At 37.3% G+C, this 57,671-nt stretch carries 55 protein-coding genes (2 of these 55 running past the window's edge); 29 read left to right on the top strand and 26 right to left on the bottom strand.

Annotation, left to right across the window (positions count from 1 at the left end):
• Positions 1-443: the 5' portion of a M61 family metallopeptidase gene (locus tag AC0L6O_RS14900; protein ID WP_473303449.1), read on the bottom strand. The gene continues 1,075 nt to the left of window position 1, outside the view; the window shows 443 of its 1,518 coding nt (coding positions 1-443); it begins with the start codon at positions 441-443; the stop codon falls past the left edge of the window.
• 220 nt (positions 444-663) lie between these two features.
• Here AC0L6O_RS14900 and AC0L6O_RS14895 point away from each other — a divergent pair, with 220 nt between their 5' ends.
• Genes AC0L6O_RS14895 through AC0L6O_RS14885 form a run of 3 tightly spaced genes read left to right on the top strand, consistent with a single transcriptional unit; the run spans position 664 to position 2,679 of the window.
• Positions 664-1,923, top strand: a complete 1,260-nt coding sequence (locus AC0L6O_RS14895) for a TlpA family protein disulfide reductase (RefSeq protein WP_473303447.1) — start codon at positions 664-666, stop codon at positions 1,921-1,923.
• A gap of 54 nt (positions 1,924-1,977) precedes the next feature.
• Complete coding sequence (locus AC0L6O_RS14890; protein WP_473303445.1) at positions 1,978-2,214, top strand: DUF4834 domain-containing protein; 237 nt, start codon at positions 1,978-1,980, stop codon at positions 2,212-2,214.
• 42 nt (positions 2,215-2,256) lie between these two features.
• Complete coding sequence (locus tag AC0L6O_RS14885) at positions 2,257-2,679, top strand: DoxX family protein (protein WP_473303444.1); 423 nt, start codon at positions 2,257-2,259, stop codon at positions 2,677-2,679.
• A 15-nt stretch (positions 2,680-2,694) separates the two neighbouring features.
• On the opposite strand, the gene AC0L6O_RS14880 is transcribed toward AC0L6O_RS14885, so the two are convergent.
• The 3 genes from AC0L6O_RS14880 to recA form a co-directional block, all read right to left on the bottom strand.
• Positions 2,695-3,450, bottom strand: a complete 756-nt coding sequence (locus tag AC0L6O_RS14880) for a DUF3108 domain-containing protein (protein WP_473303442.1) — start codon at positions 3,448-3,450, stop codon at positions 2,695-2,697.
• A gap of 32 nt (positions 3,451-3,482) precedes the next feature.
• Positions 3,483-4,517, bottom strand: a complete 1,035-nt coding sequence (locus AC0L6O_RS14875; protein ID WP_473303441.1) for an aminopeptidase — start codon at positions 4,515-4,517, stop codon at positions 3,483-3,485.
• 76 nt (positions 4,518-4,593) lie between these two features.
• Positions 4,594-5,625 (bottom strand): recombinase RecA, encoded by a 1,032-nt coding sequence (gene recA, locus AC0L6O_RS14870; RefSeq protein ID WP_473303440.1) that lies wholly within the window; start codon positions 5,623-5,625, stop codon positions 4,594-4,596.
• Positions 5,626-5,906: 281 nt separating this feature from the next.
• Here recA and AC0L6O_RS14865 point away from each other — a divergent pair, with 281 nt between their 5' ends.
• The 7 genes from AC0L6O_RS14865 to AC0L6O_RS14835 all read left to right on the top strand — a co-directional run bounded on the left by AC0L6O_RS14865 (position 5,907) and on the right by AC0L6O_RS14835 (position 13,572).
• Complete coding sequence (locus AC0L6O_RS14865) at positions 5,907-6,272, top strand: hypothetical protein (RefSeq protein WP_473303439.1); 366 nt, start codon at positions 5,907-5,909, stop codon at positions 6,270-6,272.
• A gap of 69 nt (positions 6,273-6,341) precedes the next feature.
• Positions 6,342-8,765, top strand: coding sequence for a phenylalanine--tRNA ligase subunit beta (gene pheT / locus AC0L6O_RS14860; protein WP_473303438.1), 2,424 nt, complete (start codon positions 6,342-6,344; stop codon positions 8,763-8,765).
• A gap of 51 nt (positions 8,766-8,816) precedes the next feature.
• Positions 8,817-9,200, top strand: a complete 384-nt coding sequence (locus AC0L6O_RS14855; RefSeq protein ID WP_473303437.1) for a hypothetical protein — start codon at positions 8,817-8,819, stop codon at positions 9,198-9,200.
• Positions 9,201-9,224: 24 nt separating this feature from the next.
• Positions 9,225-9,512 (top strand): cell division protein ZapA, encoded by a 288-nt coding sequence (locus AC0L6O_RS14850; RefSeq protein ID WP_473303435.1) that lies wholly within the window; start codon positions 9,225-9,227, stop codon positions 9,510-9,512.
• Between the two features lie 65 nt (positions 9,513-9,577).
• Positions 9,578-11,176: a ribonuclease Y gene (rny, locus tag AC0L6O_RS14845; protein WP_473303433.1), complete on the top strand. Its 1,599-nt coding sequence runs from the start codon at positions 9,578-9,580 to the stop codon at positions 11,174-11,176.
• A 150-nt stretch (positions 11,177-11,326) separates the two neighbouring features.
• Entirely contained in the window at positions 11,327-11,869 is a 543-nt protein-coding gene (locus tag AC0L6O_RS14840; protein WP_473303432.1) for a hypothetical protein, read from the top strand.
• A 101-nt stretch (positions 11,870-11,970) separates the two neighbouring features.
• On the top strand, positions 11,971-13,572 hold the full coding sequence (locus tag AC0L6O_RS14835; protein ID WP_473303430.1) for a CotH kinase family protein: 1,602 nt from the start codon (positions 11,971-11,973) through the stop codon (positions 13,570-13,572).
• A 70-nt stretch (positions 13,573-13,642) separates the two neighbouring features.
• On the opposite strand, the gene AC0L6O_RS14830 is transcribed toward AC0L6O_RS14835, so the two are convergent.
• Genes AC0L6O_RS14830 through AC0L6O_RS14820 form a run of 3 tightly spaced genes read right to left on the bottom strand, consistent with a single transcriptional unit; the run spans position 13,643 to position 15,971 of the window.
• Positions 13,643-14,413 (bottom strand): glucose 1-dehydrogenase, encoded by a 771-nt coding sequence (locus AC0L6O_RS14830; RefSeq protein ID WP_473303429.1) that lies wholly within the window; start codon positions 14,411-14,413, stop codon positions 13,643-13,645.
• Between the two features lie 53 nt (positions 14,414-14,466).
• Positions 14,467-15,210: an SDR family NAD(P)-dependent oxidoreductase gene (locus AC0L6O_RS14825; protein WP_473303427.1), complete on the bottom strand. Its 744-nt coding sequence runs from the start codon at positions 15,208-15,210 to the stop codon at positions 14,467-14,469.
• Entirely contained in the window at positions 15,207-15,971 is a 765-nt protein-coding gene (locus AC0L6O_RS14820; protein ID WP_473303425.1) for a class I SAM-dependent methyltransferase, read from the bottom strand. Before AC0L6O_RS14820 ends, AC0L6O_RS14825 begins: the two co-directional genes overlap by 4 nt.
• Before the next feature lie 60 nt (positions 15,972-16,031).
• On the opposite strand from AC0L6O_RS14820, the gene AC0L6O_RS14815 reads away from it, so the two are divergent.
• Positions 16,032-16,400: a hypothetical protein gene (locus tag AC0L6O_RS14815; protein WP_473303424.1), complete on the top strand. Its 369-nt coding sequence runs from the start codon at positions 16,032-16,034 to the stop codon at positions 16,398-16,400.
• Between the two features lie 154 nt (positions 16,401-16,554).
• Here the strand turns inward: AC0L6O_RS14815 and AC0L6O_RS14810 are convergent, their stop codons facing one another.
• A complete protein-coding gene (locus tag AC0L6O_RS14810) occupies positions 16,555-16,698 on the bottom strand; it encodes a hypothetical protein (protein ID WP_473303422.1) in 144 nt (47 codons plus the stop codon).
• 128 nt (positions 16,699-16,826) lie between these two features.
• Here AC0L6O_RS14810 and hisS point away from each other — a divergent pair, with 128 nt between their 5' ends.
• The 7 genes from hisS to AC0L6O_RS14775 all read left to right on the top strand — a co-directional run bounded on the left by hisS (position 16,827) and on the right by AC0L6O_RS14775 (position 22,683).
• Entirely contained in the window at positions 16,827-18,191 is a 1,365-nt protein-coding gene (gene hisS, locus AC0L6O_RS14805) for a histidine--tRNA ligase (protein ID WP_473303420.1), read from the top strand.
• Positions 18,184-19,221 (top strand): endolytic transglycosylase MltG, encoded by a 1,038-nt coding sequence (mltG, locus tag AC0L6O_RS14800; protein ID WP_473303419.1) that lies wholly within the window; start codon positions 18,184-18,186, stop codon positions 19,219-19,221. The genes hisS and mltG overlap by 8 nt, the downstream gene beginning before the upstream one ends.
• The gene (locus AC0L6O_RS14795) at positions 19,221-19,634 is read left to right on the top strand and encodes an acyl-CoA thioesterase (protein ID WP_341224664.1); all 414 of its coding nucleotides are present in this window, start codon (positions 19,221-19,223) and stop codon (positions 19,632-19,634) included. The genes mltG and AC0L6O_RS14795 overlap by 1 nt, the downstream gene beginning before the upstream one ends.
• Positions 19,631-20,548 (top strand): YihY/virulence factor BrkB family protein, encoded by a 918-nt coding sequence (locus AC0L6O_RS14790; RefSeq protein ID WP_473303417.1) that lies wholly within the window; start codon positions 19,631-19,633, stop codon positions 20,546-20,548. Before AC0L6O_RS14795 ends, AC0L6O_RS14790 begins: the two co-directional genes overlap by 4 nt.
• Before the next feature lie 246 nt (positions 20,549-20,794).
• Positions 20,795-21,247, top strand: a complete 453-nt coding sequence (locus AC0L6O_RS14785; RefSeq protein ID WP_473303416.1) for a GNAT family N-acetyltransferase — start codon at positions 20,795-20,797, stop codon at positions 21,245-21,247.
• Between the two features lie 57 nt (positions 21,248-21,304).
• Positions 21,305-22,162 (top strand): DUF72 domain-containing protein, encoded by an 858-nt coding sequence (locus AC0L6O_RS14780; protein WP_473303415.1) that lies wholly within the window; start codon positions 21,305-21,307, stop codon positions 22,160-22,162.
• A 5-nt stretch (positions 22,163-22,167) separates the two neighbouring features.
• Positions 22,168-22,683, top strand: a complete 516-nt coding sequence (locus AC0L6O_RS14775) for a DUF1572 family protein (RefSeq protein WP_473303413.1) — start codon at positions 22,168-22,170, stop codon at positions 22,681-22,683.
• A 44-nt stretch (positions 22,684-22,727) separates the two neighbouring features.
• On the opposite strand, the gene AC0L6O_RS14770 is transcribed toward AC0L6O_RS14775, so the two are convergent.
• The 7 genes from AC0L6O_RS14770 to AC0L6O_RS14740 all read right to left on the bottom strand — a co-directional run bounded on the left by AC0L6O_RS14770 (position 22,728) and on the right by AC0L6O_RS14740 (position 31,875).
• On the bottom strand, positions 22,728-23,489 hold the full coding sequence (locus AC0L6O_RS14770) for an SDR family NAD(P)-dependent oxidoreductase (RefSeq protein WP_473308531.1): 762 nt from the start codon (positions 23,487-23,489) through the stop codon (positions 22,728-22,730).
• A 95-nt stretch (positions 23,490-23,584) separates the two neighbouring features.
• Positions 23,585-24,655, bottom strand: coding sequence for a sugar phosphate isomerase/epimerase family protein (locus AC0L6O_RS14765; RefSeq protein WP_473303412.1), 1,071 nt, complete (start codon positions 24,653-24,655; stop codon positions 23,585-23,587).
• A gap of 25 nt (positions 24,656-24,680) precedes the next feature.
• Entirely contained in the window at positions 24,681-27,179 is a 2,499-nt protein-coding gene (locus AC0L6O_RS14760; protein WP_473303411.1) for a DUF7133 domain-containing protein, read from the bottom strand.
• Between the two features lie 802 nt (positions 27,180-27,981).
• Complete coding sequence (locus AC0L6O_RS14755; RefSeq protein WP_473303409.1) at positions 27,982-28,593, bottom strand: flavin reductase family protein; 612 nt, start codon at positions 28,591-28,593, stop codon at positions 27,982-27,984.
• Positions 28,590-29,900, bottom strand: coding sequence for an ABC1 kinase family protein (locus AC0L6O_RS14750; RefSeq protein ID WP_473303407.1), 1,311 nt, complete (start codon positions 29,898-29,900; stop codon positions 28,590-28,592). The genes AC0L6O_RS14755 and AC0L6O_RS14750 overlap by 4 nt, the downstream gene beginning before the upstream one ends.
• A gap of 3 nt (positions 29,901-29,903) precedes the next feature.
• A complete protein-coding gene (locus AC0L6O_RS14745) occupies positions 29,904-30,542 on the bottom strand; it encodes a TetR family transcriptional regulator C-terminal domain-containing protein (RefSeq protein WP_473303406.1) in 639 nt (212 codons plus the stop codon).
• Positions 30,543-30,633: 91 nt separating this feature from the next.
• The gene (locus AC0L6O_RS14740) at positions 30,634-31,875 is read right to left on the bottom strand and encodes a hypothetical protein (RefSeq protein WP_473303404.1); all 1,242 of its coding nucleotides are present in this window, start codon (positions 31,873-31,875) and stop codon (positions 30,634-30,636) included.
• Between the two features lie 130 nt (positions 31,876-32,005).
• Here AC0L6O_RS14740 and tnpA point away from each other — a divergent pair, with 130 nt between their 5' ends.
• On the top strand, positions 32,006-32,440 hold the full coding sequence (tnpA, locus tag AC0L6O_RS14735) for an IS200/IS605 family transposase (RefSeq protein ID WP_473303403.1): 435 nt from the start codon (positions 32,006-32,008) through the stop codon (positions 32,438-32,440).
• 84 nt (positions 32,441-32,524) lie between these two features.
• Here tnpA and AC0L6O_RS14730 read toward each other — a convergent pair whose 3' ends face one another.
• The gene (locus tag AC0L6O_RS14730; protein ID WP_473303402.1) at positions 32,525-33,814 is read right to left on the bottom strand and encodes a hypothetical protein; all 1,290 of its coding nucleotides are present in this window, start codon (positions 33,812-33,814) and stop codon (positions 32,525-32,527) included.
• Positions 33,815-34,423: 609 nt separating this feature from the next.
• On the opposite strand from AC0L6O_RS14730, the gene AC0L6O_RS14725 reads away from it, so the two are divergent.
• From AC0L6O_RS14725 to AC0L6O_RS14705, 5 genes are all read left to right on the top strand, one after another.
• A complete protein-coding gene (locus AC0L6O_RS14725) occupies positions 34,424-34,618 on the top strand; it encodes a hypothetical protein (RefSeq protein WP_473303401.1) in 195 nt (64 codons plus the stop codon).
• A 1-nt stretch (position 34,619) separates the two neighbouring features.
• The gene (locus AC0L6O_RS14720) at positions 34,620-35,288 is read left to right on the top strand and encodes a hypothetical protein (protein ID WP_473303399.1); all 669 of its coding nucleotides are present in this window, start codon (positions 34,620-34,622) and stop codon (positions 35,286-35,288) included.
• A 159-nt stretch (positions 35,289-35,447) separates the two neighbouring features.
• Positions 35,448-38,021, top strand: a complete 2,574-nt coding sequence (locus AC0L6O_RS14715; protein WP_473303398.1) for a S8 family serine peptidase — start codon at positions 35,448-35,450, stop codon at positions 38,019-38,021.
• A gap of 408 nt (positions 38,022-38,429) precedes the next feature.
• A complete protein-coding gene (locus AC0L6O_RS14710) occupies positions 38,430-38,837 on the top strand; it encodes a 3-coathanger stack domain-containing protein (protein WP_473303397.1) in 408 nt (135 codons plus the stop codon).
• A gap of 639 nt (positions 38,838-39,476) precedes the next feature.
• A complete protein-coding gene (locus tag AC0L6O_RS14705; protein ID WP_473303395.1) occupies positions 39,477-40,895 on the top strand; it encodes a hypothetical protein in 1,419 nt (472 codons plus the stop codon).
• Between the two features lie 69 nt (positions 40,896-40,964).
• Here AC0L6O_RS14705 and AC0L6O_RS14700 read toward each other — a convergent pair whose 3' ends face one another.
• The 4 genes from AC0L6O_RS14700 to carB all read right to left on the bottom strand — a co-directional run bounded on the left by AC0L6O_RS14700 (position 40,965) and on the right by carB (position 47,874).
• On the bottom strand, positions 40,965-41,732 hold the full coding sequence (locus AC0L6O_RS14700) for a 3-ketoacyl-ACP reductase (RefSeq protein WP_473303394.1): 768 nt from the start codon (positions 41,730-41,732) through the stop codon (positions 40,965-40,967).
• Positions 41,733-41,937: 205 nt separating this feature from the next.
• Positions 41,938-43,386, bottom strand: a complete 1,449-nt coding sequence (locus tag AC0L6O_RS14695) for an oxidoreductase (protein ID WP_473303393.1) — start codon at positions 43,384-43,386, stop codon at positions 41,938-41,940.
• The gene (locus AC0L6O_RS14690) at positions 43,383-44,756 is read right to left on the bottom strand and encodes a glycosyl hydrolase (protein ID WP_473303391.1); all 1,374 of its coding nucleotides are present in this window, start codon (positions 44,754-44,756) and stop codon (positions 43,383-43,385) included. The genes AC0L6O_RS14695 and AC0L6O_RS14690 overlap by 4 nt, the downstream gene beginning before the upstream one ends.
• A 274-nt stretch (positions 44,757-45,030) precedes the next feature.
• Positions 45,031-47,874 carry a carbamoyl-phosphate synthase large subunit gene (carB, locus tag AC0L6O_RS14685; protein WP_473303389.1) on the bottom strand — a complete coding sequence of 948 codons (2,844 nt, stop codon included), beginning with the start codon at positions 47,872-47,874 and terminating at the stop codon, positions 45,031-45,033.
• Between the two features lie 181 nt (positions 47,875-48,055).
• On the opposite strand from carB, the gene AC0L6O_RS14680 reads away from it, so the two are divergent.
• A complete protein-coding gene (locus AC0L6O_RS14680; protein WP_473303388.1) occupies positions 48,056-48,526 on the top strand; it encodes a hypothetical protein in 471 nt (156 codons plus the stop codon).
• On the opposite strand, the gene AC0L6O_RS14675 is transcribed toward AC0L6O_RS14680, so the two are convergent.
• Genes AC0L6O_RS14675 through AC0L6O_RS14650 form a run of 6 tightly spaced genes read right to left on the bottom strand, consistent with a single transcriptional unit; the run spans position 48,523 to position 53,845 of the window.
• Positions 48,523-50,079, bottom strand: coding sequence for an NFACT RNA binding domain-containing protein (locus AC0L6O_RS14675; protein ID WP_473303386.1), 1,557 nt, complete (start codon positions 50,077-50,079; stop codon positions 48,523-48,525). The genes AC0L6O_RS14680 and AC0L6O_RS14675 overlap by 4 nt on opposite strands.
• Positions 50,069-50,986, bottom strand: a complete 918-nt coding sequence (locus AC0L6O_RS14670; RefSeq protein ID WP_473303384.1) for a Ppx/GppA phosphatase family protein — start codon at positions 50,984-50,986, stop codon at positions 50,069-50,071. Before AC0L6O_RS14670 ends, AC0L6O_RS14675 begins: the two co-directional genes overlap by 11 nt.
• 60 nt (positions 50,987-51,046) lie before the next feature.
• Positions 51,047-52,339, bottom strand: coding sequence for an aminopeptidase P N-terminal domain-containing protein (locus tag AC0L6O_RS14665; protein WP_473303383.1), 1,293 nt, complete (start codon positions 52,337-52,339; stop codon positions 51,047-51,049).
• A gap of 17 nt (positions 52,340-52,356) precedes the next feature.
• Positions 52,357-52,749, bottom strand: coding sequence for a type II toxin-antitoxin system VapC family toxin (locus AC0L6O_RS14660; protein ID WP_473303382.1), 393 nt, complete (start codon positions 52,747-52,749; stop codon positions 52,357-52,359).
• Positions 52,746-52,955 (bottom strand): type II toxin-antitoxin system VapB family antitoxin, encoded by a 210-nt coding sequence (vapB, locus tag AC0L6O_RS14655; protein WP_473303381.1) that lies wholly within the window; start codon positions 52,953-52,955, stop codon positions 52,746-52,748. The genes AC0L6O_RS14660 and vapB overlap by 4 nt, the downstream gene beginning before the upstream one ends.
• Positions 52,956-53,008: 53 nt before the next feature.
• Entirely contained in the window at positions 53,009-53,845 is an 837-nt protein-coding gene (locus tag AC0L6O_RS14650) for an N-acetylmuramoyl-L-alanine amidase-like domain-containing protein (RefSeq protein WP_473303379.1), read from the bottom strand.
• A gap of 254 nt (positions 53,846-54,099) precedes the next feature.
• On the opposite strand from AC0L6O_RS14650, the gene AC0L6O_RS14645 reads away from it, so the two are divergent.
• The 4 genes from AC0L6O_RS14645 to gatB/aspS form a co-directional block, all read left to right on the top strand.
• Entirely contained in the window at positions 54,100-54,360 is a 261-nt protein-coding gene (locus tag AC0L6O_RS14645; protein WP_473303377.1) for an Asp-tRNA(Asn)/Glu-tRNA(Gln) amidotransferase subunit GatC, read from the top strand.
• 2 nt (positions 54,361-54,362) lie between these two features.
• Positions 54,363-55,772 (top strand): amidase family protein, encoded by a 1,410-nt coding sequence (locus AC0L6O_RS14640; RefSeq protein ID WP_473303375.1) that lies wholly within the window; start codon positions 54,363-54,365, stop codon positions 55,770-55,772.
• Positions 55,773-55,842: 70 nt separating this feature from the next.
• Positions 55,843-56,211 carry a four helix bundle protein gene (locus AC0L6O_RS14635; protein ID WP_473303374.1) on the top strand — a complete coding sequence of 123 codons (369 nt, stop codon included), beginning with the start codon at positions 55,843-55,845 and terminating at the stop codon, positions 56,209-56,211.
• Positions 56,212-56,285: 74 nt separating this feature from the next.
• A protein-coding gene (gene gatB/aspS / locus AC0L6O_RS14630) for a bifunctional amidotransferase subunit GatB/aspartate--tRNA ligase AspS (RefSeq protein WP_473303373.1) crosses the window boundary here: on the top strand, positions 56,286-57,671 show its 5' end (the start). It continues 1,926 nt past the right edge of the window; 1,386 of the gene's 3,312 nt are visible here — the first part of the coding sequence; it begins with the start codon at positions 56,286-56,288; its stop codon lies off the right edge, out of view.

The following is a 57,671-nucleotide window of genomic DNA, read 5'->3' as shown; positions in this document are numbered from 1 at the left end:
CCTTCAAAGTAGCCTAACATGGTGTGCGTATTAATAAGTGCATGGTCGTTTTCTATACTACTTCCACACATCATATATACGGGATATGATGCCACCTCTGTGTCAAAAGTTTCCGCTACTTTGTATTGAATACTTTGAACTTTGTGAGGTTTAGAAATGATATACTGGTTAGGAGCATTATAAGTGACTTTTATCTCTTTCCCTTTTTTGTTAAAGGCTTTAAAGTCGCTAACAAATCGTCCTATGTTTTGCGTTTGGTAAGTGCCTGGTGCTGTTGCCGAAAACTGGTAAATGTTGTTTTCTTTTGATAAGGTTTGTTCTAAGTCTACGGAAACATAAAAAGTGTCAGTATTCTGAGTGACATCTATTTCAAAGTTGATGGCGGTCTGGGAAAAAAGAGGGCCTGCAAAAAGTAGAAGTACGAGTGTTTTAAATGAGTTCATTTAATCGAATTATTGTAGTATGTTGATTTTTGAATGTACAAAAGTGATGATTTTTAATAAAAAAATGGCAGGTAAGTGCTGAAGTATGCCATTATACTTAGCTATTTGCGTTTATTTTATAGAAATAAGCCGTTTAGGGATAGAACTTTCTTTTTGTAAAGGCGTTCTTATAAACGAAAAGTGGTTCTTTGTTTGAGTCTTTTTTGGAAGAAAATATTATATGAAATACAAGTTTATTCTGATAGCAGTTTTATTAGGTTCTATGGCTTTGAGGTTTTCTCAACCCGTAGCATTTAAGACTTTTACTGCAGACGAAGGTGATGTTTATTTGAAGGCGAGTTTTTCGCAAGAAGCTCATCTTAACGAGCTTTTAAACCTAGGAGAGAATGCGTCTTTTACAGCCGCTTTTGAAGAAAAGTTTAGAGAAGATTTTGATGCGAGTTTACAATATGAAAATATTAAGACGGTCAATGTAGACGAATGGGAACTGACATTGTTTGACAAAAGAAATGCTCAGATGAGTTTTTTGAAAAACTATGAGGCTTATGACCAGCTTTCAGGTGAGTTTGTTGATTTAGTGCAAGCCAATATTAATTATAACTACTGGCACCTTTTATTAGCTTACTCTATCAATAACAGCAATAGTAATACTGGTTTAAAACAAGTGACTTCATTGCCACGTATAATGACATTGAGTTTAGACCCACAAAGAATTAATAATCCCAAGCGGATGCTTTCTAAAAGCTATAGAGCTTTCTTGCCGTATTTTGTGACTTATTTTAATTCAGAAGCCAATAATTTTGAAAAGTATGCTGATGGCGTTTTGTCTATGAAAGATAAAGCAGAATATGCCACTAAATATCTAAAAGGTGATGTGTTAGATTATACATTAACAGAGCTTATTGAGACTAGTCATAAAACTTTAAGTAGTTCTTCTTTTAGGTATTGGACTAGTCAGATTTACTGTCAAAATCTTCAGGAGTATCTCTCAGAAAGTTTTTTTAGTGATGTGGTAGCAGCAGAAGCAGAAAGAGCTGAGCAACTGGCTAAAGTAGAAGAGTCGAAAAAAGGAGGAAACTTACCTTCAATAATGGATTTAGATGATAAGGCTTTTACTTTTGAAAAATATAAAGGAAAAGTTATTTATGTTGACTTTTGGGCTAGCTGGTGTGGGCCATGTAGAAAAGAGTTTCCTGCGAGCCGAGCTATGCATGAAAGCCTGAGCTCAAAACAAAAAAAGGACATTGTTTTTCTATATATATCTATAGATGAAGATTTGGAGAAATGGCGTGGAGCTGTTGAGAAATTGGGTTTAGAGGAGTTTGGTGAAAACGGCCATTCTTACGAAGTCTCTGGCAGATATAAGGTTTCAAGTATCCCTAGATATATGATTATCGACAAAAAAGGAAATTTGGTAAACGATAAGGCACCTAGACCAAGCAGTTCTGAAACTTTGCCCGCATTATTGGAGTTACTTTAATAGTTAAAAATTAAGCTTTTTTCTACTTTTACTATCTAGATAAAGAATTGATATATGTTTAAGATAATTTTAGTTGTTTTCCTGATTATAGCATTTGTACCACCGGTTAGGAGGTTCTTGTTTTGGCTCATTGTGGGTAAGCAAATGGTGAATGAACAAAAAAGAGCTAATAAAAGCAGCCAGCCTCAGGGGAAAAAGGACGGTCAAATAAATGTAGATTACGTGCCAAAGGATACGCAAGAAAAAGGCTTTAAAGGTGGTCAGTATGTTGACTATGAAGAGGTAGATTAATTTTTTTTGTCTTCAAATTTATAACTAGAAGCGTCCATTAGAATGTTCAAGAAGTTTTTTAGGGTAACTGCTTTACCTCCCTATGTTGATTTAGCTATTTTTATTCTACGTGTAGGTGTGGGCTTTTTAATGATTCCACATGGTTACTCTAAACTGAGTAGGGTGCTAAGTGGAGAATATGGTTTTGGAGACCCAATAGGAATTGGCGAAGTGCCTTCTCTTTTACTTACCATTTTTGCAGAGCTTTTCTGTTCTATATTAGTTTTGCTTGGGCTATTTACTAGGCCAGCCTTGGCTATTCTGATATTCACTATGGTAGTGGCCGTTTTTCTAGTGAATTTAAGTAAGGGTTTGAGCGGAATGGAAAAGGGCTTACTCTTCTTAATTCCTTATATCTCTTTATACATCTGGGGGCCAGGAAGGTACTCTTTAGATTATTACATTTTCGGTAAAAAGAGGAGGTAAGCAGCTTTTGTTAAATTAGCTCCAGATAAAAGGATTTCTTACATTTTTGTAAGCTACTATCTCCATCGAGATAGTTCCAAAAGAGAAATCTATTTCTAATCTGATTGGAACACGATTCTCATCATCAGAAACTAATATTCTTATAGCGTTATCGCCTTCAAATAACTCGTTCTTAGGTAAGATTGGATTTAGTTTCAATACATTCATTTTTCCGAACTTTGTTTTCACTACGTCCTTACCTGCGTATTTAACCTGCATATTGTACAGTTCATCATCAAAAAATAGAGGAGCCTTAACGCTTTGCCCTATTTTCATTTTAGAAAAATCTACTGTACGCAAATAGTAGTAGCCAGATATTACATCCTGAACATAGTCAGGGATTTTGTATTCTGTAACTTCTTCTTTTTCAAACTTCTTTACCTTATTACTATTATGGTCAAACGTGAATGTTTGGTCTCTTGAATAAGTATTCTCTCTAGCACTGTATTCAAACTTGTGAGGGATAAAAGCGGTGGTGTCAATAAAAGACCTATACATATTACTTACTTTCCATAAGCTCGCTAATCCGGCAGTTTTACCTATAACATTTACTCTATAGCAAGGTCTGTTATTAACTGAGAATATTTTAGAATGGACATCTACTTTAGCCTGGCCAATAGTCAGGAAGCCATATTTTACTTTATACGTGTATTTCTCGCCAGCTTGAAAACTATGATTTTCCACTGACCTAAGTACTCCTTTGCCTACAAAGGCATAAAGAGCTACACTCATTAAAATTACAATTAATATGACGGGTCTTTTTATCATCTTCCTAAGCTCTGAAATTTACTTTTTAAATGCGATAAATATTCTTTAAAGTTATTGTTAAACTTTGATTTTAATTCCTCCTCAAAGTCATTTTGTTTTCCTTGGTATGTTCTATAAGCCGTGAAGTATGCATTGTTTATAGTGCCTCTTCCTCGATACTTATATTTGGGATTTGAAGAGAGTGAATCAGCCGATAGCATAATCTCGTCAATCAAATCATATTTTAAACTATCCTTCTTAATAGACGCCATTTCAGGGGTAAAGGTTTGAAATAGGCTATCAAGTTTTTCTGTTCCGTAAGCAATATGTTCTGAAAATCGCTCATAAAATACCTTAGAGGCTTTATATTTTTCTATCTCTTTTGCTCCTTTACCATATTTGCTTTGTAGAAATAACAATGCTCCTTGGTCACCAACAAAATCTGCAAGGTTTTCGTTAAATTCTAAATCATTTTTTACAAAAAGTGTTCCATGTGTAAGTTCATGAATGATTAAGGCTGCTAATGAGCCTTCGTCTCTTTCTAACATACTGCTCAAAATGGGGTCTGAGAGGTAGCCTAAGGTACTCCATGCTGAGACTTCAGCAACACGAACATCAAAACCTTCTTGTTTTAATTCAGTTACTTCATTTTGTGTAATTTCTTTCTCAAAGTGCCCTTTGTATGCAAATTCGCCGGCTATAGGAAATTTCCATTTCTTGTTTTCTAAGTCATACGGTGGGCATGCGGTAATTACCCGAAGTATAGGTTGGCCATGTTGCTCATAATAATCTTGGTAACTGGTACTAGGCTTTAAGCCTAAAGAATCTACAGTAAACTTTTTGATTTCTTGAATCAGCTCAATCTTGGCTTTCAAGCTGTCAGGGAAAGTATTGTCGGCCAATACCTCTTCTATAGGCGTAGTATTTAATATGATTTTCAGTTGACCTTTAGCTTGTCTTAAACCATAATTTACTTCTTGAAAGTAAAAAAGATAGAATGCTAGGCAGGCCGCCAGAAGTAGAAGAGCAGTGGTTTTGATAGTTTTTTTCATAAAAAAAGAGCAGGAGAAAATCTCCTACTCTTTAAACGCTTTCCTAATAATGATTATTTATTGATTGCTCAATTGTTTATTCTTTTGCCTCTTTCCCTAAGACAATTTCGTCTTTTCCAGAAATGGCATCTTTAATTTTTTTCTCTAATTCTTCTAAAAGCTCTGGCGTGTCTTTGATAAGATTTTTGACAGAGTCTCTTCCTTGACCTAATCTATCTTCTTTGTATGAGAACCAAGAACCAGATTTCTTTATGATGTCTAAGTCTACACCTAAATCTAGGATTTCCCCTGCTTTAGATACACCTTCTCCATACATGATGTCAAACTCAACCACCTTAAACGGAGGAGCCATCTTGTTTTTTACCACTTTAACTCTAGTACGGTTACCTACTATTTCGGCGTCAGAGTTTTTGATTTGGCCAATTCTTCTAATATCTAATCTTACAGAAGAGTAAAATTTAAGAGCATTACCACCAGTGGTAGTCTCAGGAGAACCAAACATTACACCAATCTTATCTCTCAATTGGTTAATGAAAATACAAGTACAGCCTGTTTTGTTGATTGTTCCTGTAAGCTTACGAAGAGCCTGCGACATCAATCTAGCTTGAAGTCCCATTTTGCTGTCTCCCATATCGCCTTCTAATTCAGCTTTAGGTACCAAAGCAGCTACAGAATCCACTACGCATATGTCAATGGCTCCTGATGAAATCAAATGCTCTGCAATTTCTAAGGCCTGCTCTCCATAATCTGGTTGAGAGATTAATAAGTTGGCCGTGTCAATTCCTAGTTTCTCAGCATACAAACGGTCAAAAGCGTGCTCAGCATCTATAAAAGCAGCTATTCCGCCAGCCTTTTGTGCTTCAGCTATAGCGTGTAACGCTAGGGTGGTCTTACCAGAAGATTCTGGTCCGTAAATTTCTACAACTCTTCCTCGAGGGAAACCATTTATGCCCAATGCTAAATCAAGACCTAAAGAACCAGTAGGGATAGTGGGTACATCAGAAACCTTAGTATCACTAAGTCTCATGACGGTACCTTTTCCAAATGCTTTGTCTAATTTATCGATGGTGGTTTGAAGAATCTTTAAGCGTTCCTTATTTTCGGACATTGGTAATATATTTAGAGTTCTAGGAATTTCTTTTTGTCTGCCACAAAGATATTGTATCCTTGCACAATTTACTAGCAATGAATAGCTAATAAATTTAGCAATAGATTTACTTCGTTGATATTGAGTTATTTGTATTGCTTGTTTTAGCTAAAATTTTTACCAATGCTTGGTTTTAATTTATGCAAAGCAACGTTGCTTAAGTCTTAGTCATCCAAAAGGGACGTATTCTTTTGAAATAAAACAGTCAAAATACGTTTATTATAAAATCATATCTATAACCCATGAAAAACAATCTCTTCTTTTTACTTCTAATTGCTCTCATAGGAGTTTTTACAAATCCATCTTTAGAGAAGCATCAAGCCGCTGTAGCTGAAAAAGTGAATGAATTGGGAAATGTGAATGGCGAGGTGGATGGTGACACTTTGAAAAAACTAGGTGCTTTACTGGGAGAGGCCATTGGCTTAAATACTATGGAGAAGTATTTAAATAATAATGTTAAGGTGGAAGACCTAAAAGTTATCTCACTTACTAAACTTAAAATTAATGGCACTTATAAGACCGTGGGTATAGGTGCTTTTGGCAAGGTTTTTCTTTTTGACGACGTCAAATCTTATATAGATGAGAAACTAGATGGGCTGAAAGAATAAATCGGTCTTAAATCTTCAAGCACCTTGTACATCTTTTTCTATCTTTGCGGATTGAAAAAATAGAAAAGGATGCTCATATCATATAATACGCTAAAAAAACTCATTGATTTTCCTCAAAATCCCGAAGAACTTTCGGCCCTATTAACTTCCACAGGATTGGAAGTAGAGGGTTTGGAAGAAAAACTGCCTGTGCCAGGTGGTTTGAAAGGACTAGTCTTAGGAAAGGTTGAAACTTGTGAGCAGCATCCCAATGCGGATAAACTAAAATGCACAACAGTTAATATTGGTACCGAAAACTTATTAAACATTGTTTGCGGAGCTCCAAATGTAGCAGCAGGTCAAACAGTGATAGTGGCTACGGTAGGCACCACACTTTACCCTAGTGACGGCGATAGTTTTGTAATCAAGAAATCGAAAATTAGAGGAGAAGCTTCTGAAGGCATGTTATGTGCCGAAGACGAAATAGGCTTAGGAAAAGGTCATGATGGCATTTTGGTATTAGATACCGATTTACCTGTTGGAACACCTGCAGCTACTTATTTTAATATGGAGTCTGACTACGCCATTGAAATTGGTTTGACACCAAACAGGGCAGATGCAGCTTCTCACTTTGGTACCGCGAGAGATATTAAGGCTGTTACTGGTGCTCCTGTAAACTTGCCAGATGTATCTGGTTTTGCTTTAGGCAATGCATCTGCTACTATTGATTTAGTGGTGGAAGATGCTCAGGGGTGTCCAAGATTCTGTGGTTTAGAAATAAAGAATGTTGAAATAAAAGAGTCGCCAGATTGGCTCAAAGGATTTTTAACCACCATCGGTGTCAATAGCATCAATAATTTGGTGGATATCTCAAATTACATTTGCCACTTTTTGGGTCAACCAATGCACATTTATGATGCAGACAAAATTGCAGGCAATAAAATTATAGTTAAGACACCTGAAAAGGGAACAACTGTAACAACTTTAGATGGCGTAGAAAGAAAACTTTCTGGCGAAGATTTGGCCATTTGTGATACTGAAGGGCCTATTGGTCTTGCTGGTGTTTTTGGTGGAGATAATTCAGGTGTGTCAAATAGCACTAAGAATGTGTTTTTAGAGGTAGCGTATTTTCATCCTGATAGAGTTCGTAAAACGGCTACTACGCACAGTTTAAAAACTGATGCTAGCTTTAGATACGAGCGAGGAACTGACCCAGAAATGCCGGGTTATGCTATTAAATTAGCAGCACTTATGGTTTTAGAACTTTCTGGTGGTGAAGTGGCTGATAAGTCTTTTGACCTTTATCCGGTTAAGGTTCCTAATCATGAGGTGGATGTCAAGTTTAAGAATATTGACCGCCTTTTAGGTAAAACCTTACCACAAGGCTTAATCAAAGAAATTCTTCAAAAACTAGATATTAAAATAGTAGAAGAAAATAATCAAGGCATGAGCCTTTCTGTACCAGCTTATAGGGTTGATGTAACTAGAGAAGCTGATGTGGTAGAGGAGATTTTGAGAATTTATGGCTTTGATAACATAGCCTTGTCAGAAAAACTTTCGTCTGATTATCTTTCTGATTTTAGAGAGGTGGTTCCTGAAACGCAAAGCTTAAAGATTTCAGAATTATTGGCAGCAAATGGTTTTTATGAAATTCAAACCTTGTCAATAGTAAAGCCGTCTCAAAATGCCGTTTTAAATGAAGAAGAGGGCTCTCAAGTTACATTATTGAATCCGCTGACAGAAGACCTTTCCGAAATGAGAAACAGCTTGCTTTTCTCTGGATTACAAACGCTTGCTTATAACATCAACAGGAGAAGTAAGGACTTGAAAGTTTTTGAGTTTGGCAGAGTCTATGGTAAAAAGGAATCGGATGGTAATGTTAGTTACTTTGACCAATCAAAGTTGGGACTATGGGTTACTGGAAACAAATTGTCTGAATCTTGGCAGCAGAAATCTGAAAAGGTGACGTTTTTTGACCTTAAAAACGAGGTTTCAAAAATATTCGCAACCATGAGGTTATCTGGTTTAGGGAGCAAAGAATCTGAGTCAGGCCTATTTGATTATGGCATTGACCTTACCTTAAATAATAAGGTAGTGGCTAGTATCGGGCAAGTAAAGGCTTCTCATTTGAAGTTTGCAGATTTGAAACAAGAAGTTTTCTATGCTGAGATTGATTGGGCTTATGTTTTGAAGAAGTATTCTTACAAAGTCACATTTAGCGAAATATCTAAATTCCCAGATGTAAGAAGAGATTTGTCTTTAGTGGTGGATAAAGCTGTGAGTTTTACTCAAATAAAAGATTTGGCTATGAAGTCAGATAAGAAGCTGCTTAAAGAAGTAAATGTTTTTGATGTTTATGAGGGTGATAAGCTTGGAGAAGGCAAGAAGTCTTATTCGGTGAGTTTTATCTTACGTGATACAGAGAAAACCCTTCAAGATAAGGTAATTGATAAAACTATGAGTAAATTAATCTATACCTTCGAAAATCAGCTGGGTGCTGAAATAAGAAGGTGATAAACACTTCTTTGAAAAGAGGTGTTTTATAGCTCTCAATTTTATATTTGAATGGAATCTGAAAAGCAATATTACCAAGAGAATGCCATGATGTTTGCTCGCCTAGAAGAGTTGGCGGGTAAAGTGGATGGGCGTATTGCTAAGGTCAGAACTTTTGAACAGAAAATTATTGGCTTAGAGTTTGAACTAAAAAAAGTAAAAGAAGAAAGAGACGACCTGAAAAGCCGATTGGCTTTTGTGAAAAAACATCAAGCGAAAGTGAAAGATGTTCCGAGTGAATTGGAGGGCTTAAGTGCTGAAAATTTTACTATTAGGAATAAAATCGCTAAGATTGTAACGGATATAGAAGGTGAGGAGGTAAGTGAAGAAGGAATTAGAGAATTAATCCAAACTCTAATAAGCGAAATAGACGATTGTATAAGCTTATTGAAGTGATAAATATGTTTTTGCTTACTAATAATGGAGTCGGAAAAGATAAATGCGAATATTAGAATTAACGGAGAACCTATTCCGTTTTTGCTTTCGCCCGAAGAAGAACCCTATTTTAGAGAAGCTGCTATTAAAATAAATGACCGCCTTGCTGTACTTCATAATAAGTACGGTGCAGTGGCAAACTTTGAGGACTTGCTTTCTACCGTTGCGGTAGAGGCCATGGTGGATGCTTTACAAGCTCACAAAAACTATGAGAGGCTCCGAAACGAAGTTAATGGTAGATTAGAGCAAATTGATAACCGGTTAGACGGCTAAATTCTCCCTTTTTTTAATTTCCTTTCTTTAATATTCAATCAACGAATTATTAAAAAAAAGAATTAATGTCAGAATATTTATTGTTAATCGTAGGCATCATAGGAGGCCTAGTAGCAGGATACTTTATAGGGCAGTCGCTACTAAAAAAGACCACTAAAAATCAAGAAGAAGAAGCTGCAAGAAAAGCCGAGAGCATTCTCAGAGATGCCGAGTCTAATGCCCAGAGTATTAAAAGAGATGCTGAATCTAAAGCAGAAAGTATTAAACGTGATAGAAAGTTAGAGGCTAAAGAGCATTTCTTGAAATTGAAAGAGGAGTTTGAAGAAACTACCAATAACAAGAAAAATATCATTATTCAAAACGAGCAAAAGGTAAGAACGCTTCAGCAGCAGGCGGCTTCCTTAATGGAGAAGAATAAAAGAGAAGAGTCTGAACTTCAAAGTCAAAAAGATAAAGTAGCCAATCAATTAGAAGTAGCTACCAAAAGACAAGAAGAGGCTGATAAGCAATTAAGCTTACACGTACAGCAGCTAGAAAAAATTGCAGGATTATCTGCAGACCAAGCCAAAGAACAATTAATGGATGCACTTAAAGCAGAAGCAGAATCTAATGCATCTGCCTATGTGAAACAATCCATAGAAGAGGCTAAGCTTTCTGCTACCAAAGAAGCAAAGAAAATTGTTATCCAGACTATTCAAAGAACTGCCGCTGAGCAGGCAATTGAAAACTGTGTGTCAGTTTTTAATATTGAAAGTGACGAAATCAAAGGAAAGATTATTGGTAGAGAAGGAAGAAACATTAGAGCTTTAGAAGCTGCTACTGGTGCAGAGATAATTGTGGATGACACGCCGGAAGCTATCGTTATTTCTAGTTTTGACCCAGTAAGAAGAGAAGTTACCAGACTTTCTTTACACAGATTAGTGACTGATGGCAGAATTCACCCTGCAAGAATTGAGGAGGTAGTGAATAAAACTAGAAAAGAAATTGACAACGAAATTATTGAGATAGGAGAGAAAACGGTGCTAGACCTTGGAATTCATGGCTTGCATCCAGAGCTTATCAAAATGGTAGGTCGAATGAGATTCCGATCGTCTTACGGTCAAAACTTACTGCAACACTCTAGAGAAGTGGCTAAGCTTTGTGCTACCATGGCAGCTGAAATGGGTATGAAAGTTAAGTTGGCTAAAAGAGCAGGTTTACTTCACGATATTGGAAAAGTTTACCAAGAAGAGTCTGATTTACCTCACGCTATCTTGGGTATGGAACTTGCCAAAAAATATAAAGAGAACCCAGAGGTATGTAATGCCATAGGTGCTCACCATGATGAGATAGAAATGACTTCTTTAATATCTCCAGTGATTCAGGTTTGTGATGCCATCAGTGGTTCAAGACCGGGAGCTAGACGTGAGATGATGGATTCTTATGTTCAGCGTTTAAGAGACCTAGAAGATTTAGCTCTTGACTTTAAAGGAGTAGAGAAGTGTTACGCTATTCAAGCCGGTAGAGAGTTAAGAGTAATAGTGGATGCAGAAAATGTAAATGACGAAACAGCGAGTATGATGTCGTTTAATATCTCTCAAAAAATTGAAAAAGAAATGCAGTATCCTGGTCAAATCAAAGTAACGGTAATTCGTGAAATGAGAGCCGTGGCTTATGCTAAATAGACAAAATCTTCGTTATTAGCAGGTGAACTGTTAATGGAATCTTAAAGCACCTATATTTTGGGTGCTTTTTGTTTGGGCGGGCAACCTTTTATCGAATTCTAACATCTAAAAATCATACAAAGAATTGGAAACGTTTAAATTATATAGATTATGAAAAAGCTACTTTTTATCGCATCAGCATTAGTTATTGGTTTTAGCTCTTGCAGAGGACCTGCAGGATATGATGGACTTGATGGAGCACCAGGACCAGCTGGACAAGATGGTGGATTGGTATATGCGTCAGCCATTGAACTTTTAATTGATTTTACTCCTGATAATGATTACACGCATTTAGAGGCTTATGGTTTTGATGTCTATCCGGCAGATGTGCCATTAATTTATATAAATTGGGAGAGTGATTCAGACGGAACGCCTATTTGGAGACCACTGAATCAAACAGCTTATTTAGATCAAGGTATTTTAACTTACGAATATGATTTCACGCAAGGTGATTTTTCTATTTTCTTAGGTGGTAATATTGCTGATTTATCTACGGTAGATGGTGCGTATTTAAATGACCAACTTTTCAGAGTGGTGGTAGTTCCTGCTGAGTTTTTAGAAACAGCAAGGTTGAAGTCTAAGTCTTATGAGGCTATCACTGCCGCATTCGGTCTTGAAGAAAAAGATTTTATAAAAAGAGATTTGACACTATAATTTTATAGCAATCTTATTTTGAGCCGCCTAATCTAGTGATTGGGCGGCTTTTCTTTTTTCTAATGCACTATTAGTATAGCTTTGATTAAGAATAAAAAAATATGAAAAGAATACTGCTTCTTCTCCTTCTAGGATTTCCAGCTTTGGCTCAAGTTTCGTCTAATTTACCTTTGGTTTATATTGATACCGAAGGGAAACAAATAGTAGATGAGCCAAAAGTAATGGCAAAAATGAAGTTGGTATATAATGGAGAAGGTCAACGAAATACGCCTAATGGAACAGCTGTTTATGATGGTAATATAGGCATAGAATACCGAGGCTCTTCTTCGCAATCTTTCCCTAAAAAGCCTTTTGGTTTTGAGACATGGGATGAAGCAGGTGAGGATATTAACTTTGGTTTCTTTGGATGGCCAGAAGAAAGCGATTGGATACTTTACCCATCTTATAATGAGAAAAGTTTGATTCATAATGTGCTTACACTACGCATGGCGGAGCAAATGGGGCTTTACAGTAGCAGAACCAAATATGTAGAACTTTACCTCAATGGAAGCTATGAAGGTGTTTATGTTTTCATGGAGAAGGTAAAAAGAGATAAGGGCAGAGTAGATATTTCAAAGCTAGAGCCAGATGAAGAATCAGGAGAAGACTTGACGGGAGGTTATATTATCAAAATTGATAAAAATACAGGCTCTAATAATGGAAGTTGGACCTCAAAATACTCCAACCAACCTAGCGGAGCTTTTAAACCTTCGGAGTTTTTCTACGAATATCCAAAAGACATTACCAGTATTCAAAGAGACTATATTCAAACCTATGTTGATAATTTCGAAGATGCCTTGCAGTCAGAGAATTTTGCCGATTCGGCTACAGGATACCAGCAGTGTATAGATATGCAATCTTTTGTGCTCATGACCATAGTAAATGAGGTTGCAAAAAATGTAGATGGCTATAGGATTAGCACCTTTTTGTATAAAAACAAGAATGAAAAGCTAAAGCTAGGGCCGCCATGGGATTACGATATTAGTTATGGCAATGCCAATTACTGTAACGGTTCTTCTTATCAAGGCTTTTCTTATAATTTTAATAATTACTGCCCAGATGACACTTGGCAGGTGCCTTTTTGGTGGCAAAGGTTTTTGAGCGATGTTAATTTTGTGAGAGCGTATAGAAATACCTATGACGAACTTCGTTCAAACGGGATTTTAGAAGAAAGTAAATTGCTCGGTTTAGTAGACGAACTGGCAAATGAAATAAGAGAAGCCCAAGGTCGAAATTTTATAAGATGGCCCATTTTAAGCAAATATGTTTGGCCACAGCCGCAACCTGCTCCAGCGACATGGCAGGGCGAAGTAGACGAATTGAAAAAGTGGATTCCTTTAAGACTACAATGGTTAGACCAGAATATACCAGATGAAATGAAAGTACTTTCTGCAGAGAAGGGTTTAGACTTTAATGTAAGAGCATATCCTAACCCTTATATTTCGTCAGTTAGTATTGAGATTATTTCAGAGAAAGAGACTCAGGCTAGTGTGAGCTTAATAGACCTTTTGGGTAGGGAAATTAAGACACAAGATTTTGATTTAGAAAAAGGCCAAAATCAATTAAATCTTAATTTCCCTGAAAACCATTCTTCTCAAACACTTCAATTATTAAAAGTTAAAGTAGGAGAGAAAGAAGTGATTCATAGAATGGTTCAAAAATAGCAATATTAGATTGAGCTCCATAGGAGCGTAATATTGGCTCATACGAGTCAAAATCATGTCAAACGTTTCTTTAGATAGTCATTCCGCCATCTGCGGTGAATACTGCTCCTGTAGTGAAAGAAGATGCGTCAGAAGCTAAATATAGAGCCAGTGCACCTATCTCGTCTACAGTACCTATTCTAGAAATAGGCATGTGCTTGGTAAACCTTTTCATGATGTCTTCGTTTTGCCATAAGGCTTGAGAAAACTTAGTTTTTATTAAGCCTGGGCAAATAGTATTTACTCTAATACCATCTGTTCCCCATTCTTTTGCTAGCACTTTAGTAAGCATATTAAGGGAGGCTTTACTTACCGAGTACATGCCTAAGCCAGGGTCTGGTGTAAGGGCAGCCACGCTGCTTACATTTATGATGCTTCCGCCACCACGGCTTTTCATAGAGGCATGAACCATCTTAGAAAACTCAAAAGGAGCTTTCACATTAAGGGCCATTATTTTGTCAAAGGCATCGCCATCACAGTCTAATGATGGGCCAAAAACTGGGTTAGTAGCAGCATTGTTTACTAAGATATCTACACCGCCAAATTTCTCTATGGTTTGGTCTAAAAGGTTTTGTAGTTGTGCCATATCGCCTGCATGAGCAGCTATAGGAAGTACTTCTGCACCACTTTCTTTTCTGATGCTTTCGGCTACTTCATCCAGCACGTCTTGCTTGCGGCTGCTGATAACTACTTTGGCTCCGTGAGCCGCAAAAAAACGAGCCATAGATTCTCCAATGCCTTTGCTGGCTCCGGTGATGATGGCTACTTTTCCGTTGAGGTCAAATGCGTTTTTGTAATTCATAGGGTGTTATATTGTTGATGTAAGTAAAATAAAAAAGTTCTTTTTTAGGTGCATTACTGCACACTTAGTCCGCCATCTAACACGACGCCTTGGCCCGTCATAAAGCTAGATTCGTCAGATGCTAAGAAAAGAATAGCAGTTGCTATTTCCTGAGGTTTTCCAAAGCGTTTCATAGGTGTAGCTTGGCGGAGTGCCTGCTTGTATTCTGGCTCTTCATTGATAGTGGCTAACATTGAGGTTTCTGTAAATCCTGGGCAAACCGCGTTTATTCGTATATTCTGTTTGGCGTATTCTACAGCGGCTGACTTGGTCATACCTATAACCGCATGTTTGCTGGCCGAGTAGGCTAAGTGACGAGACATGCCTATTTTGCCTGCCACAGATGCAGTATTGACAATAACGCCACCGCCTATCCTTTTAAAAATAGAGATGGCTTCTTTCATGCAGTAGAAAACACCTTTTACGTTGACGTCAATTACAAGGTCAAAGTCTTCTTCTGGGTAATGTTCAGTTTTGACCCTTGGGCCAAGAATACCGGCATTGTTAATAAGGATGTCAATTTTTTCAACTGTAGCTATGGCTTTTTCAAAAGCGGCTTTGACATTGGCAGATTTTGATACATCACATTGTATATAATGTACATCGCCTTTGATTTTTTCTAGCTCGGCAGATTTTTGCTCGGCTATATCAAAGACCACCACTTGGGCTCCTTCTGCTATAAATTTACTTGCGGCTTCTAAGCCTATTCCTCCATTTCCACCTGTAATTAAAACTTTTTTGTTTTCGAATCTTTTCATTTTTGACTGAAGTATATTATTTCCTCCATAGGGAGAGCAAATCGTTTTGCTTGCTCTGGAGGTAGTTTGTTGACGAAATTATCCTCGGTTACTTTAAAACCAGCCTTGGCAAGTTCTTTACCATAATCTCTTCCAAATAATCGGAGATGGTCAGACTGTTTAAAGACACGTTCCCTTTCTCTAGGGTCTGTGATGGTAGGGTCTTCTAAAGTGTGCTCCATCTGCATGTCTTGCGGCGACTGCATAATGGCCCAGCCTCCCAGCTTCAAAACCCTGTATAATTCTGCAGTAGCTACATCAAAATGCTCTACATGCTCTAAAACGTGATTGCAAAAAATGACATCAAAGGAATTGTCAGGATATTGAATTTTCTCAATATCCATTTTGACCTTCGCCAGTGGTGATTCAATATCGGCAGTAAGGTATTCCAAATTAGGGAGTTCCTCAAAACGGTCAATGAAACAATATTCCGGAGCTATATGAAGTACGCTTAGTTTTTGTTCAAAAAAGTTAGTTTTCTTTCTTAGGTAGAGGTACATGAGTCTGTGCCTTTCTAAAGAGAGACAAGAAGGGCAAAGAGCGTTCTCTCTAGGCTCTAATCTACCATAAGGTAAAAATTTCTTAAATTTGCCATTGCAAACCGTGCATTCCACTGCATCTCCTTTCATAAAGCCAGCATATATCTTTAATGGAATATGGCTAAATAATTGTAAGTACTTACGTGGAACGAAACGAATAAGGAAACTAATAATATTTTTCATCTAAATCTTTGACCAGTGCTATTTGTGGTCAAAAATAGAATTAAGTAAACAGCAAAAAAAATGGAAGACAAGAAAGCCGATAATTCTTCAAAAAATAAGCCTTATAAAAGGAATGAAGACAAGAATTGGTATCAGAAACTCTTATTGAGTCAAAAATTTAAAATGAATGTGGTTATCGGTTTTGTCCTAATAGCTGCGGGTGCCTTTGCTTTAGCTATTTCTGGAGCAGAGATGTTACACCACTGGGAGCATCAGTTACACGGAGGTTTAGGTCTTTTGGCTTTATTAGGCGGGCTATGGTTTTTTAGCCGTGGCTTAAGATACGAATCTCAGCTAGACGCTATCAGGATAGCAAAGCGTAACAGGAATTTTAATGGAGGCGGAAACAGAAAAGGGCCAAGAAGGCCTAAGCCACCAGTTAAAGGTTAGTTTAACCTTTAATAGATTTTACTGAAGTCCTAATTGCTCCGCGGTTAGGACTTTTTTTTTATTTATTGTAACTCTCCTGGGATTGGTAGAAACCAAAAAAGTCTCAACCTTTCTTATAAGATTGAGACCTATGCATTTAGAATGCAAAAAGAAATTATTTCGCGAAAGAAGCTTTAAGCTCTTCTACGTCTACTTTTTCAATTTGAGGCTTTTGCGTAAGACGTTTGATAGTAGCTTGCTTGTTGTTTGCGATAGCTCTGTTTCTTAGTCCTTTTCTCTTTAATCTTGTAACTGCCATTGTATAAATATTTAAATCTAGTTCTTCGGTTATCTCAAACGAGGGTGCAAAGGTAGTTATTCTGTTTATAATTATCAATGAAAAATCTAGAATAAGCTTACTTTTGTGGCAGGAAACATTTAAAATTTATGTCAAAACCAAGTTTAGCTAGAGGTACACGCGATTTTGGGCCTGAAATAATGGCAAAACGTACTTATATACTCGATACCATTAAGCATGTATTTAAGAAGTTCGGCTTTTTGTCACTCGAAACTCCTGCTGTAGAAAACCTATCAGTGCTGATGGGTAAGTATGGAGAAGAAGGAGATAAACTTCTTTTTAAGATTTTGAATTCAGGAGATTTTGCTAAAAAGCTAAAGCAAGAAGATTTTGATAATGGTGCACCAGCCATGCTCTCAAAAGTAGCAGAGAAAGGCTTGAGGTATGATTTGACCGTGCCTTTTGCTCGTTTTGTGGCCATGAATCGTCACGATTTGGCCATGCCGTTTAAAAGGTTTCAGGTGCAGCCAGTATGGCGTGCAGACAGACCACAGCGTGGAAGGTATAGAGAGTTTTATCAGTGTGATGCTGATGTGGTGGGTACAGACTCTTTATTATGCGAGGCCGAGATTATCCTGATGCTGAATGAGGCTTTTCAAAAACTAAAATTACCTGATTTTGCCATCAAGGTAAATAATAGAAAGATTCTTACTGGCATAACAGAAGCGATAGGTGCAGCCGGAAGAGAAGGTGAACTGTGCGTAGCTATTGATAAATTAGATAAAATAGGAAAAGAGAAAGTAGAAGAAGAGCTGGTAGAGCGAGGTTTTTCTGCAGAAAGCATTACTTCCCTTCAAACACTTTTCGAACTTCCTGAAGGAAACATGGAAGCTTTAGCGGCTTTGAAAGGTTGGCTTTCTGAAACGGAAATTGGTCTTAAAGGAATTGCGGAGTTAGAAGAAGTTTTAGGTATGGTTAATGACTTTGGTTTGGAAGACACCCACGTTAAACTTGACTTTACTTTAGCCAGAGGTTTGAGCTATTACACAGGAGCTATTTTTGAAGTGCAGGCCATTGGAGTGAAAATGGGTAGTATTTCAGGTGGCGGAAGGTATGATGATCTAACTGGTACTTTTGGCGTATCTGGATTATCGGGTGTTGGAATTTCTTTTGGTGTAGATAGAATATACGACGTATTAGACGAGTTAGCATTGTTTCCAGAAGATGCCACAGAAAGCACTAAAGTACTTTTAACTAACTTTGATGAGGAGTCGCAGCGAGCCTGTTTGCCTATCTTGAAAAAGTTGAGAGATGCTGATATTGCTGCGGAGTTGTATCCGACTAGTGCCAAAATGAAAAAACAGTTTGACTATGCCAATAAGAAAGGTATAGCCTATGTATTGGCCATTGGCTCTGAAGAAATAAAATCTGGAAAATATAGTTTAAAAGATATGGCTTCTGGTGAGCAGAAAAGTCTAGGTATTAATGAAATAATTGAGATATTAAATGTTTAAAAAACAAAAGCTTTTGGCCTATTTACTGGTGATAGTAACCAGTTTGGCAGCCACGTTCTCTTTCTATTTTTGGCAAGTTATTAAGAGCCCTAATCTTAATTTGGATGCCGAAAAAAGTGCTGTTCTTTTGATACCGAAAGGTGCTACTTATCAAACGGTTTTAGACAGTTTGAATAAGCAAAACCTAATTCATGACCAGATAAGCTTTGGTTTTTTGAGTAAATTCATGAAATACAGAGACTTAGTAAAGCCAGGAAGGTATGAGATTCCTCCTAATGCGGGGAATAAAACCATCCTTTCTAAGCTTAGGTCGGGCGACCAAGATGAGGTTAAATTGACCTTCAATAACATAAGACTTAAGGAAGATTTGGCTGAAAGGCTGGCTCAAAATTTGTCTATTGATAAGAAGGTTCTATTGGCAAAGCTTAATGACCCTGAAGTGTGTGAAAAGTACGGCTTTACTACAGATAATATTATGTGTATGTTTTTGCCAGACACTTATTTCATGTGGTGGACCCTCAGCGAAGACGAGTTTTTAGACAGAATGAAGTACGAATACAAAACGTTTTGGAATGCTGAAAGATTGGCAAAAGCTAAGGTTACCAGCATGTCGCCTATTAAAGTAGGTATTATGGCGAGTATAGTGCAGAGTGAAACCAATAAGTCTGACGAGCAGCCAACGGTAGCTGGTGTTTATGTCAATAGAATTAAACAAGGGATACCATTGCAGGCTGACCCTACGGTCAAATTTGCGGTAGGCGATTTTGCTTTGAAAAGGATTTTGAATGTACACCTGAAGGTAGATTCTCCTTATAACACTTATAAGATTCAGGGGTTGCCACCGGGCCCTATTGCCTTGCCTGAGAAAAAGGCGATAGACGCGGTGTTAAATTATGGTAAGCATAGTTATATATATTTCTGTGCAAAAGAAGATTTTTCTGGCTATCATAATTTTGCTACAACACTTTCTGAGCATAACGCCAATGCTAGAAAGTTTCATAATGCTATGAACAAAAGAGGAATTCGTTAATGTTTAGTTTCGATTATAAATATAGAGTACGCTATGCCGATGTAGACCAAATGGGTTACATGTACTATGGGCATTATGCAAGACTCTATGAAATAGGTAGGGTAGAGGCTCTTAGAAGTTTGGGCGTGCGGTATAAAGATTTTGAAGACCAAGGTTTTATTATGCCTGTGTATGAAAACAACTCTAAGTTTATATCTCCTGCCAAATATGATGAAATGATTACTATTAGGGTGATTTTGAATAAAATACCTAAAGCGAGAATAGTTTTCAATTATGAAATTTATAACGAGCAAGAGGAACGAATACATTTAGGCGAAACCACACTGGTTTTTGTCAATACAGCTACCGATAGGATAATGGCCTGTCCAGAAAACATTGAAATAGCATTAGCACCTTTCTTTAAAACTGCATGAATAGTTTAAAAGATATAGCCTTAGTTAAGAAACTTCGAAAGTTTTTGAAAAGCATATATCTCTGGAATACAACGGTTTCACTTTATTTGGTTTTAACTATTCTTTGGCAAAAAATCATCACGTTTGATATTGACCAAAGGGCTGCAGCTGTCTCCTTTTCGTTGCTTTTAGCCATTTTTCCTGCCGTTATCTTTTTGTTTACGCTCATTCCCTATATCCCTATAGATAACTTGGATGTGCAGATAATGGACTTCTTGGCTAATATTTTACCAAGAGGAATTTATAGCACCGCCGCCAATACTATTCAAGATATTATTAGCCGTAGGCGTGTTGATGTACTTTCTTTTGGTTTTTTGTTTGCTCTTTATGCGGCCACCAATGGAATGATGGCACTTATTAGGGCCTTCAATATTTCTTTAGAAAAAGATGATAAAAGGAATTTTGTTCAAGGTAGACTGGTAGCACTTTTCCTTACTTTTTTGTTGGTTTTGGTTATGATATCGGCCATAGTGGTTTTGATTGTAGGGAAGTTTTCAATTGCTTATTTGTTTGAGATAGGTTTTATGAGCGAAGATTTTACCTACTATATGATTCAGCTTCTGAGGTATGTTTCCATTTTTATTATCTTCTTTTTAGGTATTGGTAGTATCTATTATTTTGCTCCAGGGAGAAACAAAAGAATGAGCTTTTTTAATATAGGAGCCATGCTAGCCTCTATACTGTGCATTTTGGCCACTAATGGCTTCTCGTACTACTTAGTTAATTTCAATTCTTACAACAGGCTGTATGGCTCTATTGGTACACTGATAGGGATGATGGTATGGATATACCTAATTGCGGTAATTCTGATTTTTGGTTTTGAAATTAACTCAAGTCTGAAAGATGCACTGGCCGAAGAAGCCGCTAACGATTAGGTAGGACATAAAAAAAGCCGCAGTAAGTAATCAGTTTACATGCGGCATTTTTTTGTAAATTTTAACCATTAGAATAATCAGTTCTAACTTGGTTTATTTAAGGCAATAGCCATGCCAAAGTGTTATAATTAAGTAAGCATTTTTTATAACTTTTTTTTCGACTATGCCCGCAAGTTAGGAATACTAGGGTATGATCTCAAAATGAGCAAAGATAAAATTTAGATGACGAATAGAAAAAATATTACGATGAATTGGAAGTGCTTGAAGTTTAGTGAATTAGCTTTAAATGAGCTTTATGAAATCTTAGCACTACGCTCCGAGGTTTTTGTGGTAGAGCAAAACTGTGTTTATCAAGATATAGACTTTAAAGACCAAAAGGCATTCCACATTTTGGGAAAAAATGAGGATGGAAAGCTTTTGGCATACACACGTTTGTTTGGCTTGAATGAATATTTTGATGGCTTCACGGCCATTGGGAGGGTTATTACACATCCAGAATTTAGGAAATATGGTTTTGGTGGCGATTTGATGCAAAAATCAATTGAAAAATGTATTGAAATTTATGGTGAACACCCTATCAAAATAGGAGCTCAAAAGCATTTGACTAAGTTTTACGGGGCTTTAGGTTTTAAGGAAATAGGAGAAGATTATATGGAAGATGGGATTCCGCATTGCATCATGATTAGAGAAAACAACTAAAGACTTTTTAAGAAGATTTTGAAGCGTTAAATTGAAGCATAATAACAAACGAACGATATGAAATTTGGAGGAGTACCTAATCCCGAACTAATAGATTTTACATTGCCAGAAGACCACCCAGAAACTTTAAGGGTTTTTAAAAGTGGCAAAAAGCCTCTTGAAACTTATGTAGGCTGTGCCAAATGGAATAGAGGAGATTTAAAAGGTTTTTATCCGAGAGGAACAAAAGATGAACTGACGTATTATTCGACCCAGTTTAATTCCATAGAGCTTAACGCTACTTTTTATAATAATTACGCTCCTGCTCAAGCTAAAACTTGGTACGATAAAACACCGGAGGGTTTTAAGTTTTTTCCAAAAGTGCCACGTTACATCAGTCATATTAAAAGACTTAATGATGTAACTATTCCGGTAGGGGAGTTTGCCGAAACGGCTAGAGCTTTTGATGATAAACTTGGAATGACTTTTCTTCAAGTACATGATAATTTTAAACCAGCTAATATGGATAGGTTGGTTAAATTTGTCAATGGCTGGTCGGCCGATATTCCTTTAGCTATAGAATTAAGAAACACCGATTGGTTTCAAGATGCTGCTGTGGCCAATGAGGTTTATAGCCTGTTTGAAGAAAATAATGTGACAAATATTTTGACTGACACCGCGGGCAGAAGAGATTTGATGCATATGCGAATGACCACACCAACGGCTTTTATAAGGTACGTAGGAGCGAATCATGCCTCCGACTACCCAAGGCTAGATGATTGGTTAGATAGAATAGCCGAATGGAAAGCTCAAGGCATGGAGCAACTTTACTTCTTTGTACATCAGAATATAGAGAAGGAGTCTCCACTGTTGTCAAAATACTTTATTGAAAAATTTAACCAGCGATTTGACGCTAATTTGATAATACCTGCTTAATAGATATGGAAATTATAAAGCTTTTTAGAAAACAATTTGAAAATTATAAAGGACTAGGCGATAGAACGTTTGCTCAAATTTCGGATGAAGATATTTCATGGAAATATAATGAAGAAAGTAATTCTTTAGCCATTATAGTGAAACACATGCATGGCAATATGCTTTCTCGCTGGACTGATTTTTTGAATACGGATGGAGAGAAAGATTGGCGAGATAGAGATGGTGAGTTTGAAGGAGATTATGCCAATAAAGAAGAAATGCTTCGTCAGTGGGAAGCAGGTTGGGCTTGCCTATTTGAAGCTTTAGATACTGTGACAGAAGAGAATATAAATACACCAATATACATTAGAAGGGAAGAGCATTCTGTGGCAGATGCTTTTATGAGGCAGCTAGGGCATTACTCCTCGCACGTAGGTCAAATAATGTATATAGGAAGAATGATAAAAGGGGCAGACTGGAAAAGTCTTTCAGTTCCTAAAGATGGCTCTAAGGCTTTTAATAAGGCTATGTTTTCAAAGTAAAGTGGAAAAGCCGCTGTCTCGATAGCGGCTTTCCTGTTTTTTTATTACCTAGCCACCCAGCCACCATCTACTAATAGGCAAGAGCCCATCATGTAGTTAGAAGCATCTGATGCCAAAAACATGGCAACACCCTGAATTTCGGCTAAAATGCCCCAACGGCCTACTGCCGTGGCACCTACGATAAACTTTTTACCCTCTTCTGTATTTTTTATAGGCTCATTCATTTCTGTCAAAAATGGTCCAGGACAGATGGCGTTTACATTAATGTTGTCAAGAGCTAATTCTAATGCTAAAGCCTTTGTCATGTTTACTACGGCACCTTTTGAGGCTGTATAAGGCGTTCTGTTAGCTAAGCCAACTAAGCCAAGTGTACTTGCCAAATTGATGATTTTGCCCTTCTTCTGTTTCTTCATGATGGGTGTAACGGCTTTGCTGGCAAGCCAAGTTCCTGTCACGTTAATGTCCATCACCTTGGTGAAATCATCAAGGCTAAGTTCGTCAATCGCTCCTCTTATGTTGATACCAGCAGAGTTTATAAGAATATCGACACTACCAAACTCTTTTAAACAAAGGGCTGCCATGTTTTCCATGTCGGCTTGTTTGGTAACATCAGCCGCAAAGCCAATGGCACCTGTGCCGTAAAGCTTTTTGATTTTATCTGCAGCGGTATCACATTCTGCTTGAGTTCTTGATACTAAAAGGACGTTTCCGCCTGCTGCGGCTATGCCTTCTGCCATAGCCAAACCTAAGCCCTTGGAGCCACCAGTTATAATGGCGGCTCTGCCAGTTAGGTCAAAAAGTTTCATTCCAGGTAGTTTTTCGCTAGAGTTGCTCACAAGTATTTCTGTTTTGAGTGTTATAAAATTTTACTGTTGCCCGATTGTCGGACAGAATTGATTTCTTACATAAGACCTAGCTCTTTTCTAGCAAAGTCTAAACAGGCTATTTGATTGGTTTCTTCTAAAGCCAACTGTTCATGAAAAGTTTTGCCAGTTGTTCTGGTCAATGGTTTGTCATTATAGTTTTCTTTAAGAAGTTTAATGCTTTTAGCCACATCTTTACCTGTGGTTTTACCAAAGGTAGCCCAATATTTGTCGGTTAAAAAAGGAATTGGTAATGGGTCTCTGGTCATCATTTCTAGGTTAAATTTAACGCTAGGGTTATGTTTTCTGATGGTCATTGCCATTTTATTTAAATCTAAGAAACCCGTACCAAAAGGGACTTCTGAGAGTAAGAAACCGTCTTCATACTCTTCTATACCCATGTCTTTAAAGTGAGTAGTCATGGTGTAAGGAGCTAGTTTTTCAACCACGTCATAAGGGTTTTCCATAAACGAAATGTTATTACCCGTATCTAAATTACAGCCAAGGTACTCGCTGTCATAGTCTTTCAGTATTTGGACCAATTCATCTGCCGTCCAGTCTTTATGATTTTCTATGGCTAGTTTCATTTTATGCCTTCTCATCACTGGTTCAGCTAGTCTGATTGACTTCAATGATGCTTTTTTGAAGGCCTGCCAGTCTTCTAGTGTTTTAAAATTGACATACCTTCTTCCGCTTAAACATGCTACCCTTACTATTTCTATGCCCGCTTCTTTTGCAGCTTTTACGTTGGTTTCAAAAGCTGCCAAATCGCTTTCTGTTTTTGGCATTCTTATTTGCCCCTCTAGCCACATGCCAGAAGATTCTTTCAAATCTCTAATTTGCTTGATATAATTGGCATCCCAGTTTCTTACGCCTATTTGACCACCACCTACACCTAATCCGCTGAGGTGTTTAGTCATTGGCAAAGCTCCGTTCCAAGTAGGATGTGCGGTGCTTCCGCCATCTCTAAATCTTAAATGGTAAGATGCTACTGAAATTCCTACAAGATTGGGTGCTACATTATAGGAGCTTAAGGTAGGTAATGCAGTGGCGGTGGCTGCTAGAGCAGTGCTTTTGATAAAGGAACGGCGGTTAAGAGATGTCTTCATGTTTGTAAGTTATAGGGTTGAATATTTAGGGTTTTTCAGCCATTTTAGCATTGAGTTCTTCGGGTGTCCATGGTACCACTTTGCCTTGGCTGGTTAATCTTAGTATACCTACAGTTCTAGGAGACACAGGTTCTGAAGAATGTCCCCATTCGTTTCTGATATAGGTCATGACGTTTGCCATATCTTGTCCGGGTAAACTGGCATGTGAAGGCATCACGGGTAAAATGTCTGGTGTGTCGTATACCTTACCTTTTACGGTTATAGCACCTTCAATACCGTGTAAGAGAATCAGTGCTAATCGTTCTGGATTGCCAGTTACCCATTCGGAGCCTGCCAGTGGCGGAGCAAAACGTTTCATGCCACCACCATCAGAACCATGACAGCCGGCACAGTAGGTAAGGAACGTTTGTCTTCCTGCCACAAACTGTTTCATGCCGTCGGCATCAAGTTTAATGCGGTCGGTTTCTTCTGTTTTAGCCATGACTTTACCAGGCCATTTAAATCCTCGTTTTAAGTTTTTGATGGTACTTAGTTTATCCTGCTTAAATATTTCAGGCATTTCTTCTAAGGCAATGGGCTTGCTTTCAGTACTGAGGGCTTGTAAAGAAGCACCCATAAGAAAAGCATCTTTTTGCCAACCGTCTACACCTTGCATTAATTCAAAAAAGGCAGCAAGTTCTTTAGAATCCTTTCTTTTGACCAAAATGCCAGAAAGCTGTTCTAGTATAATTTGCTTGAAATCTAATACCTCATCCCATTCAGGGTCGCTATTGATATATTTAATCAGGGCAAATTCTCTATTATTGAGAGCAGTCAGAGCGGCGTCTCTTAAAAGTAAGTCAGAGCCGTTTTGAGCCAAAACATGACTAATAGTTTTGATGGCAAAGCTTTCATCAAATGAAGTGGAAGAGAGTAATACCTGGAGAGCGAGTATGTTGTTTTCGGTATCTACACTACGCAATATCTTTTGAATAGAAGCTCTGATTTTTGGGTGTTCTAAGGCAGCTGGTTCTAAAATACGAAGGGCATTCGCTTGTACTTTTGGTTCTTTGTCGGTTAAAAGTGCTAGACATAACTCTGTATCTAGTATATCAAGTCCTTCTAAAATCCAGAGAGCGGCTATACGAGCAGAGACGTCTCCTTTTTTAGCTAATTTGACTAGCGACTTCTTAGCATCTGTTCTGTTTTGTTGCAGTAATAATCGCTGACTATTGTCTCTATACCAGCTTAGAGGATGACCTAAATAGGCCACTAATTTTTCACTGCTTAGTGTGCCTAAATCTTCCGTAGGTTTAGTAGGACTTTTAAAACCATCTGGTGTTATTTTCCATATTCTTCCTAGATGAATAGTCTTTTCTAGTCCTTTGTTGAGTGTTTGCTCACGCAAATATTCCGTCATGTAAGCCTTGTGTTGACTAATACCTCTGTACATATCTACCAAATAAATGGCTCCATCAGGCCCAGAAGTTATATAAGAAGGCCTGAATCTATCATCAGAAGAGGCTAGGAATTCTTTTTTGTCATAGGCTATGTCCGCATTTAAATAGTTGCCATTTTCGGTGATGATATTTCTTTTGACAAGGTTTCCGGCAGGTTCGCAAACCAATACATTTCCATAGAAATCACTTTGATAATACTCTTTATCTCGACTCACAAAAGGTGCACAGGCGGAGGTGAATTCCATCAATTTTTTGTCTTCGTCAAGTACACCAGGTATATAACCTCTGTTTACCGCAGGCGTAGGGTGGATAGGATAAATACTTCTATCTACGGCCAATCCTTGGTCAATTCCAGAAGAACTTTCATAGTTTGGGTTTCTATTAAAGTAGTTTGGTGGCACGAGGTCGGCGTGTAGTTGCGACCAGTTATAGTTGTAATATAATTTCCCGAAATCATCTTTCGCTATTCCCCACTGCCCTCTAAATTCTGTTTCTTCTTTTATCCATTTGTCACCATCTCGTTTATACCTATATTTTGATTTGGCATTATAAAGCCAATTATCCAATCCAAGTAAAAGCCCGTTTGCAGAGTGTTCTGGAAGGCCATTGCCACCGTAGGTGCTGTCTACCAAAGTTCTTTTATCTCCTTTTCCATCACCATTGGTATCTTCATAAAACCAAAGGGGAATGTTTTCAGCAATCAATACGCCGTCTTGATAGAAGTATAGAGCACGGGGCAATACCAAACCATCGGCGTACGTAGTTCTTTTGTCAAATTCGCCATCACCATCTACATCTTCTAAATAGGAAACTCTCCCAATAGGTTCTTCTTCTCCCGTTCCGTCAATGTTTGGCATGTAGGCTCGCATCTCCACCACCCACATTCTTCCTTTTTCATCAAAATTTATAAGGACAGGGTCTTCTACCAATGGTTCTGCAGCAGCAAGCTCAATATTAAAGCCTTCGGCCAATTCGAATGAAGCTTTTTCTTCTTCAGGGCTTTTTGGTAGTGAAGGCTCCTCTGAACTCTTCATGCCAAATAGAAGAAATGTTGCCAGAAAGGTGGCAATTAAATTGAATTTCATAGGGTGAAACTGTCTTGGAATGGGTTGATAAACCAATTTACAAGTTGTCTCGCAAGATTGCTTCTTAGAAAGCTTAAAATGTTCAAATTCTAATTAGTTTTTGGATAAAAACTATGAATGGGTAGATGTAGGAAATCTAAATCAAGGGGAAAACCTTTGGTGGTAAAACAAAAAACTCCCTTGACATAATGTCAAGAGAGCATTTGCTGAGTGAAGATTTTAAAAGTGTATGGACCTAATCTCTAATTAAAGAGCGAGCGTAAAGTTTGTAAAATTCAAATCGTGTAATAGATTATAACTTGTTTATTGCAAAATCTACTCCAAAAATGGTCTAAACGAAGTGCTTAGCCCATATTTTGGACGTCTTTAATTTTTGAGTATATATAGGTTTGCTTTTCGGATATAACTGTGTCTTTTTTATTGAATCTACAAGGCCACTTTAAAGGCTCATTTTACTGAACAAAAAAATACCCCTTATTCAACTGAATAGGGGGTGATTCAAAAGGTGTTTTATTAGTAGATGTTTATTAAATTTTAACCTGACAAATAAGCGAAACAATTAAGTTTACTTAAGAATTATATAAATGTTGGTAACAAATAACTGACCAAAAAACATCAATTGCTATTGGCTTAATACATAAAGAAATATTGAAAGTGTAAGAGCCGATATTGTCCTTATCAAGCGACCAAACAGTAAATTTTGACTACTTATATATATGGAAAGCTTGATTTTTAGCTATTTACGGGTAGTGGACATTGTGGTAAAGTACTTATCTACAGTGTTTAGTCTAAGCGATAAGCATTAAGGTCTAGCGTAGCTTTGACGTTGTATCAGCGATGGCTGGCAGTACGCATCTAATCCGTTAATAGCTAATACCCCCGCAGCACTCAAATTTAAGAAACCATCATTTTCTAGTATTTCATCCTCAAAGTAGATGTCAAGGATTTCTCCAATGACTAAAATGGTACCATTCCTTTTAATGGGCACCTCTTCCACAAATTTCATTGCCATTTGTACAGGAGATTCTTTCACAAAAGGAGCATGAAAGCCGTTTCGAATAATTGGGTTTAAACCTGTTTCTTTAAACTCAGAAACTTCTTTGGCGTATTTCGCGGAGGTTTGGTGGGCTTGCTCCAAAATGGAGGTGCTAACATGGTTTATAGTGTAAAAACCCGTGTCCATAATGTTTTCTAAGGTGTTTCGTGGCACAGTGGTAGGCCTCATGATAAAACCTAAAAGTGCCGGAGAAGAACCGAGATGAGTTACCGAGGAGAAAATGGCTACATTATCAATACCTTCCAAAGAGCGGGTTCCTATAAGGTTAGCTGATTTGAAACCAGAGCAGGAGTTTAGTAAATTGATTTTGTACAGCCGCTCGTATGCTTCAAATTCAGACTTATTTATGTGTTTCATGCAGTGACAAGTTTGTAGGCATTAATTTCTACTTTAGAACCAAGGTCGTGCAGTAAGCTATATAGACCAAAGAATGTTCTATTGATATATAAGAAGTGTTTGCTTCCTCGGTTTCCGTTCATTTTTCTTAGCTCTGTACTTTTGGCATATTTTTGACCTAGAGCGGCTATTTGGTCAAAGAAAGTTTTGTCTGAAAAATCAAAAGTCTCTTGGTTAAATGGTTTTGTGAATAGCCCAAGAAGTTCGCTAAATAGTTCTGAAAAGTAGGCCGCTTCTTCGGGAGAATCATCTTCACGTATAATTTCAAGTTCACGTAAACTCTTGTTAAATAAGTCAGTATTATGAATATTTTCTGGCTTAGCAAGTTTAAAGTAGGGCGTATAAAACTCCTCTGGAATGGTCTTCATACAGCCAAAATCAATGGCGGTTAGCTCTCCTTTATCGTTTATTAAAAAATTACCCGGATGTGGGTCGGCATGGACTTTACGCAATTCATGAATCTGAAACATGTAAAAATCCCATAAGGCTTGCCCAATTTTATTGGCAAGGGTGACGTCTTTATTGACTTTGGTAAACTCAGACAAGTGAAGGCCATCCATCCAGTCCATGGTCAATATTCTGTCGGTCGAGTATTGCTCATAATAACGGGGGAAATTTAAGTTGGGGATATGCCCGCATGCCTTGGCTACCTCTTCACTTTGTTTTAGCTCTAATAAGTAATCTGTTTCTTCTTCTAGTTTGGTTTCCACCTCTTTAAAATACTTTTCAGAGTCGGCTCCTTTAAGGTTAAACATTCTTACGGCTATAGGTTTGACTAGGGCCAAATCAGATGAAATGCTATCTGCCACGCCAGGATATTGAATTTTTACGGCTAACTTCTTTCCGTCTTTAACCGCTTTGTGCACTTGCCCTATACTAGCGGCATTGACCGAGTTTTCTGAAAATTCATCAAATATTTCTTCAGGGTTTTTACCAAAGTACTTTCTGAAAGTTTTTCTAACTAATGGTGCTGAAAGGGGAGGAACGCTAAACTGCGATAAGGAGAATTTTTCTACATAGGCACTTGGCAGAAGGTTTTTCTCCATACTCAGCATTTGAGCGGCTTTAAGTGCACTACCTTTCAAATCCTTTAAGCCATCGTAAATGTCTTCCGCATTACTAGCGTTTAAAGCTTCTTTATCTAATTCAGGGTCAACAAGTTTATTGCCGTAGTACTTAAGGTAATTACCACCAACTTTTACTCCTGTTTTAACTAGTTTAGCTGCTCTACTTATTTTCCCCGTGGGAATACTGTCAATGGTTTTCATAATTTATGAGATGGCTTCTTTGTAAAGAAATTTGCCTAAGTCTATGACTGATTTTAAAGGAGGATTATCTGCCAACTCGAAAGTGGCGTTGATGGCTTTTTCTATGAAAATGTCTGTTTTCTCAAAGCTTGGGGATTCATCTTTCACCCAAAAACGCATGATAAACAATAACTGAGCCCATGATGCTTCCTGAAATGTAGTAGATTTTATTTTTTCCAAACGTTTCACATCAGTGCTGATGTATTCCGTAAAAATCTCTTTGGCGTAAGCCTTAAAGTGAATTCTTAAATCTTGCAGTTTACTTAGTTTGTCAAACTCTACGGCCGAATTTGGCAATGACTGAAGCACGTAGCTTCTGTTTGCTGTGAGTAGTTCAAAGAATGTAAAGTAGAAACTTAGAAGTCGCTCTTTAGGAGCGTAGGTTTGATAGGCCTCATTCGCATGAAGCATTTCTAAGGTTTTCTGAAAGAAGGCTGAAAAAACAGCTTTCTCTACTGCCTTAAAGGAGGCATATTCGGCATAAAAGTCCGATTCCTCCATTTTATTTTCTTTACAAAAAAGGTATATGTTTTCAGGTGCTGAGCCATGCTCAAGCGTCCAGTTCATATAAAGGTCAATGATAGATTTTTTAGTTTTTGCCATGTTTCTGAGGTTTATTATAGAAACACCCTAAAAATCTAAATAGTTTAACAAAAGTTAAATTTATTTAAACAAAATATCTACTCTCTTCAAACTACTCGGTATAAGTAATTAATATTTTGAGGGGTTTGTTTAATACATTGGCGGAGTTTGCAGCCATGGTTTTTATGACTACGCTTGTGTTGTTAAAGTAGTAATCATATTCGTAATCTGGTCCACCATGATAATTAGGTGGAATGAAATTAGTAGAACTGTTATTTATATAAACGGATACATTGATAATTTGAGCTGCCGTAAGACCATGGGCTATACTTTCAGTACCACCTTCGGTAACAGGAGAAGTGGCTATTATGGTTTTAAGCTTTATAGCAGGGGATTCATCACCTAGTTGGGTGAAGCCAGTAGTATTTACATTTTCAGTTACTTCTAGATTTCCGTTTACTTTTAGGCTATCATCTTCAAAATTTCCATAGATAAGAGGTGTTTTTGAACTTGAGTTTTCTATGTAGAGTCGGTTGCTTCTTATTTCAAGGGCTCCCGAGCTGTTACCGATAAAAATACTACCGTCCCGTGAAAATCTATCAGAAAGGTTCGAAGAGCTCCCTGACTCCGCACCGATATAAACGTTGTTATTTCCTAATGTGTCTAATCGACCTGCATCATATCCTAAAGCAACATTACGACTACCGGACTTAAGTTTTAATAATGAACGCATTCCAATTGCAGTATTTACGCTACCCGAAGAATTGGAAAACATTGAAAAGTTTCCCATGGCGGTATTGCTTTCACCGCTTACGTTATGATATAATGATTCACTACCTACTGAAGTGTTATAATAACCTGTTGTATTTTTGAACATTGAGTGAGAGCCTATTGATGTATTATTAGCACCATTTTCGTTTGCCGAGAGACTAAGTGCACCTATTGATACGTTATGCGAACCCGATTCATTTTTTTCGAGAGAACTTCTTCCTATTCCAACATTGCCACGACCAGTGGTGTTTGTTTTAAAAGCGTGATAGCCCATGGCTACATTATAATGGAAAGAGCCATCATCATTTAGTCCAACAGAATCTCCAATAAAAATGTCATTTCCATTTGAATTTAATTGAAATGTATTATCCTTGAAATTAGCAACTTTACGCCCAGATAAATAAAAACTTATTTCCTCGTTATACAACTTAGACTTTATATTTATTCTAGTGCCAGCTAACGAATCTTGATATGATTTTGCAAATATGCCATTTAAAGGATCTAAAATTACAGACTGGGCAAAACCAATTTGAATAGTAAATATTGAGAATAGGATTGTCTTTAATAGATGGCTAGTTTTCATATTGCATTTTAAAGCAATTATGAAAAAAACACTATTTAAAACATAATGTTTTATTGGTCTCAGAAATAGTTAAAACTATGCAATTTATTGCATTTCGCTTTCAGCTTCTAAAAATGTGCTATTTTGGTATATGGATTTTCAAAGATCAAACGGGCATAGTATTTCCAGACTTACAGTTCACATAGTGTGGTCAACAAAATATCGCCATGCAGTTCTAAGTGGGGATATCAAGCTTCGTTGTCGTACCTTGTTGATACAGATTTGTGAGGCAGAAGGAGTTCAAATATTGAAGGGAGTCGTTTCAAAAGATCATGTACACATGCACCTGGAATACCGTCCCTCTCAGTCGATAAGTCAATTGGTTAAACTGCTAAAAGGACGTTCATCGAGGAAGTTGCAAATGGAGTTTCCTGAATTGAAGAAGCGTTACTGGGGTCGCCATTTCTGGGCAATAGGCTTTGGTTGTTGGAGTACTGGAAATATTACCGATGAAATGGTTAACGAGTATTTGGATCATCATAGAAATCCAAATGAGAGTAATAATACTAATTTTATCGTCGAATAGGCAGACTTTCAGTCTGGACTCAAAACTATGGACTTTCAGTCCATAGTGGTTTATTTTACGGCATGGCTTGTACGAATAATTGGTCTATTTTAAATCTACAGGCAATACCTGATTACTCAATAATTCTCCAAATAAGTCCCATCTTTTTTGCGGATTATCAGCCGTTCCTCCCTTGCTTTCTATGTAGTTTTTGACCAAGTCTTTTCCGTAGTTATAGTTGATTACGTAGCTACGGTATTTTTTTGTGAAAGCTATTCTTTGTTTGGCCTTTTCAGGACTGTAAAAGCCGTATTTGATTAGATAGTCTATTCCTTCCTCATCTGTCATAGTGCCATTGAGCACGCCTCTGGCTACTTCATTTCCAGCATAGTTTAATTCGCCAACAAGTTCTAAGGCGGCAAAGTAATTAGTAATTCCTGTGGTATCTAAGCCAGCAAGTGGCAAAAGAACCTCTTTTGCAAATTTCACTTTATCGTCACCAGGGAATGCCACGTCAATACCATAATTGGCAGAGCCTTCGGCAATCAAAGATTGTGGACTAAAAAGGGGGTAAATACTGGTTTCAATAAGTCCTTGTTCATTGTAAAGGTTTTCTTCTAGCAACATATTAAAAACATGATGCCCAGGGTAGGACTCGTGACTGCCTACGTCAATCACACGCTCTATGGAAATAGGGAAATCGGTGTTTATCTGAATCAAAGAAGTGAAGTTTCCTTGGTACCAATTATAACCACTCCAAGCTTTATCAGTGACAAATTCTAGGCTGAAGTTCTCATTTGCAGGAATAGGGTAGTGCTTGTGGGTTCTTTTTCTAGCTTCCGCAATAGCAGCTTTCATCACGGTATCTAGTTTTTCAACTGGAATTATAAAACGCGAAGCTAAACTTTGAAATCTGTCTTGTAAGCTTCCCGAACCATCTAAAAATGCATCTAACTTATCAATAGATTCGTCAAAGTGAGCAGTATCATAATGAGGAGCCTCTACACCAAAAAGAGCCTTGGATTCTGTGTCAAAGTCAGAAGTTTGACCGCCAACTATTCTAACTCTTTCCGCATAAGCGTTTAGCTGAGCACTGATGTAATTGGCTCTTTTGATATTGATGCTATCTTTCTCCGCACTCAAATAGATTTTAAAGTTGTCTTGAAGCGAAGTAATCTTTTCTAAAAACTCATCTTTAGGAAATGTTTCATACTCCACAGGCTCAGGTTTTAAACTATCTGAGCCATAATAAGCATCTACAAAATCAGCATCTTGCTGCCCAATCTCCAAACCAAGTTTGACATATTCCGTAGCTAGTTTATCTAGCTCTGGTTTGGTGTTTTTTTGAGTTTGGCAGGCGGTTATTGCGATGAAGAGTATTAGGAGTTTTTTCATTTGGCTAAATTAATAGAAAAGAATATTAATCATCTTCTAGGTGATTGTCAAAAATACATATTCCATCATCTCCACTTTTTTCTCTAAGTTAAAAATACACCGAACGGGGTATTGACTAGCGATTCATAAATATCTTCATTTGAATTCTCTATACATACGGGAAAAACACCCTAATTGAAATGGGTGATTTTCATCTTGTATGAGGGATGAATAAATTCAAACTTTGACACATGATAATAAACCACAAAAAATAAAATACCCTGATAGCCGCGATATAGTTTTTCTAAAGGGCGTGGTGAACTAAACAGAGTTTCATTTGAGAAATGGCCGAAAGTTGGTTTCTAGCCTAACTCTTGAAAGGCATGAACAACAACTATGCTCGTTTATAAGAATCACAAATCACATTTATTGAATCCTGAATTTGTAAAAAGTGTACTTGGGCAGGGAGTGGAAAAAGAAGTATTACTGAAAAATGCAAGTAAACTAAAAGTAAGTAGGAGAAGATTGGGTGTTTTAACAAAAGTTAATCGAAAAACTATAATATCATGAAAAAAGTATTTTTATCATCATTTTGGCAAAGATGATATTGGTGTCTTAGGCTGTGATACTATGATTAATACTGCTGATTTTGATGGGGTAAGTTTTGCGGCTATTAAAGCATTGGAAAAAAGAACGTCTGATTTGAAACTAGAAAATGAGCAATTAAAAGGACTAGCAGTACTCTCTAAAGAGGTGAATGAGTTAAAAGCTATGTTATCTAACTATTCTAAATTCTTAAAAACTACATCTAATAAAACGAAATGATATGAAATTATTAAAAGTATTATCCCTTCCAGTTATTGCCTTTATTCTTCAAGCTTGTCCTGAATCAGAAAAGGAAGAAGTGGTTCCTGAAATTATTCAATCTGCATCTATTGTTGAAAGCACCATCAATTATAATGAATTGGAGGTGAAGTATAATTTTGAAAACTTGCAAGAAAGTAACAGGGAATTTGGTATATGCTTTGCAAATAGAAACTACTCAAGTTTAGCCAGTATTGATGATTCTACGAGGTATTTTTCTAATAAAACAGGTGGGGTGGTTCTAGAAAATCTAAGTAATGATACAGAGTATTCAATTCGTCCATTTGTAAAAACAACCACAGGGGTAATTTATGGAGAAGAAATAAAGCAAAACACTAAGGGCTTGGTAGGAACGACTTGGATATTTACCAGTATTTTGAAAGGAGATACTTTGATAGGGGAAGTTAAATTCACTGGTTATCAAGAAGCTGTTTTTAATGGCCCTCAGGGCAATTTAAGATCGTTGTTTTCTATTATGAGGAATGAGGAGTTTGTGCTTAACGTTAATTATGAGAGCGGTGTAATTTTAAGTTATCCAGGCATCATAAGAGATGAAGATAATATGGATTTTGACGCTGCGTGGAATTTTTATAGTAGGCAATTTCACACTTGGTTCGCAGTACGTAAATAATGCTGGGCATTCGGTAGAATTATAGCCTAGCTTCACCGAAACAAACGGTACTATTTGCTTGCGGGAAATGAGCAGGTTTACTGAGTGGACAAGAAACAGTTAGTATCCTTAACTAACAATTAAATCTAACATATTATTTCATTTATAAACCATAAAAAAATGAATAGACTTTACTACTTAAAAAGAATAATTATTTTGATTACGCTTTTCTCTACCGCCAGTTATGGGCAAACTGATCAAGAAAGAACTAAAATTACAAATTCTTACAATGTGAATAAAATTAAAGAACTACAACAACAATTTAATGCTAAGGCACAAAAAGAAAAGCAAGCAGCTTTACAAGCAGCTGACGTAAATAATTGGCCTATAATAATCGAAGAAAATGGCAAATATGCAGAATTACAACGTTTAGCTCTCGATGGCTCTCCTATTTATTATGAAACATCTAATTATGATGCTGCAAGTTCAACAAGAACAGACCATCTTAACTTAGGAGGTTCTCTAGGCTTGTTTCTTGATGGTCAAAACATGGTGGCACATGTTTGGGACGCTGGCCTGGCAAGATCAACTCATCAGGAATACGATGGTCCAGGAGGAAATAATCGCTTTTCTATTGGAGATGGTTCATCTACATTACATTATCATTCAGCCCACGTTACAGGTACAATTATTGCTTCGGGAGTTCAATCTGCAGCCAAAGGGATGGCACCACAAGCTCAAGCAATAGGATATGATTGGAATAGTGATTTACCCGAAGCAACAGCTGCAGCTAATAATGGGATGTTAGTTTCAAACCATTCTTATGGTTTTAGAGCAGATCTTGTACCTGATTATTTTTTCGGAGCTTACATAACAGGATCAAGAGACTGGGATGACTTAATGTATAATGCACCTTATTACCTAATGGTTGTGGCAGCTGGTAATGACGGTAACACTAATTATAACGGCAGTCCATTAGCAGGTAATTCGGCATATGATAAATTAACAGGGCATTCTACTTCAAAAAACAATATGGTTGTGGCTAATGCACAAGATGCTAATCTTGATGCTGCAGGTAATTTGATATCAGTCTCGATTAATAGTAGTAGTTCTGAAGGACCTACTGATGATTTCAGAATTAAACCGGATATTACAGGGAATGGAACTGGGGTTTATTCTACTTTCGAAAGCAATGATACTGATTACCAAAGTATCACAGGAACATCTATGGCCTCGCCTAATGTTGCAGGCACATTGTTGATATTGCAGCAACACGCAAATAATTTAAACGGAAATTTTATGCGTGCAGCCACTTTGAAAGGATTAGCACTTCATACCGCTGATGATGCTGGACCAAATGGACCAGATGCAGTTTACGGTTGGGGGTTATTAAATGCAAAACGTGCTGCAGAAACATTAAGTAAAAATGGGAACGGAACTCAAATTAGTGAATTAACATTGTCTCCGGGTCAAACTTATCAAGTCACTGTAGATTCTGATGGCATTAATGACTTCGTTGCATCACTGTCTTGGACAGATCCAGCAGGAACAGCTACAACAGTTACAAATTCACCTACTTCTAGACTGGTAAATGACTTAGACATAAGAGTTTCTCAAGGCGGTACGATTTATACCCCTTGGAAACTAACTGGAGTAACTACCAATGGCAAAGGAGATAATGATGTAGATCCTTTTGAGCGTATAGAAGTAACAAATGCTAGCGGCACTTATACAGTAACAGTTACTCATAAAGGTTTATTAACAACCGGAAGTCAAAACTATTCGTTAATCATGACTGGATTACCCAGAACGGCTGTTGAATGTAATGCAACTACGCCAGCAAATGTAGCTTTAGCTACTCTTTCTGGTACTGCAGCAACCATTGCATGGACCTCTGTTCCTGAGGCTTCCTACGAATTGCGTTACAGAGAACTAGGTGGATCATGGAAAACAATGACTGTTGGAACAAACTCTGCTAACCTAACTGGACTTACTCCTGAAACATCCTACGATGTTCAAGTGAGAAGTAAATGTGGAGACAACTCAACATCACCCTACAGCAGTTCTGTTAGTTTTGTGACGACACAATTAATTTACTGTAACTCTTCAAGTTCTAATAATAGTGATGAATATATAAGCAGAGTACAATTAAATACCATAGAAAATAGTTCTGGGCCCCAGTTTTATTCTGACTTTACCCATATTTCTACAAGTCTAACCCAAGGTCAATCGTATTCAATATCTGTAACACCTACCTGGACCGGAACTATTTATTCCGAAGGCTATTCCGTTTGGATAGACTATAATATAGATGGAGACTTCGACGATTCTGGTGAGCAGGTTTGGACTCAAGCTCCTACACAAAACACGCCAGCTATTGGTTCATTTACTATCCCCTCAGGAATAATACAAAGTAATACCAGAATGCGTGTTAGCATGAAATTCAATGCAGTGCCATCTGCCTGTGAAAATTTCACTTATGGTGAAGTTGAAGATTACTTAGTTACCTTAGCCCCCAGCCCCCCTCCATGTCCGCAATCACTTTCCCTAAGCATGGCGGATAATTATAGCTCAGGCATTGTGTTGAAAGAAGCAAGCAGCACGATAGGTACTATTCTGGCAGCCAATAAAATCACGGGTAACGCTAAGGTTGCTTACAAGGCCGGGCGTTCGGTAACTCTAAAACCCGGCTTCTCTGCTATTAGTAGTGGTGAGGCTGTATTCTTGGCAGAAATGGGTGGGTGTATGGAGTAGCTGTTTTTAATGGTTGTAAATTTAGAACCCTTTAATGGGGTATTTACTAACGATTCTTATTTTGTTCTTTCTATGCTCTTGTGAGCTTAAATTGGAACCCGTAATTAACAATTGCAAAGAGGACGTCTTGGTAAAGTATAGGAGTGCTATTGCCAGAGATAGAGGAATTTAACCTTGAAAACGCCATCTTATCTTATGATTTTCAGGGGATTAGTGATGAAGAGATTAATTATGTTCATAAGGAAGAGCTAGTTTGGGGAAAGGTCTTTCTGAATAATACGTCTTCATTTATTCGGACAAAGGATATATAATTCTGGAATCAATTATTATAGGTACTACGAATTTTATTCTTTTGAGCAATGCAATAAATTAAATTCGCTTGGCTGCGATAATGGGAATATTTCTTTTTTGGGTTCAGGTTGCAATGGTGAATATATCTGGTCTGATGCTGGAGTGAGCGGCCGCAATTTAAACGCCTTTGAAGCCTCCGAAAACTACAGTTTATCACAGCTGAACTATAGTGTTAAATGCAAGGAAAATGGTTGTTTAGGAAGCCCAAGTGCAACACGTTCACTAAAGCTTGTTCCGTCCTCTCTTTCGTATTCGCCAGTCTTAGATTCTTACGGAAATACCCAAGCAATAGAATATATAAAATCTAAAGAAAAACTAAGCGGTTCTGCCAGCCAGAAGTTTTCTGCAGGAAATTATATCGAATTAAATAATGGCTTTGAAGCTACTAACAGCAATGTATTTAGTGCCGAAATTAAAACTTGCATAGATGGAATAATTCGCTTGTTGATATATGAAAGAAACTGAAGTGTAGTTTTGGGTCTTTGATTTGAAATTTTAGGTAAATAAAAAGAGAAGGTGGATTTAGTTTGCTATTCTTGAAACCCGCTATCACACTACAAAATCAAAACCCTCATTCCACCATCAAGAGCTATGATTTGGTCTGAGTAGCACAGAATTAATAAGAATAGTCATTATGTCTTAAACTAGTTTATAAGTTGTTGCATAGTTTAATTCTTGAAAAATACGCCGATTCGGTGTGTTTAATCTCATTTTTGGAAATATATTCTTTTGGCTTGTCTATACATAGGTGAAAAACACCCTATTTAAAATGGGTTTATTTCCCGTGGTATGTGGGATGAATAAATTCAAGCTTTGATACGTGATTTAAGCCACCAATAAAATGCAAAGAATTAAAACAGAGACTAGGCTTAGCAGAGAGTAAATGGTAATTTATCGTCACAGAAGGTAATAATATCTGGAATGCTGATGTCGATTTTATTGCTTTTAAGCAGGCAGAATATGAGAATTATTAAGGCAGAAATATAGTTTTCTGGGTAGGGTGAACAATGCTGACTCCATATAATCAAATGGTTACGAATTCAAAAATATTAAATAATAGAATCTGTAAAGGATTAAATAAAATTTAAAAACGTAAAAAAAAACATGAAAAAACTTATACTAATTGCATTGCCCTTATTAATTTCTGGATGTGCTTCAAAGTACTTTGAGCCTTTGTATTTAAACAAACCAGACATACCAGAAATGCCTAAACTTTCTTACTTAGCTGAACGTAATGTACCTGCTTTAGAGCGGAAACAATTGGCATTTACATTATTCAAAAAGATGCAGCCAAGCACAGAAGATTTTTACAATAATCTCGAAACTAAACTACAAAAATCTAGACCGTCTGTAATAATAGGTGTACCAGATGAAGCTGGTAAAAATTCGGATGCAAAACAGGTTTCAAATTCTCGTAGTGAATCTGAGATTTATAGAACAGACGGTTATTATAATGATGCAGAACAAGCTATAGAAGGTGCTCTGCTTAGAAAAGGTTTTAATGTTTTGGATCGTTCAAAATTTGAAGCCAAACTAAGAGACCTAAGAGATAGAGCAAATGATAACAGATATTACTGGTATTCAAATTATGATAAATTACTTGAAAACAAGGAATATGATGTTGTTAAAAATATGCTTGAAGAGGAGTTAACATCAGGTAAGATAACACAAAAAGATTATATAGAAAGGGTTGGGGATGTTGATAAACTAAGTCAAATTGGTTTACCAGGAAAAAAAAGGACAGAGGATGAAATGAACGACATAGCAGAAGTTATTCGTGCGGCACAAACTGGCGAAGATCAAGCGGATTATTTATTACAGATTAATAAAGTAGTTGTTTCAGATGCCGGTAATCAATTACTGTTTTTTCAAGAGCAGCCAGAGGTTAAAGATTTTATGAATGATAATCCAGGACTTAGTTTTGGAGATTTACCATCAGCATTGCCGTCAAGTATAGCCTCGCAATGGTTAAGAGTTGATTTTAATGCGAAGATGATTGGTGTCAAAACTGGTAGTATAGTTTGGTTGGGCTCATATCAATTGGAATCATGGGCTGCGGAGCCTATCAAAATATCATTTGATGTTCAGCGTAAAGTTTCAAATTCAGAAATGATAAATGCAGCAATTAGAAAACATAATGCTGAATTAAAGAACCTGTTTAATAAGTTAGAATATTCTAATTCAGAGTTAAATACAGCATATGAAAAAGCAATTACCCGAAAGAAGTTCGACAAGCCATATCAAGTAGATAAATATAAAGCAGATATCCAAGAAAGCATTGAGTCATTAGAAAATAAGAGAAAAGGCTTAATACAGGGTTTTGAAAATAAAACAAACCAGATTCCATCAGAAGCATCATTGGATTGGAAATACTTTTATACGGTTAGTGAGCCGAATGTCCAACCCAACTTATTAGTTGAGGGAGTTTCCAGCATTGCAGGAAAACAAAAGCTATTGAATCATAGGAAGGAGCTTATTCGTGAGGTGACCCAGCAGCTGATTAAAACTATAGAACTTAAATAAGATACAATCATTAAATCAATTGATAATTTATAGAACTTAATTAAAAAGTGTGCCTAAGTACTACAAATTTCACAAAGTCAAAATCCCCATCCCGCCATCTGGAGCTATAATTTGTCCTGTGGTGTAGGGGATTTGTCCTGTGGCTAAAGCACTTACTATAGTTCCAAGGTCTTTTGGTGTTCCCATTCTTCTTTCCGGAATAAGTCCGTCTTTAGCCATTTTTTCATATTTCCCTTTTACTCCGGCAGTCATGTCAGTTTCTATGACACCAGGCTGAACTTCATATACAGGAATATCATATTCACTCATTCTGATAGCGAAACTCTTGCTCATCATGCTCAAGCTGGCTTTGGCCATGCAGTATTGTGTGCGGTTTACAGATACGGCTCTGGCAGAAATAGAAGTGATATTAATGATACAAGCCTCAAAGTCTGGGTTTGCTGTTTTTAATTTGATTAGCTCATTAGCACCTTTTTGACTTAAAAAGTAAGTGCCTTTCTGAACTATGTTCATGATGTAATCAAACTCTTCCTCGTTGATTTCCAACATGTCCGTTCTCACTTTAGGAGCTACTCCGGCATTATTAACCAAAACATTGAAATGGCCGTAATGTTTTAGCGTATTTTGAATAATTGATTCTCTGTCTTCCGCTTTAGAAATATCACCTTGGCAGTAGATTACATCTTGACCGTAGGCTTTTAATTCATCTAAAACTTCAGTTACTCCGCTTTCGTCTCTAACGCCGTTTATGGCTAGGCTGTATCCTTTTTCGGCTAATGCTTTGGCTATACCTAGGCCTATTCCTCGGCTTCCTCCGGTTATTAATGCTACTTTCATTTTTATTGTTTTAGCCTTTAGCTACGGGCTTTTTTTCTTTGCATTGAGAATGCTACAATGTGGAAATGTTTCAATGCTCAAATAGTTGTTTTAATTCATCTATTGCATCCTTGGAGCATTTAATCCTTGATGCATTGCAACAAAAATTCTAGAAATTATCTCCTTTTATCATTGAATCCTTAGAACATTGAATCATTTCAAAATACTACATCTTACTTCTAATCTCCTTAACTACTTTTGCTTCTGGCATAGCTTTGTAATATGGGTCTAGTGGGAAACAGCCTGAAATAAGACCGTTTCTTGGTCCTGTGGTACAGTCAGAAAAAGTTCTACAGATTTTGTTTCTTTTTACCACTTCACCTTTGATGATATCTGCAGGCATTTCTGGGTAGCTTAAAACCATTCTACCAAAACCCACCATGTCTGCTTTTTTATCATCTAAAACACTTTGGGCTACATTTGGAAGCCACTCTTGCAAGTAAGAGTACGCCGAACCAATAATTACCATTTCAGGGAATTGAGACTTTATCTGTGCTGTTACATTTATTTGACGTGCCACGCCTATAAGCGGGTCTTCAGGTGGTAAATAACCATCAGAAGGTGGGAAAATTGCAGGTCTTGTAAGGTGCGGGTTGTAATATGGACTTCCGCCGGTGACGCATATTAGTTCTATGCCTAAGTCTTGGGCTAGTTTGATAAATTGAAAAGTTTCCTCTAAATCTTCTGAAAGACCATCGTCTGCACCACTAAAAGCATATTTATAGCTTTTCTTATCATTGAAAGGTACTCCAACACCATCTTCATCTGCTTTAAAAGGAATCCAGTCAAAAGCACTTAATCTAATCCCCATTTGCAAGCCTGGAGCGGCAGCTTTTATTCCCGCCACTATATCTCTCAAGAAGCGAGTTCTATTTTCCATGCTTCCGCCATACTTTCCTGGACGGTCATAAGCAGATAAGAATTCATGCCCTAAATAACCATGACAGTGTTTGACGTCTACAAAGTCAAAACCGGCTTTCTGAGCTAAAACGGCCGCTTTGATATAATCTTGAATTAGGCTGTCAATGTATTCGTCGGTAAGAATTGGGTAATCCTCACCTAGTCCTTGTTTTTCATTTAAAACAGGGTGATAGTACAAGATTTTAGGCTCCATCTTGTGTTTGTCGTAAGGTTTGCAAAATCTCCCCGAATGGGTGAGTTGCAGGCCTACCATTAAATCTGACGTTTCGCCAAACTGTGCTCCATGCTCTTCGTATAGCATTTTGTGGAGGTCTTTGAAATCTTGAAAGTTAGCCTCATTGATCATTAGCTGATTAGGGTTGGCTCTTCCTTCTGGGTTTACTGCTACGGCCTCACAGCCAAATAGTAATTTGGCTCCGCTAACAGCGAAATTTTTCCATCTGCGTTTAGTATTTTCACTAGGCTTTCCGTCTGTGGTGCCATCCCAGCCTTCCATTGGAAGTATGCAAAATCTGTTACCTATTTCAGAGCCAGATTTTAATTTTATTTTTTCTGCAAAAACAGAAGAATCGCCAGATTCTACTTTATGACTAAATGGTAGCTCTGCTCCAATCTCGTTTAAATGCTCAGTAAACTTTTCAGCTGTTTTAAGTTGAGCTATTTTCGGATATTTTGCTTTGTTCTTTTTACTCATTTGTTTCTAAATTCTTCTATGCAGTTAAAAAATGCGTAATCTGGTTTTCCTTTAATCATTTTGTCAATATAAATCGCTAATTCTCTCATGTGATAATCTCCCCACATGCTAGACTCATGACAAGCTATTTTTTGACCAGCAGGTACATTATCCCAACCATTTGGTTCATGATAAATGCTGTGAAGCAAAATGCCTTGATGTGCAGTTTCTTCTGAAATATAAGGACTACCTAATAGAGCCCTTGCAGATGTTAAACCTGCTTTGGTGTATTTGTCTTCATTAAGAATTTTGCCTAATCTAAGTAAGCCCTGAGCGGCAATAGCTGCTGCAGTACTATCAATCGGTTCAAAATCATTATAAGGGTCAGAATCTACTGCTTTGTAGTCGCCTAGTTTGTATAAATTAGGTGCTCCAGTATCCCAATATGGTATTCCGTCTTTAGCGGTGTTTTCAATAAAGAAATCACATGTGGCTTTTGCTCCTTTTTCTAAAAGGGAAATTAACTCCGCTTTAGGGTAGGCTTCAGGAAAAGCATTTTCAGGTACTTTCTGGAAGAATTCTAATTCCTCTGCAAAACCACAAACAGCCCAAGATAAACCACGGGTCCAAGTGGTGAAGCCACTAAAACCTTGCTGTGCATTTGGCGAACGGAAGTTGCCATCATTGACATTGAAAATACACTCATGTGCCGTGCGTCCCCATTCGTCATATTTGTCTCTGCCTTCTCCGTAATACACATTGTATTTGGCGGTAGCCATAATATGCTTAATGCCTCTTTCTAGAAGACTTATGATTTGGTCATTTTCACCTTTAAACTGGTGACCCATAAAATGGCTTAGCATTAAAATCCTTACCGACCTTATAGTATCCACAAAAAGGGAATGCGGTCCGTTGAAAGAATATATGTAGCCGCCATCTTTAGTATCTGTCCATCTAGCTCCCTGAACTGTACCGCTCACTTTAAGAGCCATTTTATAATATTCGGCTTCCCATTCATTAAAAGGAATTAAGCCGTCATTCATAAACCTTAAAAGGTTTCCGTAGGTAGAAATATTATTAAAACCGTGGTCATGCACACCAATGTGGGTCAAATGAGAGCCCATTTTATTAACGGTGTTGTCTTTTCCAATTTTTAGAAATTGTTCATCGCCGGTGGCTTCAAACTGTAAGAGAGCCGAGCCATACTGAAAACCTTCGGTCCATTCAGTCCAGCCTCTTGATGAGTATTTTCCATTGACCGTGAAAACGGGAGCACCTTTAGAGCTATCGTAGTTTTTCTCGATATCAATTATCTTTTGTCCAGATAATTTCCAAAAGTCGGCCAGTTTTGATTGTAAATCTTTAGGGCTAAGGTTGAAATCAATTTGCATTGATAGTGCTGCTTTTTTGAGTGTAAAAATGTTGCTTCAAAGCCGCTAATAGAAGAAATATGGCATTGGATATTAAATCCAAGTCAAGTTTGACAATGGGTACCAAATGTATTTTTCTTATAGAGGGTTGAAATCGTGCCCTAAGTAATTAAAAAAATGGCAGATTTCATGGGTTTAATTATTGAAATGTTTTTTTTCAATAGTCCAAAAAAGAAAAAAGCAACATAGTATTACTATGCTGCTTTTTAGTATTAAGAGTATGAGGCGGTCAAAATTACCTACTCATATACATATTTCTCTTTTTATAAATATCTAAGAAGAACTCGTCTTTCAGGTCATCTATAAAGAAAATTCCTTCACCCGTCGACTTCATTTCCGGTCCTAGCTCTTTATTTACATTCGGGAATTTATGGAAAGAGAAGACTGGTATTTTGATAGCGTAACCTTTTTTGACAGGTTTGAAATCAATGTCTTTTACTTTCAATTCGCCTAACATAACCTTGGTAGCATAATTTACATATGGCTCTTGGTATGCTTTGCAAATAAACGGAACCGTTCTAGATGCTCTAGGATTAGCCTCAATGATATAAACGATTTCATCTTTGATGGCAAACTGAATATTGATAAGACCTTTGGTGTCAAGAGCTATCGCAATTCGCTTAGTGTATTCCTCTATTTGATTCATCACATTTTCAGATAAATCAAAGGCAGGTAGTACCGCATAAGAGTCACCAGAGTGAATTCCAGCAGGCTCTATGTGCTCCATGATACCAATGATGTAGGCATCTTCACCGTCACAAATGGCATCGGCTTCTGCTTCTACAGCTCCTTCTAAGAAATGGTCAAGAAGAATATTATTATCAGGGATATCGCTTAATATTTTGACAACATGCTGCTCTAGTTCCTGCTCATTGATAACAATTTTCATGTTTTGACCTCCTAATACATAAGAAGGACGCACCAATAAAGGGAAACCAAGCTCTTTAGAAACTTCAACAGCCTTATCGGCAGTTCTTACGGTAGTAAATGGAGGATAAGGGATATCCAGCTCTACAAGTTTGTCTGAGAATCTTCCTCTGTCTTCTGCAAGGTCTAATGCCTCCCATGAAGTACCAATAATTTTGATACCATATTTGGTCATTTTCTCTGCCATTTTAAGGGCTGTTTGACCTCCTAACTGCACTATTACACCCTCAGGCTTTTCATGCTGAATGATATCATAAACATGCTCCCAGAAAACCGGCTCAAAGTACAGTTTGTCTGAAATATCAGGGTCAGTAGAAACCGTTTCAGGATTACAGTTAATCATGATGGTTTCGTAGCCACATTCTTTTGCAGCCAAAACGCCATGAACACAAGAGTAATCAAACTCAATTCCTTGACCAATTCTATTTGGGCCAGAACCTATTACTAAGATTTTCTTTTTGTCAGAAACTATAGACTCGTTATCAGGATTATCCTGTGTTACGTTAAATGTGCTATAGTAGTAAGGCGTTTGAGCTGGGAACTCTGCCGAGCAGGTATCCACACATTTGTACGCTCTTTTAATGCCCATCTCTAGCCTTTTGGCCGAAACTTCACTTTCTAAACAGTGTAGTAAGTGTGCTATCTGTCTATCGGCGTAACCTTTTTGTTTAGCTTCTAGAAGCAAATTAGAAGGTAAATTGTCAAGTTTAAATACTTCAATTTGCTTTTCTAAGTGAATGAGTTCTTCAATTTGATGCAAGAACCATTTGTCAATCTTCGTAAGCTTTTGAATGGTATTGAAAGACAAACCAGCTTTAAAGGCATCATATATATGGAAAAGTCTATCCCAAGAAGGATGCTCTAAACTTTCTTTAAGAGCAGCTTGGTCTCTTAACTCTTTACCATCAGCACCAAGTCCGTTTCTTCTGATTTCTAAAGACTGACAGGCTTTTTGAAGTGCTTCTTGGAAATTACGTCCAATTCCCATGGCTTCACCCACGGCTTTCATCTGAAGACCTAATTTTCTATCGGCTCCTTTGAATTTGTCAAAATTCCATCTTGGAACTTTTACAATGACGTAATCAATAGCAGGCTCAAAGAATGCTGAAGTGCTTCCTGTGATTGGGTTTATTAATTCGTCTAAGTTATAACCGATAGCTAGTTTAGCCGCAATTTTGGCAATTGGGTATCCAGTGGCCTTTGATGCTAAAGCAGAAGAACGGCTTACACGTGGGTTAATTTCAATTCCAATTAACTGGTCATCGTCTGGACTCAAAGAGAACTGAACATTACAGCCTCCGGCAAACATCCCGATACCATTCATCATTTTGATGGCCATGTCTCGCATGTGCTGGTAAACGGTGTCTGGAAGTGTCATGGCCGGAGCTACCGTGATGGAGTCTCCAGTATGCACGCCCATGGCGTCAAAGTTTTCAATGGTACATATAATAATAATGTTACCAAGGTTATCTCTTAAAAGCTCTAGCTCGTATTCTTTCCAACCTAAGATAGATTGCTCTACCAATACTTCGTGAGTAGGAGAGGCGTGCAAACCAGCATCTAAAGCTTTGTCAAACTCTTCAGCAGAATTCACAAAACCACCACCATAGCCTCCCATGGTAAATGAAGGTCTGATTACTAGCGGAAAGCCAATTTCTTGAGCAATTTCTTTTCCTTCCAAAAATGAGCGAGCCGTACGTCCTTTACAAACGTTAACGCCTAATTCATTCATTTTAAGACGGAATTTTTCTCTGTCTTCGGTAGTCTCAATGGCGTCAATATCAACACCAATCATCTCTACATTATATTGCTCCCACAGCCCAGCTTCATCACAATCAATGGCTAGGTTTAGGGCAGTTTGACCACCCATAGTAGGTAAAACAGCATCAATAGGTTTCCCCATGTCAACATGTTTTTGAAGAATTTCTTTAATGTATTTCTTTTCAAGAGGCTTCAAATACACGTAATCCGCATTTAAGGGGTCCGTCATGATGGTAGCAGGATTTGAGTTAATTAGCGAAACTTCAATTCCTTCTTCTCTTAAAGAACGAGCGGCTTGAGAGCCAGAGTAGTCAAATTCACAAGCTTGACCTATAATAATAGGACCAGAGCCGATAATCAAGACTGATTTCAGATTGGGATTTTTTGGCATTTTTTAGAGGAGGTATTTCGATTTATTCATCGAAGCCCAAAGTTAATAGATGTTTTTGTTTCTTAATAATTTTGGTCGGGTTTTTGTATAAATTCATGTAGTGGAACAAAATTTCCATCTATTAGTTGGACAATTCCAATTTGAATCGTTTCTTTTGCATCATTAATTCTTTAAAAAGATAATGCTTCCTATAAAAATCAAAACATCACTTATTGTTATAATAAGTTTGCTAAGTTCGTATTCGGTATTTGCTCAAGGCGAGGTTTCTATCTTGCCCGTATATAATCCGTCTCATCTTCAGATAAAAGTTACCGCAAATGGTAAGTCATTAAACAATGTCAAAACGATTGACCTTAGCGATAAGGATATTGAGTTTAAAGCATTTTCTGTGGGTAATGATTCTGGTTCAGAATTAGTTATTCCTAAAATAGAAGTTGACCTAGTTAGAGGAGGTAGGCTAATTGCATCGGAAACAATAGGAGAGAAAGGGAACATTAGTTCAATATTAGAAATAGCTCAAAATAATGATGTAATACGCTTTCTAGTGAATGGAATCTATATCAAAAATGCTTTTGAGAAGTTAGAACTGTATTCTATGGGAACCGTGAACTTGATTTATTCAATTGCAGAACATAGTAAATTAGAGTATTAAAACTTAGCGGGGTCAATAGGCTCTACTAAGATAACATCTTCTTTGTCTACCATAACTTGACCAGCTAGCGAGCCTTTTACTTTTCGTACAAATTTCTTTGGAGTGTAAGCCACTGGCACCATACTATCATTCTTTCTTTTAGAAAACCAAGCAGCTAAACCAGCTGCTTTTTCTATGACGTATACTGGTGTTCTTGTACCTGGATGCTCTTTTATAACCACATGTGAGCCCGGTACATCTTTAGCATGAAGCCAAAGGTCGTTTTTGGAAGCATACTTTAGGGTCAAGAGGTCATTGTTTTTAGAGTTTTTACCAATCAATATTTTAAAACCATTGACTTCAAAATGTTTGAAGAGTTCTTCTACTCCTTTGTCTTTTTTCTTCTTTTCTACTAAATCTTCTTTTTGAGCAAATTTCCTTAAGTCTCGCAGTGAAACTTCTTCTTCTAAGCTTTCAAGATTTGCCTTAAGGTCTACTAATTCTTTCTCTCTTTTGGCAATGTTTTTCTCTAGGAAATCAATTTCAATTTTCTCCTTCTTAGCTTTTCTATAATAGTTCTCGGCGTTTTTCTGAGCAGAAAGGTCTTTCTTTAATTTAATGGTGATAGGCTCGTTATTCACAAAGTCCAATAACTCTACAGAAGTAGCCTTTGGCGGAATGGCGTGAAGGTTTGCCATTAAAATATGACCAATGTCTTGATTGCTGGTTGCTAAAATAATTTGGTCTAACCTTTCATTGGCTTGTTTTAGGTATTGTTCACAGCCTTTTATTGATTTTTGAATTTTCCTTTTGAACTGAGTCTTTTCAGAATCAAGCTGTGTTACCTGCATTTTCTCTACAAAATATGCATTTGCGGCAGCAATAGGTTCGTCAAAAGTCTTTTGAACTTCACCTATCTCTATTAAGGAGAGTTGCAGTCGGTCGTTTAGCTTGACCAAATAAAACTGTCCAAGATTTAGAATACTATTGATATCTTGTACTAAAGCCCAGTCTTGCTCTAAGTCACCACTACGTTTTTCTTTGAAAACCTTTTGCGGCAGCTTTCCCCAAGTAGGATAAACTTTAAATACATCGCCATCCGCAGCTTCAAAAGTCTCAAAAGAAGCGGTGTTTTCTTGACTGAAATCTGTAATTTTTAAGTCGAAATCCTGCTTTAGCGTATTATTGAAGAGATGGAGTAATTCGTCATTTTGATACGCCAGTACATTACAGCGATTGCCAAACATCTTAAAGACCATCGTTTTCTGATTGCTCAAATAAACAGCAAAGGCTCTTTCGTTGTCAAAAATTTCAACTTTTTCAACCGTTTCATTTAAGAGTTCTTTAAAAAGGTCGATGGAGTTTCTCTTAGCTCTATGGAAAACCTCCGTGAAGTATAAACCACTATGGCTAGGCAATACGGAGCATTTGATAAAAAAGTCTCGCTCTGGGTTACCGAAACCTATCACCAATTCATCTTTTTCCTGACTGAAACAAGATAGTAATTCTAGGCCCACCATTTTTTCATGGAGGGCGGGTACTAAATGTTTAAAGAAATGGTAATTACAATGCATTGGTTTCTTTCAGGATTCCTTCTTTCATGGCGTATTTTGAAATTTTGATAGTCTTTATACCAAAATTTTGAATCAAATAACGGATTAAGCAAACTGCCACCACTATCATTTCCACTCGCAGCTCTATCATGCCAGGGATAGCCATTCTTTCATCTCTATTCAGCGTTAAGAGTTTCTCGTAAATGTCAATAAACTCTTCCATTGGGTAGTCAAATCCAACTTGATCTATTGGTGTGGCTTCGCCCGTTTTTTTGAAATAATAGATATTGTTTAAGGTATCATAACTTCCAGACGAACCCACCATAATAGTAGGAGAATATTGGTGGCAGGCATTTGCCAATGGTAATAGTTTTTCTCTTAGGTAATCGTCAAGTTTATTGACCGAAGTATGAGGAATAGGGTCTGCAACCATAAATAACTCCATCATTCTTTGTCCGCCTATTTCTAAGCTTTTTTTCCAAAGAACGCCATCTTCATTACAAATGATAAACTCTACACTACCGCCACCTATGTCTACTATTAGGTTATTGCCTTTGATGTCTACTGCTTGGCTGACGCCTTTATAAATCAATTCGGCCTCGCGGTCGCCAGAAATCACCTGAACCTTTATTCCAGTGGCATCTTTAATAGCCTTAAGCACCTCTGCTTGATTGCTGGCACTTCTAAGTGCTGAAGTACCAAAAGCAAAGATTTGATTATTGTCAATTTCTAATTCGGAGATTTTTTCTTTGAATTCTGTCAAAACAGCTACACCTCTTTCTATACCACCTTCGGTGATAATTCCTTGATTGATGCCTCCCATGCCTATTTTAGCGGCTTTCGAGGTTTTGAACAAGATGTTGTTTTGCTGGTCTACTATAAGTAAGTGGAACGTGTTGGTTCCTAAATCTATGATTGCTCTTTTCAATGGAATCTCTTTAATGGAATTGCGAATTTAGAGCTAATCCGTTTGACTTTTTAGAAAAGCTTAAGCTTTTGCCATCATCGCTTCTATATCCGCTACTTCAATTGGAATGTCCGCAGCCAAATCTATGTTGCCATTTTCGGTGATTAGGATGTCGTTTTCTAATCGTATTCCTATGCCTTCTTCTAAAATGTAAATACCGGGTTCGCAGGTGAAAAGCATGCCAGCTTTAAACTCGACATCCTTTGGACCTACATCATGCACATCTAAACCCAAATAGTGCGACACACCATGCGGGAAGTACTTTCTATATAAAGGCTTTTTCGGGTCTTGGGCCTTTATTTCTTTTTGGGTCAGAAGTCCTAATGATACTAACTGCTTTTCCATGAAACGTGCAGTTTCTTGTCTCAGCTTAGCCATGGTGTTACCAACTACGATTCTTTCTTTTGAAAACTTGAAAACGGCTAGCACGGCATTGTAAACATCTTTTTGTCTTTTGGTAAATTTGCCATTGACAGGAAAACAACGTGTGATGTCTGCATTGTAATTGCCGTATTCGGCACCAAAATCTAGTAAAACTAAGTCACCATCTTGGCAAGTTTCATTGTTACTAATATAATGCAGCACACAGGCATTTTTTCCAGAAGCCACTATCGGCTGGAAAGCATGCCCTCTAGATTTATTGAGTAGGAATTGGTAGGTGAGTTCAGCCTCTAGTTCATATTCAGGAATACCCGGTTTGAGTTTCTTCGTAAAATGCTTGAGGGCATTTGAACTTATATCAATAGCTTTTTTGATATGTTCCAGTTCTTCTGGTTCTTTTATGCTTCGCAATTCCCAAAGAATAGGAGCGAGTTTCTGAGGTTTTTTGAGCCCAAAAGCCTTTTTAATCCATTTATTAAACTGAATGGTTTCTGTGATAAAGTCCTCGTTTCTGCCGGTGTGCTCGTTAGAGTTTAGGTATATATCACAAGGTAAGTCAATATGTTTGTCTAAAAACTTGTCAATTTCATCTGACCATTTGACGGTTTTTATGCCGCTAAGTTCTCTCGCTTGCTCTTTTGAAAGTTTTTCTCCCTCCCAAATCTTCAAATGCTCGTTGGTCTCCCGAATAAACAGAATTTCTCTAAACTTCTTTTTTGGGTGGTTTGGATAGAGGAGGAGGTAAGTTTCTTCTTGGTCTATACCTGTCAGGTAAAATAAATCAGAGTTTTGCTTAAAACCCATGATGCCATCCGCATTGGTAGGGATAACATCATTGGAGCATAATAGAGCCATGCTATTCTTTTTAAGTCGCTCTATGAGCTTAGCTCTGTTTTTACTAAATAGTGTATTCGGAAGAGGGTTGTAACGCATTTTTATAGTTTAAATTTCTACCAAATAATATCAACATTATCGTATTTCTTAAAGACCGTGTCTTTAGATATGAGTTTAATCTTTTCAACTTTCGATTGACAAAGAATTAACCTGTCAAAAGGGTCTCGATGAATGTTTTCTAAGTCATTTAAAGCTAAAATATGCTCAAATGTAATAGGTAGGGTTTTGATAAGGTTTTGACTTAAAACTTCAGCCAATTCCTCAAATGAAATATTGATGTGTAGTTTACCCAGGTTGATTTTTATTCCAATTTCCCAAAGGGTTGCGATACTTACAAAGCACTCATTAGAGGAATTAGTTATTATTTTCTGAGTTTTTTTAGAGAGTTTATTGTTTCCCTCAAGAAACCAGATAAGAGCATGGCTATCTAAAAGGTAGGCCTTTTTCATTCCATGTATTCTTTAAAATCTTCTAGGGGTTCGTCAAAGTCTGAAGCCATAGTGATTTTACCTTTCAGGATTCCAAATTGCCTACTTTTTTGAGGCATTGGTTCTTTCTCCATTTTTGACTTCAAAAAGTCAATAAAGTCTAACACTTCCTTTTTTAAATCACTCGGAAGGGATTCTAATTGCGTGTAAAGACTTAAATTTTCCATATCCAAAGCTAATGAAAAGCGGAGAAAGAACCAATTACAAGATTTTTTGTGGCTTACAAACCTGTATTGTCTTCATTCACTCTTAAGACCATGAGTCCGGAGTGTTTTTTTATTCTATCTAAATAGGCTTGTAAGGTTTCGTCAGAAATGACAATCTTCTTTTCTTCAGAAGAAGCGTGCATAAAATGAAGAGCATCTCCTTTCCAGTAGGCTAAACCTTCATGGTTTACATCAAGTCCACCAAGGTTAGACGTGAAGGCCAAAATGTCACCGTTTTGAATACTTTCTTCTATATCAGCTAGATTCTCTTTTTTGATTTCATGGAAAATATAGCGATTAACCGTTTTTTCCATATTCTTGATTTCAGCCCAAATAGCATCATTGGTCTTGAAAGCTGGATAGTATTGACGGTGCGTACTCATGAAGTTGATTGGCTTTGGTGCAGCTTCACCTAGTTCTGGTGTTAAGTCGGTAACTACGCCATTTTTCTCAGCCAATTTTGCCCACTCAAAAAAGTAATGTACTCTAGACGCATAGCCGTTAATCTCACCATCTCTATAGCGTAAGTACTGAATTTCTTCTTTTAAGTTGTCTAATCCAGTGTCGTCATACTCTGATGTTAGCACCATGGCTAGCATCGTTTCTACAAAAGTGTAACAATCAAAGCCATCAAGTCTACAAATTAAAGCTTCTTTAGGAGCTTCAAGGCTACCGCCAATATATGGGCGGCCAAGGAATTTCTTCCCAATTTCTATCATCTTATCGCCTCTGGTTTCGGAGGAAAGATTTGAGGTAAAATCTTTTACTAATTTCTCGTCAGCAGACTGTGAAAAAGCAGTTTGACCTATGAAAAGACATAGGAAAAAAACGAAGGTGTTTGTTGTTTTCAATTGAAACGATTTGTTGTTAATTTATTAAAAGGAAAATCACCGAAATATTGTGCAAATATACTTCAAATATTAGTTGATAATTTCAATATCTATTCAGCATATTTTTTTCTAATACTTATCTCAAAACGGATTTTATATGCTAATTCCCTTGTACTTTTTTACCTTTGTGGCTTGTTTGGAAACCTAGGTTCGAAAACAAAGGTTTAAAGGAAATTTAGAAAGGCAATAAAATTGCCGAAACTGCTTGATTAGCAATGAGTAAAACAATGACACTGGAAGTGCTATCCAGTATAAAAGGTGCCGAGTCTTCGGAGGCCGTAGAGAAACTATTTGAGGTTATCAAAGGTGCAAATGCTACTTCAGATAATAACAAAGGCGTGTCTGCGGTCAATTTAGACAAGCTTAGGCCTGATACAGTAATTGAAAGTTCTGAGATTGAGAAGAACTTAATCAAGGCTAATTTTCCAATTGAAAAGAATGGTTATTTAGTAGTTTCTAAAGTGATAGAGGAATAATTATGGAGTCGGAAATTTTAAAACTACACAATGCCCTTTTGAACAAGGAAATTACTTGTCAAGAGTTAGTGCAAGGGAAATTGGACAGTTTAGCTGCCAGTACCAATAATTCGGTGAATTTTGTTTTAGCAGATAAAGCTTTAGAAAAAGCCGCTCTGGTAGACGCCAAAATTAATAAAGGTGAAAGCATAGGTCTTTTAGAAGGGATACCTTTCGGGTTGAAAGATGTGTACCTTTTGCAAGGTGAGCCTGCTTCGGCAAGTTCTGATTTTCTTAAAAAATACATATCGCCATACACTGCCACAGCTATCCAAAAGTTGATTGACGCAGGAGCTATTCCTATTGTCAAAGAAAACTGCGACAGCTTTGGACACGGAAGTAGTACGGAGAATACTGTTTTTGGCTCTGCCAAAAATGCTTTGGACGAAAACAAGGTAGCAGGAGGCTCTAGTGGTGGAAGTGCCGTCAATGTAGCTAAAGACTACACGGCTTTCTCTATAGGTGGTGATACGGGTGGCTCTATTCGCCAACCAGCAGGTTATAATAAAGTATATGGTTTAAAGCCAACCTACGGACGTATATCCCGTTATGGTTTGATGGCTTATGCTTCATCAACCGATGTGGTTGGGCCTATTGCCAAAAGCTTGGAAGATATTCGTATTATCTTAAATACACTGAGTGGTCAAGATTACCACGACCAAACCACTATTGAATCTACACCAGTTTCAAAAGAGGTTTTAGAAGATACAGATAAGGCTAAAACGCTAAAAGTAGGATACTATAAAAACTTCATTGAGACGGAAGCTATTCACCCTAATATTAAAAAGGACTTTTTGAGCTTAATTACTAAGCTTAAGGACTTGGGTGTGTCGGTAACAGAACTTGATTTTTATGAGAGTGATACGCTAGTGTCTACCTATTATACTTTAGCCATGGCAGAAACTGCCTCAAACTTGGCAAGGTTAGATGGTACCAACTACGGCGATAGAAAAGAAGGAAAGAATCTGAAAGAAATATATGCTCAGACACGTTCTGACAATTTCACAGAAGAGACAAAACGAAGAATAGTAGGAGGGAATCAGGTATTGTCTACAGGACATTCAGAGGCCATTTATCTTAAAGCTAGAGTTTTGAGAAATGAAATCTCCGATAAGTTTTCTTCTGACTTTGAAACGGTAGACATCGTTTTATCTCCTGTTACACCGCAGCCAACTCCGCTTATTGGTGAAAACTTAAAAGACCCATTAGCTATGTATCTTTCTGATGCATACACGGTAGGGTTTAGTTTGGGAGGATTGCCTACGCTTACAGCTCCGCAAGGAACAGAGACAGGTTTGCAAATAACTGCAAACAAAAGTGGAGAAGATAGCATTCTTCAGTTCGCCAATTTTTTAAACAGCATTGAAGCTTAGGAACAATGATGAAATGTTTCAATGCACCAATGATAAAATGGATAAGTAGTAAGGTTCAAATAAATAAGTCATGAGTGAGAAAAGTGTTTTTATAGAGCAAATGAAGTCAAGGACAAAGAAGTTTGCCGTTGATGTGATTTTCCTTTGTGATACTTTGAAAAAGAATAAAGCTTCTTCAGTCATAACTTATCAACTCGTGAAATCTGCTACTTCAACAGGTGCGAATTATAGAGCCGCTTGCAGAGCAAGGTCAAAAAAAGAATTTTTTAGTAAGATATGCATTGTTGAAGAAGAAGCGGATGAATCTGAATATTGGCTTGAAATAATAAAAGACACTAATATGACAGCGAGTATTGCGGAATTAAATGTGCTTTTAAAAGAGGCGAATGAAATATCTCGAATTATAACCAAAGCCAAAGACACAACATACAATAGTTAAAAGATGAATTATTTAAGCATTGATGCATTAATTCATTTAAGCATTAGAACATTGATGTTACCAAAACATAGATAATGGTACAAGATTTAGAAAAACAATTAGAGCAACAGGGCCTTGAGGTAGTTATTGGCTTAGAAACTCACATAAGACTTAATACTAAAAGCAAGCTTTTTTGTGCCTGTCCGAATACAGAGTCAGAAGAGCCTAATTCTAATATTTGTTCTGTTTGTACGGGACAAATGGGCGTTTTGCCAGCTATAAATAGTGAGGCCATCAGAAAGGCTATCATTTTCGGAAAGGCGGTGAATTCTACTTTTTCAAATGGTGTGATATGCTGGGATAGAAAGCACTACGAATATCCTGATAATCCAAAGAACTTTCAGTTGACACAGTTTCAAAAACCTATCATTCCTGATGGTGAAATAAACTGTTATAGAGATAATGGAACCACGTTTTCGGTACAGTTAGAGCAGGTGCATTTGGAAGAAGATGCCGCTAAACTGGTGCATGAGCGAAAGCAAACGCTGGTTGATTTCAATAAATGTGGAGTGCCTCTTATAGAAGTGGTAACTACGCCATGCATAAAGACATTAAAAGATGCCGCTACCTATGCTCAATATGTACAGCGAATAGTGCAGAACTTAGGTATTTCGGATGCTAACCTTGAAAAAGGAGAGTTTAAATCTGACGTATCGGTTTCTTTAAGAAAAATTGGTACAGATGTTTTAAACCCAAGAACAGAAATTAAAAACCTAAACTCATTTAAGTTTATGGTGGAGGCTCTTGTGGAGGAGGTTACAAAACAACTTGCTTATTATCAAGAGCACAAGGAGTTTAGACCAGACCAAACCACGGTACTTTGGGACGCAGACCTTAAGCAAACTAAGGTGATGCGTAAGAAGGAATTTGCAGCAGATTATCGTTATGCTTTGGAGCCAGATATTCCTTTTGTGAATATTGAAACTGAAGTGGCAGAAACGCAAGTAGACGAAACACTTCTTCCTTTTGCTATTGAGAGCACATTGATAAATGGTGGAGTTAGGCCTCAAGATGCCAAATTCTTTACTTCTGATTCTTTAAGGTCAGATATGTTTACAGCTATTAATAAAGAGCTTAATGATACGGCTTTTGTGGCTAAAACGCTTTTGAATAATCTGAAAACGGAGGAATATGCGGCCATTGAAAACTCCGCTGACTTAGTCAATATTTTTGGTGCTTTGCAATCTGGCAGCATTACGCAGATTTTGCTTCAAAACGCTATTAAAGAATTGATTCAAAACCCAAGTTTTGATTATAAAAAGTACTTTAAAGAAAATAGCATTTCTGACGATACGCTTGCTGAAACCATAGAAACGGTCATAAAGGAAAACCAAGGAACAGCAGATGAGATAAAAGCTGGAAACCAGGGAAAAGCAGGTATTTTGGTAGGTAAAGTGCTGCAGGTGGTAGGAAAAGGAGCG

This window comes from Arcticibacterium sp. GJ41-1, from assembly GCF_055808875.1.
Note: the sequence above shows the minus strand (reverse complement) of the source record. Positions and strands in the feature narration are given on the sequence as shown.

Coding starts and splice junctions, on each gene's coding strand:
- AC0L6O_RS14895 (WP_473303447.1), top strand. CDS start 664: ATGAAATACAAGTTTATTCTGATAGCAGTTTTATTAGGTTCTATGGCT.
- AC0L6O_RS14890 (WP_473303445.1), top strand. CDS start 1,978: ATGTTTAAGATAATTTTAGTTGTTTTCCTGATTATAGCATTTGTACCA.
- AC0L6O_RS14885 (WP_473303444.1), top strand. CDS start 2,257: ATGTTCAAGAAGTTTTTTAGGGTAACTGCTTTACCTCCCTATGTTGAT.
- AC0L6O_RS14880 (WP_473303442.1), bottom strand. CDS start 3,450: ATGAGTGTAGCTCTTTATGCCTTTGTAGGCAAAGGAGTACTTAGGTCA.
- AC0L6O_RS14875 (WP_473303441.1), bottom strand. CDS start 4,517: ATGAAAAAAACTATCAAAACCACTGCTCTTCTACTTCTGGCGGCCTGC.
- recA (WP_473303440.1), bottom strand. CDS start 5,625: ATGTCCGAAAATAAGGAACGCTTAAAGATTCTTCAAACCACCATCGAT.
- AC0L6O_RS14865 (WP_473303439.1), top strand. CDS start 5,907: ATGAAAAACAATCTCTTCTTTTTACTTCTAATTGCTCTCATAGGAGTT.
- pheT (WP_473303438.1), top strand. CDS start 6,342: ATGCTCATATCATATAATACGCTAAAAAAACTCATTGATTTTCCTCAA.
- AC0L6O_RS14855 (WP_473303437.1), top strand. CDS start 8,817: ATGGAATCTGAAAAGCAATATTACCAAGAGAATGCCATGATGTTTGCT.
- AC0L6O_RS14850 (WP_473303435.1), top strand. CDS start 9,225: ATGGAGTCGGAAAAGATAAATGCGAATATTAGAATTAACGGAGAACCT.
- rny (WP_473303433.1), top strand. CDS start 9,578: ATGTCAGAATATTTATTGTTAATCGTAGGCATCATAGGAGGCCTAGTA.
- AC0L6O_RS14840 (WP_473303432.1), top strand. CDS start 11,327: ATGAAAAAGCTACTTTTTATCGCATCAGCATTAGTTATTGGTTTTAGC.
- AC0L6O_RS14835 (WP_473303430.1), top strand. CDS start 11,971: ATGAAAAGAATACTGCTTCTTCTCCTTCTAGGATTTCCAGCTTTGGCT.
- AC0L6O_RS14830 (WP_473303429.1), bottom strand. CDS start 14,413: ATGAATTACAAAAACGCATTTGACCTCAACGGAAAAGTAGCCATCATC.
- AC0L6O_RS14825 (WP_473303427.1), bottom strand. CDS start 15,210: ATGAAAAGATTCGAAAACAAAAAAGTTTTAATTACAGGTGGAAATGGA.
- AC0L6O_RS14820 (WP_473303425.1), bottom strand. CDS start 15,971: ATGAAAAATATTATTAGTTTCCTTATTCGTTTCGTTCCACGTAAGTAC.
- AC0L6O_RS14815 (WP_473303424.1), top strand. CDS start 16,032: ATGGAAGACAAGAAAGCCGATAATTCTTCAAAAAATAAGCCTTATAAA.
- AC0L6O_RS14810 (WP_473303422.1), bottom strand. CDS start 16,698: ATGGCAGTTACAAGATTAAAGAGAAAAGGACTAAGAAACAGAGCTATC.
- hisS (WP_473303420.1), top strand. CDS start 16,827: ATGTCAAAACCAAGTTTAGCTAGAGGTACACGCGATTTTGGGCCTGAA.
- mltG (WP_473303419.1), top strand. CDS start 18,184: ATGTTTAAAAAACAAAAGCTTTTGGCCTATTTACTGGTGATAGTAACC.
- AC0L6O_RS14795 (WP_341224664.1), top strand. CDS start 19,221: ATGTTTAGTTTCGATTATAAATATAGAGTACGCTATGCCGATGTAGAC.
- AC0L6O_RS14790 (WP_473303417.1), top strand. CDS start 19,631: ATGAATAGTTTAAAAGATATAGCCTTAGTTAAGAAACTTCGAAAGTTT.
- AC0L6O_RS14785 (WP_473303416.1), top strand. CDS start 20,795: ATGAATTGGAAGTGCTTGAAGTTTAGTGAATTAGCTTTAAATGAGCTT.
- AC0L6O_RS14780 (WP_473303415.1), top strand. CDS start 21,305: ATGAAATTTGGAGGAGTACCTAATCCCGAACTAATAGATTTTACATTG.
- AC0L6O_RS14775 (WP_473303413.1), top strand. CDS start 22,168: ATGGAAATTATAAAGCTTTTTAGAAAACAATTTGAAAATTATAAAGGA.
- AC0L6O_RS14770 (WP_473308531.1), bottom strand. CDS start 23,489: ATGAAACTTTTTGACCTAACTGGCAGAGCCGCCATTATAACTGGTGGC.
- AC0L6O_RS14765 (WP_473303412.1), bottom strand. CDS start 24,655: ATGAAGACATCTCTTAACCGCCGTTCCTTTATCAAAAGCACTGCTCTA.
- AC0L6O_RS14760 (WP_473303411.1), bottom strand. CDS start 27,179: ATGAAATTCAATTTAATTGCCACCTTTCTGGCAACATTTCTTCTATTT.
- AC0L6O_RS14755 (WP_473303409.1), bottom strand. CDS start 28,593: ATGAAACACATAAATAAGTCTGAATTTGAAGCATACGAGCGGCTGTAC.
- AC0L6O_RS14750 (WP_473303407.1), bottom strand. CDS start 29,900: ATGAAAACCATTGACAGTATTCCCACGGGGAAAATAAGTAGAGCAGCT.
- AC0L6O_RS14745 (WP_473303406.1), bottom strand. CDS start 30,542: ATGGCAAAAACTAAAAAATCTATCATTGACCTTTATATGAACTGGACG.
- AC0L6O_RS14740 (WP_473303404.1), bottom strand. CDS start 31,875: ATGAAAACTAGCCATCTATTAAAGACAATCCTATTCTCAATATTTACT.
- tnpA (WP_473303403.1), top strand. CDS start 32,006: ATGGATTTTCAAAGATCAAACGGGCATAGTATTTCCAGACTTACAGTT.
- AC0L6O_RS14730 (WP_473303402.1), bottom strand. CDS start 33,814: ATGAAAAAACTCCTAATACTCTTCATCGCAATAACCGCCTGCCAAACT.
- AC0L6O_RS14725 (WP_473303401.1), top strand. CDS start 34,424: ATGATTAATACTGCTGATTTTGATGGGGTAAGTTTTGCGGCTATTAAA.
- AC0L6O_RS14720 (WP_473303399.1), top strand. CDS start 34,620: ATGAAATTATTAAAAGTATTATCCCTTCCAGTTATTGCCTTTATTCTT.
- AC0L6O_RS14715 (WP_473303398.1), top strand. CDS start 35,448: ATGAATAGACTTTACTACTTAAAAAGAATAATTATTTTGATTACGCTT.
- AC0L6O_RS14705 (WP_473303395.1), top strand. CDS start 39,477: ATGAAAAAACTTATACTAATTGCATTGCCCTTATTAATTTCTGGATGT.
- AC0L6O_RS14700 (WP_473303394.1), bottom strand. CDS start 41,732: ATGAAAGTAGCATTAATAACCGGAGGAAGCCGAGGAATAGGCCTAGGT.
- AC0L6O_RS14695 (WP_473303393.1), bottom strand. CDS start 43,386: ATGAGTAAAAAGAACAAAGCAAAATATCCGAAAATAGCTCAACTTAAA.
- AC0L6O_RS14690 (WP_473303391.1), bottom strand. CDS start 44,756: ATGCAAATTGATTTCAACCTTAGCCCTAAAGATTTACAATCAAAACTG.
- carB (WP_473303389.1), bottom strand. CDS start 47,874: ATGCCAAAAAATCCCAATCTGAAATCAGTCTTGATTATCGGCTCTGGT.
- AC0L6O_RS14680 (WP_473303388.1), top strand. CDS start 48,056: ATGCTTCCTATAAAAATCAAAACATCACTTATTGTTATAATAAGTTTG.
- AC0L6O_RS14675 (WP_473303386.1), bottom strand. CDS start 50,079: ATGCATTGTAATTACCATTTCTTTAAACATTTAGTACCCGCCCTCCAT.
- AC0L6O_RS14665 (WP_473303383.1), bottom strand. CDS start 52,339: ATGCGTTACAACCCTCTTCCGAATACACTATTTAGTAAAAACAGAGCT.
- AC0L6O_RS14660 (WP_473303382.1), bottom strand. CDS start 52,749: ATGAAAAAGGCCTACCTTTTAGATAGCCATGCTCTTATCTGGTTTCTT.
- vapB (WP_473303381.1), bottom strand. CDS start 52,955: ATGGAAAATTTAAGTCTTTACACGCAATTAGAATCCCTTCCGAGTGAT.
- AC0L6O_RS14645 (WP_473303377.1), top strand. CDS start 54,100: ATGAGTAAAACAATGACACTGGAAGTGCTATCCAGTATAAAAGGTGCC.
- AC0L6O_RS14640 (WP_473303375.1), top strand. CDS start 54,363: ATGGAGTCGGAAATTTTAAAACTACACAATGCCCTTTTGAACAAGGAA.
- AC0L6O_RS14635 (WP_473303374.1), top strand. CDS start 55,843: ATGAGTGAGAAAAGTGTTTTTATAGAGCAAATGAAGTCAAGGACAAAG.